The sequence below is a fragment of the Frigidibacter sp. MR17.14 genome (assembly GCF_037095735.1).
Classification (GTDB): Bacteria; Pseudomonadota; Alphaproteobacteria; order Rhodobacterales; family Rhodobacteraceae; genus Frigidibacter.
Window position 1 is genome coordinate 1 of sequence record NZ_JBAWKD010000003.1, and the last position, 56858, is coordinate 56858.

The following is a 56858-nucleotide window of genomic DNA, read 5'->3' on the forward strand; positions in this document are numbered from 1 at the left end:
GACAATCTCTTCCGGCTTGTGCTTCTTCTGTCCCATATTCCGTCCTCCATCTGGCTTGAAAGCCTACTTCAGGGAGGACCACTTTTCAGGGGGCAGACCACTGGGCGCCGAGCAACGAGAAGCAAAGCCTGGGCATGGGCCACCACTACTACCACCTCGAATGCATCTGCGGTCACCAGGTCGCTGGCCGGGTCTTAGACCTGCGCGAGGGCGTGCGGAACTCGTCGGGCACGCACTTAGCGCTCGAGGCCATCCCGCGGCTGCTCTGCGTGAGGTGTGGTCGCCGGGGCAGGCCGGCTGTCGTCAGCGGCGGCTGGGACGGTGGCGGTTATGACGGGCGGCGTCAGGGGCAGTGAGCGGCAGCCCCGCAACATTCGCGGAAGGTTCACCCTATGTCTGGAGATTTCCGCAGCGGACAATCCGGGAATTTCAATAGGTTGCGCATGGATTTGCAATCCGTTGCGGACAGGCCAGACGTAGGGCGACACCGTCGGCTGTACGATCCTGCAGTTCTCCCGTCTGACATGAAATGCAGCCAGGCTAACATCAAGATCCAGTGTCGTCCGCACGCCGATGCTTTGAAACCGAGCGGCTAATGTCGCAGAGAACGCCCAAGCAGATCCCAAATACGATGATCATGATGCCTTGGTCGATTGTCTCGCCGGTGCCATGGCTCCCCAGATATCGCTGACCAGCTTGTTGCGTTTCCGCTAGCTGGGCACCCATTACTCCCATCAAAATCAAAAACGTCCCGAGCGTGATAGCGATGGTCGCACAGATTCGCCCGAGCCAAGTAAATAACACGATGTCTTCCAGTCTACTGAACATACCCGCCGACCAAGAGCGTCACAAAAAATGGTGTCTGACAACCCCCAGAAAGCACTGATCGCCCATCGGAAAGGCATCCACTGGCTAGCCACCGGCACGCACAACCTGGCAGCCGCGCGCATTTCCGGCCGCTGGTGACGCAACCAGACTGAATTTCTCAGCCGACGCAATTTGCTCTGCATTGCTGGCGGTGTGTAGGGGCTTGCGCATGACACTCCGGCATGCTGCCTGCTTAACTTCGAAACGCTAGCTCTCTCGCCATGCAAGTCACTTACGATGCCGCGGCCGGAACCTTTACTCTGATCGGCAAGATCTGGTCGAACACCTATCCGATCGGGCAGCTCGAAGCTTGGCTGCGGTTCCATGTGCGCCAGCGCGATGAGCACCCGAAAGCGCTAGACTCCTATGACAAAACAATCGCGGGGCTTGAGGGACTGAAGGCCCGGCTCGGGTGAGCCGGTGCGGCTTCGGTGCGGTTTCGGTGCGGAAACGTGCCGAATTCTCGGGCAAGTGCGCGAAAATTTGGGGATCGTAGCGAGAACATTAGGCCTGGCACTGCCCTCCGAAGGCACCGGTCTATCGCGGCATGGCCCGATGCTATCCCGCAGAAGGGCCGGCTCCAAATCGTGGGGCAACCGCATCCTAACCCATTGATAAGTATAAGCTGGGATCCACCGGTCAGTGGGGCATGTTGGTGCTGAAATCTAACAATATTTCGCCATTCTGCTTAGTCCGACCTCGGGTACCAAAGGCCTCTGATTTTCCAGACGTTCCGGGCTTGGCCCGCGGGCCCTCGCCCCCGGGCAGGCCGCTCACCAGTCGGGATGTCCGGGCTTGCCCATCGCCCCCTATGCCCGCGGCCGCTGCCGGGAGATGCTGGTGCTTGTCTCTGCCGTCTTCGCCCTCGCAAGTGTCCGACGCGCGCCCATCCGGCGGCTGGCGCACCCGGGCGTCGCCAGCCGTCTTTCGAACGCAATGCGACGCGCGCCCGGCCCTGACGCGTCTTCCCGTCTTCTGCCCGCTCCGGAAGCCTTCGCCGGGGCGCCTTCGCGACGGCGAGGGGCCCGACCCGCCGTTGCGCAGGCGCGCGGTCATCACTCGCTGGCGGCCTGAGGAGGCCCGCGCATCGCCGGCGACATGACCAGGGCCGCTGCTTCGGCATTCGCGGCTGAAACCTTCGTCAGGTCCAATGGTTGAGGCTGCAACGTCTTTTCGATAACCTGCGCGTGATCGATCCCCAACTTCTCTCGGCCTCCCGAGGCCTCGAGCATCATGCCGGGCGCAGCACTGCGCCCCGACAACACAAGGACGAGCTTTTGACCGACCTACCACAAGTCCCGATGGACCAGGCGTCTCCGGACGCGCTCCCGGCCCCCGAGGGCCCGACGCAGCTCATCGAGACGCCCTACGAGATCGGCCAGGACAACATCAACTACCGGCGACGCTTCGTGTTTGAGCTCGACATCCACAACGTCGTCTTCAGCGTCTCGGCCCTGGGCGTGGTCGCCTTCACGATCCTCACGCTGATGTTCCAGAACGTGCTGGATCCGGTCTTCGCCGGCCTGCGCGACTGGCTGACCTCGAACCTCGACTGGTTCTTCCTGCTGACCGGCAACGTCTTCGTGCTGCTCTGCATCGCGCTGATCGTCCTGCCGCTCGGCCGCATCCGCCTGGGCGGACCCGGGGCCACGCCGGACTATTCCTACGCCTCCTGGTTCTCGATGCTCTTCGCCGCGGGGATGGGCATCGGGCTCATGTTCTACGGCGTGTCCGAGCCGATGGGGAACTACACGGCCGCGTTCGACGGCCCGGCCTATGGCGCCGATGGTGCCCGCACCGACTGGTCGCCGCTGAACGGCATGCCGGGCGATGCCGAGGGCGCAAGACGGCTGGCCATGGCCGCGACGATCTTCCACTGGGCCCTGCACCCCTGGGCGATCTATGCCATCGTCGCGCTGTCGCTCGCGCTTTTCGCCTTCAACAAGGGGCTGCCGCTGACCCTGCGTTCGATCTTCTACCCGATGTTCGGCGAGAAGGTCTGGGGCTGGCCCGGCCACATCATCGACATCCTCGCGGTCTTCGCGACGATCTTCGGCCTTTCGACCTCGCTCGGGATCGGGGCGCAGCAGGCCAGCGCCGGGCTGAACTTCCTTTTCGGCATTCCCGCGACCACGGGCGCGATGATCTTCCTGATCATCATCATCACCGGCATCGCGACGACCTCGGTCGTCGCGGGGATGGACAAGGGCGTGAAGCTGCTGTCCGAGATCAACATGGGCCTTGCGCTGCTTCTGCTGGTGTTCATCGTGGCAGTGGGGCCGACGGTCCAGATCGCGACCGGCTTCTTCAAGAACCTGCTCGCCTACGCGGAATACCTGCCCGCGCTGTCGAACCCGTTCGGACGCGACGACGACAACTTCCGGCAGGGCTGGACCGCGTTCTACTGGGCCTGGTGGATCAGCTGGTCGCCCTTCGTCGGCATGTTCATCGCGCGCGTCAGCCGCGGCCGCACGGTGCGCGAGTTCCTGATCGCCGTGCTGCTGATCCCCTCGATCGTCTCGACGATCTGGATGACCGCCCTTGGCGGCACGGCGATCAGCCAGGTCGTCACGCAGGGCATCAGCTCGGTGCAGGATGCCGCGCTTGAACTGCAGCTTTTCGAGATGCTGTCCCACCTGCCGCTGACCTCGATCACCTCGCTGATCGGCATCGTGCTGGTGATCGTGTTCTTCGTCACCTCGTCGGACTCCGGCTCGCTGGTGATCGACACGATCAGCGCCGGCGGCAAGATGAATGCGCCGACGCCGCAGCGGGTGTTCTGGGCCACGTTCGAGGGGCTGGTGGCCATCGCGCTGCTGCTGGGCGGCGGGCTGGCGGCGCTGCAGGCGATGGCCGTGTCGACCGGCTTCCCCTTCGCGATCGTGCTGCTTGGGGCCTGCGTCACGCTGGTGATGGGCCTGCGCGCCGAGCCGCGCTAGCCCGCTGCGCCACAGGGCACCGGACGCGCTTCGGTGCCCTTGCGGCAGGCCGCCCTGCCGGACGACCGCCCGCCGGATCGGCGGCGGCAAGGGACGCGGAGCCGGTTCGTGGCCTGACCCGCCCCTGGGATGCCTGGGGGACCGGCAGGGTAACCCGTTGTTTCTCCGTCACGCGGATCTCACCCTTCGTCAAGCAGCCCAGCGCGGTTGCCGTGCCCCATCGGAAACGGGCCTGTTCTGCGGTGCGGAAGGTCGGTGGGAAGTCAATCGTTTGATGCGCAACCATCTGATGCATAACGATTTATTTTCCTTCGCCGCGGTCGCGGCCGTTAACATGCCTTCTGGATTCGGTTAATCTCGGTGCCGGCACCGATCTGCCGGTGCCGGTCCCGCGCGCCAGGAGGAACCGGATGCCGCACACATTTTTCGGATCCCTGCAGCTGCCGCTGGGCGCGGTGCCGCCAGAGCTTCTGGCCGGTCTGACGCGTCCCGTGACCGACCCGGCCACGGCGCCGGTGCTGCTGGTGGCGCATTTCCACGTGCCGCCGCAGGCCCTGCACGAGGCGCCGCGGGCCGAGCTGCGGCTCTGGCGCCTGACCGGCTTCGATCCCGCCTTCGCCGAACGCCATCCCGTGGCCCGCTGCGGCTCTTGCGTGGCGCTGCCGATGCTGGTCGCCGCGGCTGACATGGCGAGCCTGCCCGCCGCGCTGGCGGGCGAGGTCGCCGCCGCGGGGGCCGAGGCGCTGCTGCTGGTCGCCGAGGCCTTCGATGCCCCGGCCGACGAGACATGGGCGCTTTACCAGCGGCTCCGGGCCGCGATCGCAGGCGCGGGCGCCGGACCGCGTCCCGAGGTGACCCTGCGCTACCGCGAGCTTTGCGGGCGCTGGACCGACCGCACCGATTTCCCGATCACCGCGGACTGGCTGCCGCTCAGCGCGACCGCCTGACGCGGCTTTCGCCTGACGCTTTCATCGGCGCGATGCCGATCAACCCGTGCGGGCGGGGGGCCTTCGCCGTGGCCACGACATCTTGTTGCCGCGGCGCTCGCGCTCGAATCGCGACTCCGTGAGATATCTTTACGTTTCGCAACCAATGGCGGCTCTTTCGACGCATTGTGCTGAAGAAGCCCTGCAATCGGCCCCGCCCAGCTTTCGCCATATTCGCGCCGGCGAGGTGCCGCTCATGGTTTACGATTCATCTACAACGCGGAAACGCGGGGCAGGCGGGATCCGGGCGCTATGGCTAACAAAACTCTAATGAAATCGCGGCGCGGTCCGGGAGTGCGGCGTGACGCCTCTGGGGGTCTGTTCACTGGCCTGCCCCGAACGGGTGGTCCGGATTCGATCTTAGTGCATGACGGGCGTCGGCGCCACGGCCTGAATGGCCGGCGGAGCTGAGCCCGATGGCGAAGCCGGCCATTGCGTGACCTCTGGCGCGGGCGGTCGGTAGCCCAGCGACGAATGCGGNGTTAGTGAAACTTTAAGCACAACCGGCAGTGCGAAAAACCCACCGATATCCGCAACTTCCGGGGCGATCCTGCCCCGGGCCGGACATGGTTAAGACGCATTTCACCTTGTTGGACGCTGCACTGCATGTATTCATCGAGGGGTCCCGCAAGGGAAACGACCGTGGGGGCGGTCGGTTGGTGTTCGGCGCGGAATCGCGAGCGTAGTGACGAAAATTCGACGGGCATCGGGCCGCTGCGGCCGATGCAATGCCGACCCCCTCGCCGGGAAGCGGCCGTCCCTTTGTCACCTCACTTGCTCCTCACGAAACCTTAACCGGCAGGTCGGTCCGGCGCCGTGCGCGCCACAGGACCCCGTCGCAGCGCCGCTGCGGCCCGAACGATGACCTGCCGGATCCCAGCCCGGCCCGAGCGACGAAGTGGTGAGACGATGACCTGGACGACCAAAGACACCGACTGCCACGACCAGACCGACAACCGGGACGGCATCGTCGAAGGGACGGCCGGCGCCGACCTGATCAACTACAACTACACCGGCGACCCGGATGGCGACCGCATCGACCACGATGACGCGCTCAGCTGGACGTCCTCGAAGAACGACGACGAGGTCCGCGCCGGTGCCGGCAACGACACCATCGACGCCGGTCTCGGCAACGACCTGGTCTATGCGGGCTCTGGCTCGGACAAGGTCTCGGGCGGCGCGGGCGACGACACGATCTACGGCGACAGCGATCCCTCGGAAGCCGCGGGCGGGCGCGAGTCCTTCAACTGGTCGCAGGTCTCTGACAGCTGCATCTCGTATTACGGCGACAAGGTCGACAATTACGAGGACATGTCGGGCCGCAAGATCGTTCAGGACACCGGCGACAACAAGGTCACGGTCGATATCCCGGACAGCTGCAAATTCCTGTGGTATTCCAAGGGCGTCGACTCGTCCTTCACCACCAACGGCAACAATGTCGACGGCCTCAACGGCGGCAACGAGACGGTCAGCAGCCACTCGGGCCTGCAGTCCTTCGCCGAGAAGGGCGAAAGCGCGACCTACAAGTTCGGCTTCGAGACCCCGGCCGAACATGTCCAGTTCAACATCTCGGACATCGACGCGAACAAGGGCCAGGTCTCGATCCGCGCCTATGACGCGAAGGGCAACCTGATCACCGTCCAGCTGACCGGCGGCGCGAACCTCGCGCTGACCGACACCGACGGGCTGGCCGGCGTCGACACCGCGACCTCGAAATACACCTGTGCCGTCTCGCCGACCGCCGCGTCGAACACGCTGCATGTCGAGATCGCGGGCCCGGTGGCGCGGATCGAGGTGATCCATTCCAACGTCGGCACCGGCAACTCGGCCGTGGTGATTTCCGACATGTTCTTCGACACCGCCGCGCCGATCGCCGGCGATGACACGCTGGACGGCGGCGACGGCAACGACGTGATCTACGGCGAGGCGGGCAACGACGTCATCACCGGCGGCAACGGCAATGACACGCTGGACGGCGGCGAGGGCAACGACAAGATCTACGGCGAGGCCGGAAACGACGTCATCACCGGCGGCAAGGGCAACGACACGCTCGACGGCGGCGACGGCAACGACAAGATCTCGGGCGGCGACGGCGACGACCTGATCTATGGCGGCAAGGGCGACGACACCATCGACGGCGGCGCCGGCGCGAACACGATCTACGGCGGCGAAGGCAACGACAAGATCATCGGCGGCGACGCCGGCAACAAGATCATCTCGGGCGACTACGGCCTGCCGGACCAGGGCTATCCGGGGCTCTACCCCTCGGACCCGAACCCGAACGACGACCGCGACTATGTCGAGACCGGCGCAGGCAATGACACGATCTTCACCGGCGACGACGACGACACCATCAAGGCCGGCGCCGGCAACGACTATATCGACGCGGGCATCGACGACGACCTCGTCTATGGCGAGGCCGGCAACGACACGATCATCGGCGGCGAGGGCAACGACACGATCTTCGGCGGCGACGGCGACGACGTGATCTACGGCGGCCTCGGCAACGGCGTGACCGATGCGATCAACATCCCCGATGTCGATGGCGACAAGCTGCCGAACAACGGCCGCGACGTGATCGACGCCGGCGCCGGCAACGACACCGTCTATGGCCAGGACGACAACGACCTGATCCACGGCGGCGAGGGCAACGACTACCTCGACGGCGGCGTCGACAACGACACGCTCTATGGCGACGCGGGCAATGACACGCTGATCGGCGGTCAGGGCGACGACTCGCTGCTGGGCGGCGACGGCGACGACAAGCTCGACGGCGGCACTGGCAACGACTACCTCGACGGCGGCACCGGCAACGACCTGCTGGAAGGCGGCGAGGGCAACGACACGCTTCTGGGCGGCGCCGGCAACGACACGCTGCTGGGCGGCGCGGGCAACGACAGCCTGACCGGCGGCAATGGCGACGACCTGATGCAGGGCGGCGCCGGCAACGACACGCTGCTGGGGGGCGAGGGCAGCGACACGCTGCTGGGCGGGCTCGGCAAGGACAGCCTCTCGGGCGGGGCCGGGAACGACCTGCTGGAAGGCGGCGCCGATGACGACACGCTCGACGGCGGCGAGGGCAACGACACCCTGCTGGGCGGCGCGGGCAACGACAGCCTGATCGGCGGCGCGGGCACCGACCTGATCGACGGCGGCGACGGCAACGACACGATCCTCGGCGGTGCCGGGGCGGACACGATGCTGGGCGGCCTTGGCCAGGACACCTTCGTCATCGGCGCGGGCGAGGGCATCGGCGACTGGATCGACGGCGGCGCCGGCCCGCTCGAGCAGGATTACGACACGCTCGACCTCACCGGCTCGGCCTCGGCCGGCGGCTCCTTCGTCGTGCACAAGACCGAGGTCGACTCGAACGGCAACGGCTGGAACGGCTATGTCGACTACTTCGACAGCTACGGCAACTTCACCGGCAAGCTCGAGTTCAACGAGATCGAGAAGATCGTGCCCTGCTTCACGCCCGGCACCTCGATCGCGACCCCGAAGGGCGAGCGTCTGGTCGAAGAACTGCGCGTCGGCGACAAGGTCATCACCCGCGACAACGGCATCCGCGAAATCGCCTGGGTGGGCGCCAAGACGCTCGACTACGGCCAGCTGGCCGGCAACGCGCACCTGCGCCCGGTGCTGATCCGCGCCGGTTCGCTGGGCAACGGCCTGCCCGAGCGTGACATGCTTGTCTCGCCGAACCACCGGATGCTGGTCGCGAACGAGCGCACCGCGCTCTACTTCGACGAGCACGAGGTACTGGTTTCCGCCAAGCATCTGGTCAACGGCCACGGTGTCGCCCGCGTCGAGGCGCTGGGGGTGAGCTACATCCACTTCATGTTCGACCAGCACGAGGTGGTTCTGGCCAACGGCGCCTGGACCGAAAGCTTCCAGCCCGGCGACTACTCGCTGGCCGGCATCGGCAACGCCCAGCGCAACGAGATCTTCGAGCTCTTCCCCGAACTGAAGACCTCGGTCGGCCTGAACGCCTATGTCGCGGCGCGCAAGACGCTGAAACGGCACGAGGCCTCGCTGCTGGCGCGCTGATCCGGCGATGCGGTTGCGGCCGGGGCGAAAGCGCCCGGCCGTCCTGCCCGGCGGGACAGTGCAGTCTTGGTTCCAACGGGTCCGGCCCGGTGCGATCGCGGTGGGGCGATCGCCCGGGCCTTTCGCGTTTCGCCTGTGCGTGCGCGGAATGCCCGGCGCAACACCCTGAAGTTGCGTCCTAATTCGGCCATTATGGTTACTTAGATGCTGCCGCAACATCCCCGAGCTCCCGCGGGGATGACGCGCAGGAGACGCCAGAATGGCGACGTACAACGGCACCTCCGGGGCCGACAGCTATACCGGCACCTCCGGGGCCGACACGATCGCCGGCGGCACCGGCAATGACAGCCTCTCGGGCGGCGCCGGCAACGACCGGATCATCGGCGGACCCGAAACCGCGGTGACGGCACAGGCGCTGGATCTGAACTGGACCCAGTCGACGCTGAAACAGCTCGACGCCTCGGGCGAGCGCTTCGGCTTCACCCAGGACACCGGCGGTGTCGCGGTCACCGCGACCGTCACCGGCGGCCCGTGCAACGCCCATCCCGGCACCATCGACGGGACGACCGCCAACTACGTCGCCGCGGGCGAGACCTTCGCCCAGAAATCCTCGCTGGCGCTGACCGGCGCGGCGCCGGGCACCTCGGCCACGCTGCGGCTCGACTTCGCGGCGACCGCGGGCTCGGGCAATGCCGCGGCGGTCGGAAACGTCAGCTTCCGCGTCAACGACATCGACCGCGGCACCTATACCGACCAGGTCACCGTCCGCGCCTGGGACGCGCAGGGCAACGAGATCGCGGTGAAGCTGACCGCGGCCGGCGACGACAAGGTCTCGGGCCAGACCGTCACCGGCTATGGCAGCGACCGCGCCTCGACCGCGGGCGGTTCGGTCCGGGTCGACGTGGCGGGGCCGGTCGCGCGGATCGAGCTGGTCTATGCCAACGCCGGCCAGCAGGCCGCGCAGGTGATCACCGTCACCGACGTGCAGTTCACCTCGATCCCCGCGGCGGATGACGACACGCTGTCGGGCGGCGATGGCGACGACTGGCTGTCGGGCGGCTATGGCGACGACCTGCTGAAGGGCGACGCGGGCAACGACCGGCTCGAGGGCGGCGCGGGGCGCGACACGCTGCTGGGCGGCGCGGGCAACGACACGCTGGCGGGCGGGAAGGGTGCCGATGTGCTGAACGGCGGTACCGGGATGGATTACGCCGACTATTCGGCCTCGTCCGCAGGGGTCACCGTCGATCTCTCGGCCGGCACCGGCAAGGGCGGCGACGCCGAGGGCGACACGCTCAGCGGCATCGACGGGATCTTCGGTTCGGCCCATGACGACCTGCTCATCGGGTTCGACGCGCAGGGCACCGACCCAAGTGACAGCTACACCAACATCTTCCACGGCGGCGACGGCAACGACACGCTCGACGGCCGCGGCGGCGACGACCAGCTTTACGGCGACGCCGGCCACGACCTGCTGCTGGGCGGCACCGGCAACGACCTGCTCGACGGCGGGACCGGCAATGACACCCTCAGAGGCGAGGCCGGCAACGACACGCTCAGGGGCGGCGAGGGCGACGACCGGCTGGAAGGGGGCGACGGCGACGACAGCCTTTCGGGCGACGCCGGGCGCGACACGCTGTTCGGCGGGGCCGGGCACGACATCCTCGACGGCGGCGACGGCGACGACCAGATTTACGGCGGCGCCGGACGCGACACGCTGATCGGTGGCGCGGGCAACGACCTGCTCGATGGCGGCGGCGGCGCCGATACGCTTTCGGGCGGTGCAGGGCGCGACACGCTGGTCGGCGGCGCCGGGGCCGACCTGATCGAGGGCGGTGCGGACGCGGACCTGATCCGCGTCGCGGGCCCCGGTGACGGCATCGGCGACACCGTCGACGGCGGCGCGACCGGCGACGATCACGACACGCTCGACCTCACGGGCTCGGCACCCGCGGGCGGTTCGCTGAAGGTGATCCGCACCGGCGTCGACAGCGACGGCAACGGCTTCGACGGCCGCGTCGACTATTTCGACGCGCAGGGTGCCCTCACCGGCTCGCTCACCTTCCGCAACATCGAGACGATCGTGCCCTGCTTCACCCCCGGCACGCTGATCGACACCGCCAAGGGGCCGCGCGCGGTCGAGGATCTGGTGCCCGGCGACCGCGTCCTGACCCGAGACGAGGGCTTCCAGCCGCTGGTCTGGACCGGCCGGCGCGATCTGGGCGCCGCCGATCTGGCGGCGAGCCCGCGGCTCGTTCCGGTGCGGATCCGGGCGGGGGCGCTGGGGCAGGGCCTGCCGGTGCGCGATCTGGTGGTCTCGCCGCAGCACCGGATGCTGATCACCGGCCCGCGGGTCGAACTGATCACCGGCGAGCCCGAAGCGCTGGTCCCGGCGCTCGCGCTGCTGGGCCGCCCGGGCATCGAGCGCTGTGCGCCGGGCGCGGTCAGCTATCTGCACGTGATGTGCGCGCGCCACCAGATCCTGCGGGCCGAGGGCGCCTGGAGCGAAAGCTTCCAGCCCGGCGCGCGGGTGCTGGCCGACATGGACGAGGGGCAGCGGGCCGAGTTGGAACTGCTGTTCCCCGCCCTGTTCGAGGGCCAGCCCGACCTCGCCTATCCGGCCGCGCGCCGCACCCTGAGCGCGCCCGAGGCCCGGATGCTGGCGGCCTGACCCCGGCCTGAGCCCGGGCTGGCCCCGGCCTGGCCCCAGACTGACCACTGACCGGGCCTAGCGCCCGGTCTTCGCCCGCCAGCGGGCCCAGTCCTCTGGCGTGTCGAGATCCGTCAGCGCGGCATGGCCGGGCAGGGGCACCGCCAGCCAGTCCTCGCCCTTCAGCACGCCGCGCGCCCCCTGATCACCGCGAAGCGCGCCCAGCGCCGGCAGCAGCCGGGCGGGGAACAGCACCGGGTGGCCCGGCGTGCCATCCTCGGCCACCGCCCGGACCACGCGCCCGGGCGCCTTGGCGGCGGCTGCCAGAAGCGCCGCCACCGCCGCGCCGTCGATCTCTGGCATGTCGCCCAGCATCACCAGCAGGCCGTCCTCGCCCGCCGCCAGCGCCGCGGCCGCACCCGCGCGCAGCGAGGCCGCCAACCCTTCGGCGGCATCGGGAACCGTCAGCATCTCGACCGCCAGCCCCGCCAGCGCCGCCGCGCGGGCCGGACGGTCCGGCGCCAGCGCCACCCGCACCACGGCGCCCGCGTCCAGCGCGGCCCGCGCCAGCCGCGCCAGCAGCGGCTGGCCGTCCACGGGCTCCACAAGCTTGTCGCCCCCGCGCATCCGGCTGGCGGCCCCGGCCGCGCAGATCAGGACCGAGGCCGGGCGCATCCCGCTCAGCGCCCCTTCCAGATCCAGCCGCCGCCAAGGATCCGCGGGCTGTCGGGATCGTAGAACACGCAGGCCTGCCCGGGGCTGACGCCTTCTTCGGGGTCCAGCAGCTCGACCTCGGCCTCGGTCGCCGAAAGCGGGCGCAGCACCGCCGGCCGCGGCGGCCGGGTCGAGCGGATGCGCACATTGACCTGCCATTCGGCGCGGGACTCGAAGGCCTCGTCGCCCAGCCAGTTGATCTCGCGCAGCGGCACGGTGCGCGTCGCCAGCGCCGCCTTCGGCCCGACGATCACCTGCCGGCTCTCGGGGTCCAGTTTCACGACGTAAAGCGGTTCCGCCACCCCGCCGATGCCAAGGCCCCGGCGCTGGCCGATCGTGTAATGGATCACCCCGCGGTGGCTGCCCAGCACCCGCCCGTCGAGATGCACGATCTCGCCGGGTTGGCCGGCGCCGGGGCGCAGCTTCTCGATCACCGCGGCATAGTTGCCCTCGGGGACGAAACAGATGTCCTGGCTGTCGGGCTTGTCGGCGACCGGCAGGCCGTATTTTGCCGCCAGCGCCCGCGTTTCGGCCTTGCTGGCCAGATGGCCCAGCGGGAAGCGCAGGTAGTCCAGCTGCTCGGGCGTGGTCGAGAACAGGAAATAGCTCTGGTCGCGGTTGGCATCGGCCGCGCAATGCAGCTCGGCCCCGCCGGCGCCCATCACCCGCTGGATGTAGTGGCCCGTCGCCATGCAGTCGGCGTCAAGCTCCTTCGCGGTCTGCAGTAGATCCTTGAACTTCACCCGCTCGTTGCAGCGGATGCAGGGCACCGGCGTCGCCCCGCCAAGGTAGGCATCGGCGAATTCCTCGATCACCGCCTCGCGGAAGGTGTTTTCGTAATCCAGCACGTAATGCGGGAAGCCCATCGCCTCGGCCACCCGGCGCGCGTCGTGGATGTCGCGGCCGGCGCAGCAGGCGCCCTTCTTGGCCAGCGCCGCGCCGTGGTCGTAAAGCTGCAGCGTGACGCCCACCACGTCATAGCCCTGCTCCTTCAGCATCGCCGCCACGACCGAGCTGTCGACGCCCCCCGACATCGCCACAACCACGCGGGTTTCAGAGGGCGGCTTCGCGAAACCGAGCGAATTCAGCGGATGGGCATCAAGCATGGCGGTGACTTTCGTTGCCGGGGGTCAAGGCCCCGGAGCGAAGGGTTGGGATCGGTGCGGAATATAGGAAAAAGCCCCGCAGTCACAAGCCCGGCCCTTCACCGCACTTTAATCGCTGGGGTTCAGCTTGCCCGACGGGTGATTGGGGGTGCGGAAGGGGGACGATATGTATCTGAAGAAGGTCGGCGGTCCACGGGCCGTCACGCTCGACGACGGGACGATTCTGACCAGGGCAGACCTGCCGCCGCCGGAAACCCGGCGCTGGGTGGCCTCGCGCAAGTATTGCGTGGTCCGCGCGGTCGAGGCCGGGCTGCTGACAGAGGCAGAGGCGCTGGACCGCTATGCGCTGACTGCCGAAGAGTTCGGCGAATGGCGCGCCGCGGTTGCAGGCCACGGCATGACCGCATTGAAGGTCACCAGTCTTCAAAAATTTAGACAACCAAGGATTGAACCGTGTTAGCCTCCAATCGGTAACGGGCACTTAACCATTTGGCCCGAGCATCGGTGTGACAGAGGTTAACTAGGGGGACGGTTCGATGCGGATTCTTTTGGTTGAGGACGATCCCACGACATCGCGCAGCATCGAGCTGATGCTGACGCATGCCAATCTCAACGTCTATTGCACGGACATGGGCGAAGAGGGGATCGATCTGGCGAAGCTCTACGATTACGACCTGATCCTGCTGGACCTGAACCTGCCGGACATGTCGGGGCTCGAGGTGCTGCGCCAGCTGCGTCTGGCCCGGGTCGGGACGCCGATCCTGATCCTGACCGGGGCCGACGATACCGATGCGAAGCTGAAGGGCTTCGGCTTCGGGGCCGACGACTACATGACCAAGCCCTTCCACCGCGAAGAGCTGATCGCGCGGATCCACGCGATCATCCGCCGCTCCAAGGGCCATGCGCAATCGGTGATCCGCACCGGGCGGATCTCGGTCAACCTTGACGCCAAGACCGTCGATGTCGACGGCAAGGGCGTGCATCTGACCGGCAAGGAATACCAGATGCTGGAACTGCTCAGCCTGCGCAAGGGCACGACCCTGACCAAGGAGATGTTCCTGAACCATCTTTACGGCGGCATGGACGAACCCGAACTCAAGATCATCGACGTCTTCATCTGCAAGCTGCGCAAGAAGCTGGCCGAGGCGACGGGGGGCGACACCTATATCGACACCGTCTGGGGCCGCGGCTACGTGCTGCGCGACCCGGTCCCGGTCGATCAGGACCACCGCGTCCCGATGCGGGCGTGAGGCAAGGACCTGACGCACGGACTTGCGGGCGCGGGGCGGCTGGAAATCCGCCCCGGGCTTGCCTAAGACTGCTCGTCGGAAGATGACGAGCGGAGGGGCGGATGGTCGCGAAACCTGGGGCGGAACCGGCGATCGAAACCCTCGACGCGGCCGGGGCCGAAGTGGAATGGACCCGCCTCGCGGCAGAGGTCGCGCGCGCCAACACCGCCTATCACGCAGAGGACGCGCCCGAGATCTCGGACGCGGCCTATGATGCGCTGAAGCGCCGGCTTCTGGCGCTCGAAGCCGCCTTCCCGCTGCTGTCGCGGGCAGACAGCCCGACTGCCTCTGTCGGGGCCGCCCCGTCAGAGGCCTTTGCCAAGGTCACCCATGCCCGGCGGATGATGAGCCTCGAGAACGCCTTCGCGGACGAGGACATCGCCGATTTCGCCGCGCGCATCCGCCGTTTCCTGAACCTCGCGCCCGATGCGCCGCTGGCCTTCACGGCGGAACCGAAGATCGACGGCCTGTCGCTGTCGCTGCGCTACGAGGACGGAGTTCTGGTGCAGGCGGCGACCCGCGGCGACGGCACCACCGGCGAGAACGTCACCGCCAATGCCCGCACCATCGCCGACATCCCCGGGCGGATCGACGCGCCCGGCGTGGTCGAGATCCGCGGCGAGGTCTACATGAGCCACGCCGATTTCGCCGCGCTGAACACGCGCCAGGCCGCGGCCGGGGCCAAGACCTTCGCCAATCCGCGCAACGCGGCGGCGGGCTCGTTGCGCCAGCTCGACGCGGCCGTCACCGCCAGCCGGCCGCTGCGCTTCTTCGCCTATGCCTGGGGCGAGCTGTCCGCGCCGCTGGGGCCGACCCAGTCCGCGGCCATCGCGCGGATGCAGGCGCTGGGGTTCGCCACCAACCCGCTGACCCGCCTCTGCGCCACGCCGGACGAGATGCTCGCCCATTACCGCGGCATCGAGGCCGGGCGCGCCGATCTCGGCTATGACATCGACGGCGTCGTCTACAAGGTCGACGACCTCGCCCTGCAAGAGCGGCTCGGCTTCCGGGCCACCACCCCGCGCTGGGCGATCGCGCACAAGTTCCCGGCCGAGCTCGCCTGGACCCGGCTCGAGGCGATCGACATCCAGGTCGGCCGCACCGGCGCGCTCTCGCCGGTGGCGCGGCTGGTGCCGGTGACGGTGGGGGGCGTCGTCGTCTCGAACGCGACGCTGCACAACGAGGATTACATCGCCGGCCGCGACTCGCGCGGCGCCGAGATCCGCGAGGGCAAGGACATCCGCCCCGGCGATCTCGTGCAGGTCTACCGCGCCGGCGACGTGATCCCGAAGATCGCCGATGTCGACCTTTCGCGCCGGCCCGAGGGCACCGCGCCCTATGTCTTCCCCGAGACCTGCCCCGACTGCGGCTCGCCCGCCACCCGCGAGCCCGGCGACTCGATCCGCCGCTGCTCGGGCGGGCTGATCTGCCCGGCACAGGCGGTCGAGAAGCTGAAGCATTTCGTCTCGCGCGCCGCCTTCGACATCGAGGGCCTCGGCGCAAAGCAGGTCGACCGCTTCTACCATCTCGGCTGGCTGCGCCGCCCCTCGGACATCTTCACCCTCGCCGCACGCGATGCCGAAGGGCGCAAGGCGCTGCCCGGAACCGAGGCCCTCGTCCGCGACGCCTTCGCCACGGCACCAGAGGTGGCGATGGCAGAGGCCGAGACCGGCGCCTCCGCACCGGAGGACCCCGAGGCGCTCACCCCCGAAACCTCGCGTGCGGCCCTCCATCAACGGATGACAGAGGCGCTCGGGCTCGAAACCGCACCTGATGCCGTCACCGCGGCCGCCACCTTCGCCGCGCTCTCGTCCCAGCCGCTGGCCCGGCAGCTTGGCTGGGGCGCGCGCAGTGCCGGCAACCTCTTCGCCGCCATTGCTGAACGCCGCCGCATCGCCCTGCAGCGGCTGATCTTCGCGCTCGGCATCCGCCATGTCGGCGAGGTGGCCGCCGCCGATCTCGCCCGCCATTACGCCGACTGGTCGCGCCTCGCGGCCGGGCTCGATGCTGCACGGCCCGCGGCCCTTGCCTGGCGCGCCGCCGACGCCGCCGAGCGCGAGGAACGCGCTGCCGCCGCCGGCGAGGGCCGCCGCGCGCGCCTCGCCGAGGCTCGCGCAGCCGCCCTGGCCACAGCTGCGCCATCGCCCGAAGCCGAAGCCGCCTGGGCCGAGCTGATCGGGATCGAGGGCCTCGGCCCCGTCGTCGCCTCGGCCCTGTCGGACGCCTTCGCCAACCCCGAGGAGCGTGCCGAGATCGACCGCCTCGCCGCGATGCTCGACATCGTGCCGCCCGAGGCGCCGCGCACCGAGGGCAGTCGGATCGCCGGCAAGACCTTGGTCTTCACCGGCACACTCGAGAAGATGAGCCGGTCCGAGGCCAAGGCCCGGGCCGAGGCGCTCGGCGCCAAGGTCGCAGGCTCGGTCTCGGCGAAGACCGACCTGCTGATCGCCGGTCCCGGGGCCGGATCGAAGGCCACCAAGGCCGCCGACCTGGGCATCGAGGTCATCGACGAGGATGCCTGGCTCGCGCTGATCGAGGCCGAGGGGTGAGCGACCCCGCCGCCCCGCCGGCGGCCCCATCCACGGCACCGCCTGCAGCGCCGCCCCGTGGCCGCCCGCCCGCGCTGTTTCCGCTGTTCGCCGGCCTCGAGACGCTGGACGGTGTCGGCCCCAAGACTGCGAAACTGCTCGAGGCGCTCGCGATCACCCGGCCGCGCGACCTGGCCCTGACGCTGCCCGCTCAGCTCGTCGACCGCCGCCTGCGCCCGACGGTGCGCGGCCTCGCGCCACCCGCGACCGTCACGGTCGAGGTCACCGTCGGTCGCCACCTGCCCTCGGCGCGCCGGAACGGTCCGACCCGGGTCGAGGTTCAGGACGCCGAGTGCAGCTTCGCCCTCGTCTTCTTCCACGCCCGCGGCGACTGGCTGAAGAAACAGCTTCCGCCCGGCGCGCGGCGCATCGTCTCGGGCAAGCTCGATCTCTTCGACGGTGTTCCGCAGATTGCCCATCCCGACCTGATCCTGCCGCCCGAAGAGGCGGGTGAATTGCCGGATTGGGAACCCGTCTACCCGCTGACCGCCGGCCTCGGGCAACGGCAGATGGGCAAGGCTGCCGCGGCTGCGCTGGCACAGGCGCCGGACCTGCCGGAATGGATCGACCCCGGGCTGCTGGCGCGCGAGGGCTGGCCGGCCTGGCGGGCCGCGCTGTCCCGCGCCCACGCGCCCGAGGGGCAGGAGGATCTCTCGCCCGCGGCGCCGTCGCGCGCGCGGCTGGCCTATGATGAACTCTTCGCCCATCAGCTCACCCTCGCCCTGGCCCGCGCCCGGGCGCGCCGGCAGCGCGGGCGCGAGACCCGCGGGACCGGGGACCTGTCGGACCGCGTGCTGGCAGCCTTGCCCTATCGCCCGACCAATGCCCAGACCCGCGCGATCTCGGAGATCGCCGGTGACATGGCCGGTCCCGAGCGGATGAACCGCCTGTTGCAGGGCGATGTCGGTGCCGGCAAGACCCTCGTCGCCTTCCTCGCACTTTGCATCGCGGTCGAGGCCGGCGGGCAGGGCGTGATGATGGCCCCGACCGAGATCCTTGCCCGCCAACATCACGAGGCACTGGCGCCGCTGGCCGCCTCTGCCGGGCTCGAGATCGCGATACTCACCGGCCGCGACAAGGGCGCGGCGCGCGCCGAGAAACTGGCCGCGCTGGCCGAGGGGCGCATCGCCATCCTGATCGGCACCCATGCCGTGTTCCAGCCCGATGTCGTCTTCCACGACCTGCGGCTGGCGGTGATCGACGAGCAGCACCGCTTCGGCGTCACCCAGCGCATGGAACTGGGCGCGAAGGGCGAGGGCGTCGACGTGCTGGTGATGACCGCCACCCCGATCCCGCGCAGCCTCGCCCTTGCCCAATACGGCGACATGGAGGTGAGCCTGCTCGACGAGAAGCCGCCCGGCCGGCAGCCGGTGCAGACCCGCGTGCTTTCGGACGGACGGATCAACGAGGTCGTGGCGCATCTCGGGCGGGCAATTGACGAGGGGCGGCAGGCCTATTGGGTCTGCCCGCTGGTCGAGGAAAGCGAGACCTCTGACCTTGCCGCCGCCACCGAGCGGTTCCGCGACCTGCGCCTTACCTTCGGCGAGGGCAAGGTCGCGCTGGTCCACGGCCAGATGCCGCCGGCCGAAAAGGACGCGGCGATGGCCGATTTCGTCGCCGGCCGCGCCCGCGTCCTGGTGGCGACGACGGTGATCGAGGTCGGCGTCAATGTCCCCAACGCCTCGATCATGGTCATCGAACGCGCCGAGACCTTCGGCCTGGCCCAGCTGCACCAGTTGCGCGGCCGCGTCGGCCGGGGGAGCGCGGCCTCGACCTGCCTGCTGCTCTACCAGGCGCCGCTGTCCGAAACCGCGGGGCGCCGCCTGCAATTGCTGCGCGAGACCGAGGACGGCTTCCGCATCGCCGAGGAAGACCTCGCGATGCGCGGCGCCGGCGACGTGATCGGCACCGCGCAATCCGGCCTGCCACGGTTCCGGATCGCCGACCTCGAACGCCAGGCCGGGCTGATGGAGATCGCGCGCAGCGATGCCCGGAGCCTGCTGACGCAGGATCCCGAGCTGGCGGGCCCGCGCGGGCTCGCAGCCCGCACGCTGCTGTGGCTGATGGACCAGGACCGGGCGATCCGGCTGATGACGGTGGGCTGATCTGGCGGGCATCCCGTTCTCCTTCACCGCCAGAATCACTATTTGTTCTTAAAAAGTTCTTTACTTGATCGGCGCACCGTGAGAACAAAGTGGAAACACAGCCCGGAGGCCACGATGATCGACGACCTGTTCGCCCTGATCCGCCGCAGCGAAGGCACGTTCCTGCGCGACCTTGCCGGGGGGCTCGCGCTGATGGGCAGCCTCTTGCTGTTCCTGCATCTTCCGGGGTTCGGCTGGATCTGACCGGCGTTCCGACCCTTGCCCGTGCCGACCTCTGACGGGGCCGGCGCCGGCCGCTCACGCGCCGCTTCCGCCGGGGGGCGCGGTGGTCCCCAACCCACCGTTGCCAGCCTGTCCCAGCCGGGTCCGCACCCCGGCCAACCCGGAGCCCGGAACCCGCGCCACTCGCCGCCGCCATCTTCGGATGCGCGGCGGCCTTTTCCTAACGATCAGCCTGCGTCGCGCGCGCGGGCCTCTTCGGCCGCGGCCACGGCATCAACCGCGGCCTCGAGCGCGAGAAGGATCGAGGCATGGCGGTTGCGGTAGTCCCGCGCCGGTAGCAGGGCCTCGTAGCCTTCGAAGGGGGCGGCCGGAACCGGCCCGTTGGACTTGAGCATCGCCGCAAGCGCGTCGCGCGCCGCCTCGATCTCGGCGCGATTGCGCCCCGGCAGCGCCGCCCCGGCGATCGCGGCCGAAGCCTGGCCAAGCGCGCAGGCCTTCACGTCCTGCGCAAGTTCGGCGATGCGACCGTCGCGCAGCGTGACTTCGGTGGTCACGGTCGAGCCGCAAAGCGGGCTGCGGCGCCGCGCGCGGCCCTCCGGCGCGGGCAGGCTTCCAAGATGCGGGATGTCGGAGGCAAGCGCGAGGATGCGTTCCGAATAGAGCTTCATCAGGTCTTCGCTCACCGCGCACTCCCGTCGTGACGCCCGGCTGGGGCTGGCTGCGGGGCTGGTCCCCGCTTCGCATGCGCTATAGATAGGCACCGCGTTCCGGCAATGCAAAGGTGCCCCGATGAGCCCCACGTCCAGCTTCGATCCCGCGACCCTGCGCTATGACGCCCAGGGCCTGATCCCGGCGATCGCACAGGACCATCTGAGCGGCGAGGTGCTGATGATGGCCTGGATGAACGCGCAATCTCTTGAGAAAACACTTGAGAGTGGAGTCGTAACCTATTGGTCGCGATCGCGAGGCGAGCTCTGGGCAAAGGGCGCGACTTCGGGCCATGTGCAGCGTCTGGTCGAACTGCGGGTCGATTGCGATCGCGACTGCCTGCTGCTGCTGGTCGACCAGACCGGGCCGGCCTGTCACACCAACCGCCGCTCGTGCTTCTACACCGCCCTGCGCGAAGGAGCGGAAGTCGAGATCCTGCAGGTTCAGGCCTGAAGGCCGATCAGGCGCCGGATCTCTTGCGGGGCCGCGCCTTCGGCCCGGTAGAGCGCCAAGGCGCGCGCATCGTCGCGCTTTGCCAGTCGCTTGCCGGCTTCGTCTCGAATTAGTTCATGGTGAAAATAGCTTGGCGTATCAAGATTCAGTAGATTCTGAAGAACGACATGGATGAACGTGGCCTCGAAAAGGTCTTCGCCACGCGTTACCTCGGTGATCCCTTGCGCGGCGTCATCCACCACCACTGCCAGATGATAGGCGGCGCCGCCGGATTTCCTCGATAAAACAACGTCTCCAATTGATGTTGCGAGGCGATCTTCAGTCAGAATGTGAACGCCTGAATGTGCCGGCCCATACTCACAAAACGCATTTGCATTTCCACTCAAAGCCTTGAATGACTTGGACATATCAAGTCGGATTGCATCTGTCGCCTTGGCCGTGGCCATCGACCGCTGTCGGCAGGTTCCGGGATAGATCGTCCCGTCCGGCCCCTGCGCAGGAACGCCTTCCTGGGGAGCCGATGTCGCAGCGCGGATGTCGGCACGAGTGCAGCTGCAGGGATAACACAGGCCCAGCGCTATCAGTCGATCGAGGGCCGCGTCATAGGCCTCCTGCCGGCTCGACTGGCGCAGAACCGGCTCGGGCCACCGCAGGCCCAGCCAGTGCAGGTCGTCGAAAATCTGCGCTTCCCAGTGCGGGCGCGATCGCTCGCGGTCGAGATCCTCGATCCGCAGAAGGAATTCGCCGGGATCCGCGCGCTCGGCGGCGATCAGCGCGGCATAGGCATGGCCCAGGTGCAGCGGGCCGGTCGGGGACGGGGCGAAGCGCGTGCGCTTCACCCCTGCGCCTCGAGCCAGGCGGTGAACGAGGCCTTCGCGCGGTCGGTGTAGGCGCGATAGCGGTCCTTGCGGCCGCGGCGGCCGCCCTTCGCCTCGACCGGGGGGAAGAGGCCGAAGTTCACGTTCATCGGCTGGAAGGTCTTCGCTTCGGCGCCACCGGTGATATGGGTGACGAGCGCGCCCGTCGCGGTGTCTGGCGGCGGCGGAGGCAGGTCGCGCCCGAGGATCGCGGCCGCGGCCATGCGCCCGGCGATCAGGCCCATCGCCGCGCTCTCGACATAGCCCTCGACCCCGGTGACCTGACCCGCGAAGCGCAAGAAGGGACGCGAGCGCAGCCGCAGCCGGTCGTCGAGCAGGGTCGGCGAGTTCAGGAAGGTGTTGCGGTGGATGCCGCCCAGCCGGGCGAAGCGCGCCTCGCGCAGGGCCGGGATCATCCGCAGGACCTCGGTCTGCGCGCCATACTTCATCTTCGTCTGGAAGCCGACGATATTGTAGAGCGTTCCCAATGCGTTGTCCCTGCGAAGCTGAACCACCGCATAAGGTTTCACGCCGGGATCATGGGCATTGGTCAGCCCGATCGGCTTCATCGGCCCGAAGCGCAGCGTCTCGCGCCCGCGCTCGGCCATGACCTCGATCGGCAGGCAGCCGTCGAAATAACCGGCGGTCTCGCCCTCGTGGAACTCGGTCTTGTCCGCGGCCAGCAGCGCGTCGATGAAGGCCTCGTACTCGGCCTTGGTCATCGGGCAGTTCATATAGGCGGTGCGCTCTTCCTCGGTCTCGCCCTTGTCGTAGCGCGATTGCATCCAGGCCACCGACATGTCGACGCTTTCGGCATAGACGATCGGGGCGATGGCATCGAAGAAGGCAAGGCTGTCGGCGCCGGTCTCTGCCCGGATCGCCTCGGCCAGCGCGCCCGAGGTGAGCGGGCCGGTGGCGATGATCCACTGCCCGTCGCGCGGCAGTTCGATGATCTCTCCATCCTCTACCGAAATCAGAGGGTGTTCACGCAACGCACTGGTAACGCTTTCTGAAAAAGGATCGCGATCCACGGCCAGGGCGCCGCCCGCCGGCAGGCGGTGGCGCGCGGCCATCTCCATGATCAACCCGCCCGCGGCGCGCATTTCCCAATGCAGCAGGCCGACGGCGTTCTGCTCGTGATCGTCCGAGCGGAACGAGTTCGAACAGACCATCTCGGCCAGGTTGCCGGTGCGATGCGCGAAGGTGCCGACCTTGGGGCGCATCTCGTGGATCACGACCGGCACGCCCATCCGCGCCGCCTGCCAGGCGGCCTCGGACCCGGCCATGCCGCCGCCGATGATGTGAAGCTTTTCCATGCCCGCCAGATACTCCCGCGCCCCCGGAAACGGAAGCGGGCACTTCCTGCTTTCGCACTGGTCCAAATATCCCGGGGGAGTCCCGGAACGGGACGGGGGCAGAGCCCCCGCTCAGGCCTGCCAGTCGGGCGCGCGCTTCTCGAGAAACGCCGCGATCCCTTCCTCGGTATCGCGCCACAGCATGTTCTCGACCATCACCGCGCCGGCACGGGCATAGGCGCCGGCCAGATCCATCTGCACCTGTTCATAGAAGGCGCGCTTGCCGATCCGCACCGCGCCCGAAAGCTTGCCCGCCACCTGACGTGCCAGCGCGTGCGTTTCCTCTTCCAGTCGCTCAGGCGCCACCGCACGATTGATCAGCCCAAGTTCCACCGCCCGGTCCGCCTCGATGAAGCTGCCGGTGGTCAGCATCTCGAAGGCCTGCTTGCGGGGGATGTTGCGCGACAGCGCCACCATCGGGGTCGAACAGAACAGCCCGATGTTCACCCCGTTGACCCCGAAGCGGGTGCCGGTCGCCGCCACCGCCATGTCGCAGCTGGCGACCAGTTGGCAGCCGGCGGCGGTGGCGATGCCATGGACCTCGGCGATGACCGGCTGGGGCAGGGCCGGGATCGCCTGCATCACCTGCGAACAGCGCGCGAAGAGATCGGCGAAATAGGCCGCACCGCGGTCGGGGGCGGCGCGGCCGGCCTGCATCTCCTTCAGGTCATGGCCCGCGCAGAACGCCCGGCCGGCGCCGCGCAGGATCACCACCTTGGTCGACCTGTCCCCTTCGAGCCGCGCGAATTCGGCCGCCAGCGCCGCCAGCATCCGGTCGGACAGCGCGTTCAGGCTGCCGGGCGCGTTCATGGTCAGGCGCAGCACGCCGCCCATCTCCTCGCGCAAGAGCGCGGGCGCGGATTCCGTCACGTCCATGGGGTCCTCCTCCGGTTGACCCCGAGCGGGGCCCGCAGGGAAGCTTACGCCGGTGACGAGGGAGGACAACATGGACAGCAGGCCGGGGCTCGCGATGGACGCGACGTCGCTCGAGGTGTTCCTGGCGCGCGAGTTCCCGCAGGTGGCGGCGGATTTCGCGATCGAGGCCGCGGGTCCCGAGGGCGTGCGCCTGCGCCTGCGGGTGGCCGAGAAGCACCTGCGCCCGGGCGGCACGGTGTCCGGCCCGACGATCTTCGCGCTGGCCGACGTGGGGATCTACCTTGCGATCCTCGCGCGGATCGGGCCGGTGGCGCTGGCGGTGACGACGAATGCCAGCGTCGATTTCATGCGCAAGCCCGCGGCCGGGGCGGACCTGCTGGCCGAGATCCGCATCCTGAAGCTGGGGCGCACGCTGGCGGTGGGCGACGTGCTGGTGTTCTCGGAAGGGGCCGAGGGTCCGGTGGCGCGGGCCTCGATGACCTATGCGATCCCGCCGAAAGCGGCCGGATGAATGGGGTATATAAATACCTATTTTGCAAGGCATTGATTTGACGTGTTTTATCGGAATATCTGCCTCTTGACCGGCGTCGCGGCTTGCGGGATAAGCCCGCATCCGAATTCGGGGTTGCCGGAGCAGCGCTTCGCATCGCCCCAGATAAAGACAAGCCAAAGGGCCGACCGATGAAAACCTTTACCGCTACCCCGGCGGACATCGACAAGAAGTGGATCCTGATCGACGCCGAAGGCGTGGTTCTGGGCCGTCTTGCCTCGATCGTCGCCATGCGTCTTCGTGGCAAGCACAAGGCCACCTTCACGCCGCACATGGACATGGGCGACAACGTCATCATCATCAACGCCGACAAGGTGCAGATGACGGGCAACAAGCGCGCCGACAAGGTCTACTACTGGCACACCGGCCACCCGGGCGGGATCAAGCAGCGCACCGCGCGCCAGATCCTCGAGGGTGCGCATCCGGAGCGCGTCGTGATCAAGGCCGTTGAGCGCATGATCTCGCGCAACCGCCTGGGCCGCGCCCAGATGTCGAACCTGCGCGTCTACGCGGGCGCCGCCCATCCGCACGAGGCCCAGCAGCCCGTCGTGCTGGATGTCAAAACGCTCAATCCGAAGAACACGCGGAGCGCCTGAACATGGCCGATGATCTGAAAACCCTCGACGACCTGAAATCGGTCGTGTCGGGCACCGTCGCCGCCGAGGCCGCCCCCGCCCGTGAACCCCAGCGCGACGCGCTGGGCCGCGCCTATGCCACCGGCAAGCGGAAGGACGCGGTCGCCCGCGTCTGGATCAAGCCGGGTTCGGGCAAGGTCACCGTCAACGGCCGCGAGCTGAACGTCTACTTCGCCCGCCCGGTGCTGCAGATGATCCTGCGCCAGCCGTTCCAGCTGACCAACACCGAAGGCCAGTTCGACGTCTACGCGACCGTCGCCGGCGGTGGCCTGTCGGGCCAGGCCGGTGCCGTGAAGCACGGCGTCTCGAAAGCGCTGCAGCTTTACGATCCCGCGCTGCGCTCGGTCCTGAAAGCCGCCGGCTTCCTGACCCGCGACAGCCGCGTCGTCGAGCGTAAGAAGTACGGCAAGGCCAAGGCCCGCCGGAGCTTCCAGTTCTCGAAGCGCTGATTGGGACATCTGTCCAGAATATCGAAGAGAGCCCGCAGGCGACTGCGGGCTCTTTTCCTTTCCCGCCCAGCGCAACCGGCCCGGCCGCCGGCATCCCCGACCGAGCCGACTTCCGCGCCGTCTTCAGCCGCGGCCACCGCGGCACCGTCGGTCGCCGCCGCATCTGCCGTGCCGAAGACCGTCGCGACCTCTGCCGCAGTCGATCCCACCCAGCCGCGCACATTTATCGCCGGCAGGTCGCCGGTCAGGATCGGGCGTTTCACCTATGGGACCGAGCACATGCAGATCCGCCAGTGGCGTGAGGGTGCAGCGCTCGAGTTCGGCAGCTTCTGCTCGATTGCGGTCGGGCTCACGGTCCTGCTCGGGGGAAACCACCGGACGGACTGGGCGACCACCTTTCCGTTCGGGCACATCTTCCGCGACCAGCTGGGCGGCGAAGAGATTGTCGGCCACCCGCAGAGCCGCGGCGACGTGATCATCGGCAATGACGTCTGGATCGGGCAGAACGTGACCATCTTGTCCGGTCTGCGGATCGGCGACGGCGCGGTGATCGCGGCCAATGCGACAGTCGTGAAGGACGTCGGCGCCTACGAGATCTGGGGCGGCAACCCGGCACGGCTGGTGCGGCCGCGCTTCGACGCCGAGGTGGCGGCGCGGATACGAGCACTGCGATGGTGGGATCGCGACATCGGGCTGATCCGCAGGCTCGCGCCGCTGCTATCGCAGGTGCCGGACGAGGATGTGCTGCGCCGGATGGAGGCGATGGTCGCCGCGGCGGACTGAGCGTCGCATCGGAGCGAGGTGCGGCGGATGTGCTGCGGCAGCGGCGCGTGTCCGTCCGGGCACGGCCGGGACGGCTCACGCTTTGGTGAGCGGGCCCAGATTGACCGGTGGGCGGCGCTGCGTCATCTGTTAGGGCACAAGCATCGGCAAACGATGCGCCCGAGCAGCAGACCACAGGCAGTGACATGACAATGGCGACGTTCCACAGCTCCTCAGGGGGCTTCGATTTTCTTGCGCTCAGGACAGGCCGGGCCGGCACCGAGATCGTCTATGACGACGGCGTCAGGCGGCGGATGGTGTGGCGCGTGCAGGGCCAGACACCGAAGCGCGGGCTGGACGAGGCGCTGAAAAGCGCGGTCGAGCAGCGGCGGGTGTTGCCCGCGCTCTATGCCGAGCTGAAGAAGCGCGGCGTGAGCATCGAGGTCGTCGCGGGCTGATCCTTGCTGTGTGCCGGGACCGAAGGCCGGGGGCGCTGCCCCCGGACCCCCGGGATATTTCAGCCAATGCGAAAGCTCACTCGACGGCGATGCGGATCACCGGCTGCATGGTCGCCAGCTGCGACTCTGGCAGGTGGCATTTGATGCGGTGGCCCGCGGCCAGCTCGCGCAGCGGCGGCACCTCGGTTTCGCACAGGCCGCCGGGGACCTGCGCCTTCCAGCGGCAGCGGGTCTGGAACGGGCAGCCGGGCGGCGGGTTCACCGCCGAGGGAATGTCGCCTTCCAGCACGATCCGGGTCTTCTCCACCTTCGGGTCGGCGATCGGGACGGCCGAGAGCAGCGCCTCGGTATAGGGGTGGTAGGGCGGCTGGAACACCTGGTCGGTGGTGCCGATCTCGACCACATGGCCCAGATACATCACCAGCACCCGGTCCGAGAGATAGCGCACCACGCTGAGGTCGTGGCTGATGAAGAGAAGCGTGGTGCGGTTCTCGCGCTGGATCTCCATCAGGAGATCGGTCACCGCCGCCTGCACCGAGACGTCGAGCGCCGAGACGGGCTCGTCCGCCACCACCACCCGCGCATTGCCGGCGAAGGCGCGGGCGATGCCCACGCGCTGCTTCTGGCCGCCGGATAGCTGGCGGGGTTTGCGCTCGGCGAAGGCGCGGGGGAGTTTCACCAGATCCAGAAGCCGCAGCATGCGTTCGCGGCGGTCGGCGTCGCTGGTGCCGACGCCGAAGATCTCGAGCGCGCGGATGATCTGCGCGCCGACGGTCATCGAGGGGTTCAGCGTGTCGAAGGGGTTCTGGAACACCATCTGCAGCTTCGACACGAGGCCGGGGCCGCGCGCTTCGACCGGTGCGCGCTCGATCGCCGCGTTGTCGAGGATCACCGAGCCTTCCGAGGCGGTCTCGAGCCCCATCAGCACCTTGGCCAGCGTGGACTTGCCGCAGCCCGATTCGCCGACGATCGCCAGCGTCTCGCCCTCGCGGGCGGTGAAGTCGATCTGCTCGTTCGCCTTCACGATCCGGCGCTGGCCATAGCCGAAGCCGCCGCCACGGGATTCATAGTATTTCTTCAGGTTCTCGGCCCGGATCACCACCTCGCCCGGCGGCGGCGAGGGCGGGGTTTCCTTCGCCGGGGGCGGCGCGGCCCAGTCGATCTCCTCGAAGCGCAGGCAGCGGGTGCCGTGGCGGTCGTGGCCGGGCACCTCGTGCATCGGGATCTCGGCGGCGTCGCAGCGGCCGGACTGGAAATACTGGCAGCGCGGGCCGAAGTTGCAGCCCGGCGGGCGTTCGTGCGGCAGCGGGAAGTTGCCCGGGATCGCGATCAGCGGCCGGGCGGTCTTGTCGGCGCCGGGCAGCGGGATCGAGCGGAACAGCGCCTGCGTGTAGGGATGGCGCATGCCGGCGAAGACGCGCCGCACATTGCCGGTTTCCACTGCCTCGCCGGAATACATCACGCAAAGACGGTTGCAGGTCTCCATCACCAGCCCGAGATTGTGGCTGATGAACAGCATCGAGGTGCCCTGGGTTTCCGCCAGTTCGCGCACCAGGTCGACGATGCCGGCCTCGACGGTGACGTCGAGCGCGGTCGTGGGTTCGTCCAGGATCAAGAGCGCCGGCCGCGCCATCAGCGCCATCGCGATCACGATGCGCTGCTGCTGGCCGCCCGACAGCTGGTGGGGATAGGCGTCGAGAATGCGGTCTGGGTCGGGCAGTTTCACCGCCGCGACCATCTCGCGCGCGCGGGCCAGGGCATCCGCCTTCGACAGGCCGCCGTGAAGGGCCGGCACCTCCGCCAGCTGCGCGCCGATCTTCATCGCCGGGTTCAGCGAGGCCATCGGCTCCTGGTAGATCATGGCGATTTCGGAACCGCGCAGTTCGCGCAGCTCGCGTTCGGACATCTCGGTGATGTCGCGGCCCTTGAAGCGGATCCGCCCGCCGACGATGCGGCCGTTCTTGCCAAGATCGCGCATCACGGCCAGCGCCACGGTCGACTTGCCGCAGCCGGATTCGCCCACCAGCCCCATCGCCTCGCCGGGCATGACGGTGCAGGAGAAATCCATCACCGCCGGGATCTCGCGCGAGCGGGTGAAGAAGCTGATCGAGAGGTTCTCGATTTCCAGGATCGGGGTGACGGTTTCCTGGGATCGGGTCTGCGATTGGGTCTGGAGGAGGTCGCTCATGTCAGTCCCTCAGGCTTTCTTCGCGCAGGCCGTCGGCCAGCAGGTTCAGGGCGAGGACGAGGCTCATCAGCGCGATGGCGGGCACCAGCGCCGGATGCGGCGCGATGGTCAGCAGCTTGCGCCCGGCGTTGATGGTCGAGCCCCAGTCGGGGCTTTCCGGGGCGACGCCAAGACCGAAGAAGCCGAGCGTGCCCAGTAGGATCGTGGTGTAGCCGATGCGCAGGCAGAAATCGACGATCAGCGGCCCGCGGGCATTGGGCAGGATCTCCCACAGCATGATGTACCACGGGCCCTCGCCGCGGGTCTGGGCGGCGGCGACATAGTCGCGGGTGGCAAGGTCCAGCGCGAGGCCGCGGGTGATGCGGAACACGGTCGGCGCGTTCACGAAGACGACCGAGACGAAGACGTTCAGCAGGTTCGGGTCCATCGACCAGACGCCAAGCGGATCGGCGTTCAAGGCCAGCCCCGACCAGGCCCAGAGCCCGATCACCAGCGTGACGCCGATATAGGCCGCGCGCCGGGTGCGGTGCATGAAGAACCGCGAGTTCCACAGCAGGACAAGGAACACGATCGGGAACAGGAACAGCACGCCCGCAAGGTAGATCGGCAGGCCGGTGGTGCGGATCTCAGGCGTGACCAGCAGGTAGAACAGCAGGATCACCGGGAAGGCCAGCACGAGGTTGGCGATGAAGGACAGCACGGTGTCCAGCCGCCCGCCGCGATAGCCCGCGGGCAGGCCCAGCGTGATGCCGACCATGAAGGCGAAGGCGGTGGCGGCGGGGGCGATGATCAGCACCCGCCGCGCGCCCATCACCATCCGGCTGAACACGTCGCGCCCGAGGTTGTCGCCGCCCAGCAGGTAATGGCCGATGCCGGTGGGGATCGCGGTGCCCGGCATCTTGTTCTTCATCTGCGCGATCTGGCTCAGCGGGTCGAACAGGATCACCCGGTCGGCGAAGATCGCGGTGAAGACCCAGAACAGCAGCATCACCAGCCCGACAAGCCCGATCGGACTGTCGAAGAGCCGGCCGTAGAGTCCGAGGCGGCGGCGGAACCAGACCGAAACCGCAAGCGTGAGCACGAGCGCGATCCAGACGGGCGCGAAGCGTCCGGCGAGGGCGGTCAGGATCTGGAGCCAGCTGAGATCGTCCATGGGCGTCCTTTCACGACACGCGGATGCGGGGGTTGAGAAGGACGTAGCCCACGTCCGAGATCGCCTGGGTGACCAGAACGACGAAGACCGCGACCACCGAGGAGCCCAAGAGTAGCTCGATGTCGTTGTTCGAGGCGGCCTGGACCAGCGACCAGCCGAAGCCCTTGTAGTTGAAGAGCGTCTCGACGATCACCACGCCGTTCAGCAGCCATGGGAACTGCAGCATGATCACCGTGAACGGCGCGATCAGCGCGTTGCGCAGCGCGTGGCGGATGACGATGCGCGGAAAGCTCGCGCCCTTCAGCCGCGCGGTGCGGATGTATTGCTGGGTCATCACCTCGGCCATCGAGGCGCGCGTCATCCGCGCGATGTAGCCCATGCCGTAGAGCGCGATGGTGACGACGGGCAGGGTGAAATTCTCGAAGGTGATGCCGTCCATGGCGCTGGCGGCAGAGCCGTTGAACCATTTCAGCCCGACCAGCGAGGACGAGAAGATCACGATCAGCACCACGCCCGAGACATATTCGGGCGTCGCGGTCGAGGCGATCGAGACCACGGACAGCGACCGGTCGGTGCGCGAGCCCTCGCGCATCCCGGCCAGCACGCCGATCAGCAGCGCCGAGGGCACCATGACCACCATCACCCAGAACATCAGGATGCCGGTGGCGCCCAGCCGGGTGGCGATGATCTCGCCCACCGGCTGCTTGAAGACGGTCGAGGTGCCCCATTCGCCCTGCAGGATGCCGCAATAGCGCCCGGCCTCGGCCGCATCCGCGCCGCGGGCGATGCAGCGCCCGGTGACGGTGCCGTCGGCATCGGTGCGCGTCCAGCCGGGCACCACGCCCAGCCATTCGCCATAGCGCTGCACCAGCGGCCCGCCATAGCCGTTGCGGTCCAGCCAGCTGTCGACCTCGGCATCCGACATCCGGGCCGAGGCCTCGGACTTCGCCAGCTTTTCAAGGTTCGGAGGCAGGTTGGTCAGCCAGAAGACCACGAAGGTCAGCGCGAGCGCGGTAAGCAGGATCAGGCCCAGCTTGCGCAGGAGGAACATCAGCATCGGCTGTCCCTTGTCTTCACCGGCACCGCGGATAGGCGGCTCCGGGGCCCGTCGCATGCGCAGGGGCATGGCGGGCGGGATGGCGGCGTGGATACCGGGAAGGCCGGCGCGACAGGGCGGCGCGACGGGGCGGGCGGGCACGCGAGGGTGGGCTTGCATCGGCAGGACGGCGGCAGCCGGACCAAAGGCGGCTGACATCGCGGCGGGCGGGCCGGGGGCGCGGCTGGCGCCCCCGGTCGTGTCTGCAAGGCGGGGTTTGCGGATCAGGCCTCGATCCACCACTGGGTGTGCAGGTGCACGAAGGTCGGGTGCTGTTCGGCCCCGTGGACCTTCTCGCTCATGTGGCGGTAGAGCGAGCGCCAGTAGGGCTGAATGAGCACGCCCTCTTCCTGCATGATCTCCTCGAGGCGCTTCATCACCTCGCGGCGCTTGTCGGCATCGGCGATGGCCATCGCCTTTTCCAGTTCCGCGTCGAACTCGGCGTTCGAGAAGGCGGCCTCGTTCCAGGCCACGCCCGACTTGTAGGCCGACTGCAGCACCTGCACGCCCAGCGGACGCATGTTCCACTCGGTGGCCGAGAACGGATACTTGGTCCAGTCGTTCCAGAAGGTCGAGCCCGGCAGGATCGTGCGCTTGATCTTGATGCCGGCGTCGCGGATCTGGGCGGCGACCGCGTCGCAGGTCGCGGCCTGCCAGGCGTCGTCGATCGAGATCAGCTCGAACTCGGTGTCGGCGTGACCCGCATCCGCGATCATCTGCTTGGCCTTGGCCGGATCGACCTCGAGCGGCGGCAGTTCGGCGTATTCGGGGTGGATCGGGCAGACGTGGTGGTTCTCGGCCGGCTTGCCGAGCCCGGCATAGCCCAGCTCCAGCACCACGCTGTTGTCGACCGCCAGCTGCAGGGCCTTGCGGACTTCCTTCACGTCATAGGGCTTGTTGGCCTGGTTGAAGCGCACCGCGATCGTGGCCGCGGTCACCGCCTCGGACTTGGTCCAGCCGAGCCCGTCGAAGATCTCGACGAAATCCGAGACCGTCTGGTAGGTCATGTCGATCTCTTCGGCCTCGGCCGCGGCGACCAGCGACGAGGGGTCGGTGCCGTAGTCGATGTACTGGATCTCGTCCAGGAACGGGCCGCCATAGACCGCGGTGCCCCACCAGGGGCTGTCGGTGTTCAGCGCCAGCGTCTGCTTGACGCCGACCTCGTTCGCGGTCGGCTTGTAGGCGCCGGTGCCGATCGGGTTCGCCGAGGGGTCGCCGCCGTCATAGGACTGGTGGACGCATTGCGACGGGTAGTCCGCGAAGTTCGCGATCACCGCGATGTCGGGCGAGGCGAGCGTCAGCTTGACCGTCGAGGGATCGACGACGGTGATCGCGCCTTCCTTGGCCTTCTTGGTCTCGGGGTCGGCGAGCGCCGAGAAGCGGCCGGCCAGCGAGTTGCCCTCGACCGTGCCATCGACGAAGCGGGCGATGTTGAAGGCCACGTCCTCGGCGGTGAAGTCGTCGCCGTTCGACCATTTCACCCCCTGGCGGACCTTCAGCATGTATTCGGTCGCGTCGTCGTTGACCTCCCAGCTTTCCAGCAGCATCGGGCGGAAGGTGCCGTCGGGCATGTAGTCGACGAGGTTTTCCAGCCAGCCGCGCGAGAAGTTCGCCAGCTGCGACCAGTCGTAGGTCCGCGGGTCCTTCAGCGCCTTGGTCTCCATGTCCATGCGCAGCACGCCGCCCTTCACGGGAGTCTCCTGCGCGCGGGCGGGCATCGGCAGCCCGATCAGACCGTAGGCCGCCGCGGCGCTGACCCCGAGCGCGGTCGAGCGGGTCAGGAACTCGCGCCGGCTCAACTTGCCCTCGCGATGCTCCTGCGCATAGAGCGTCGCCGCCGGGTGGATACGGGTGGTCCGGCGAATGATGTGGTTCATTGTCGTCTCCCTGTGGGTGGTCTGTCGGTTTTGTGCTGTGCGCCCCGAAGCTTGGCTTCGCGGGCCGCTGCCGCCTCACGCCTGCATTGCAGACTGTTTGTGCAAAGGCGTCAACGCCCGGTATCGGCCATTCGTGACACGAAAACGACATGGGAGACCACCGCCGCGGAAAGTTTCCCCGGCGGCAGGGGATTTCAGCTGCCGCGGCGGAAGGCCGAAGGGGTGCTGCCGGTCATGTTCTGGAAGGCGCGGGTGAAATAGGCGGCCGAGGTGAAGCCAAGCCCGGCCGAGACCTCGCGCACCGGAAGGCGCGTTTCCGACAGCAGCCGGCGCGCCTCGTGCATCTTGCGGTCGGCGAGCAGGGCATGGGCGGTGCGCCCGCAGGTGCGGTTGCAGACCCGCGTCAGATGCGTGGGGGTGACCCCCAGCGCCGCGGCATAGTCGGCCACGCCCCGGTCCGAGCGGAAGTCGCGTTCTAGCATCGCCGCATAGCGGTTCGCCAGCCGGCGGGCGGCATCGGGGCGCTTGGTCTGCTGCGGTTCCAGCGGCTGCTCGGCGATCTGGCGTTCCAGCCAGACCGACAGAAGCCCGAGGTGATTGAGCGCCGCGCGTTCGTGCCCGGCGCGCTTGCTGTCCATCTCGCGCTGGATCGCGTCGAGGATCGAACTGAGCTCGCCCTGGGGAACCGCGTCGCGGATCCGCAGGTGCTGGGGCGATTTCGGCAGTTCGACCGCCGGTTCGCGGCCGAAGAAGATCGCGGTGCCGTGGACTTGGTGGCCGATCTCGAAGCCATGCATCACGCCGGCGGGGATGAAGACCGCGTTATGCGCGCCATAGCCGCGGGTAACGCCGGCGACGGTGATGCGCCCCTGGCCGCGGGTGAACCACAGCAGCAAGGGTTCGGAATAGGACCGCATCGCCTCGACCCGCCAGCGTCCGCCCTGGGCCAGCCGCGGGATCGCGGTCATCCGGATATCGAGCTTCGCGGGCGCCTCGGGGGCGCTGAATTTCGACAGGGCCGGGCCGGAAAAGATCTTCACGCGAACTCCCCGAAAACGTTCGATGTTTCGAAGCCCGCCGGCAGGGGTTCCGCCGTGGCTCGGGGCCGAATCTAGGCGAGGGCCGGGGAAAGACCAAGACGAAAGACGGATGATTCGGACGGTGCCGGCGACCGTGGCCGATCCGTCACGCGAGGGTCCGGGCCAAATCCGCGGCCGAAAGCGCCCGCCAGCCGCGCATCCGCGCCCGGAACCAGCTGCGCTGGCGTTTCGCATATTGCCGCGTCGCGGCCTGTCCCAGCGTGACGGCCTGCGTCAGGTCGATCTCTCCGCGCAGATGCGCCACCAGCTCGGGCGCGCCGATCGCCTTCGCCCAGGGCGCGGCCGCGTCCCAGTGCGGCAGCACCGCGCGCACCTCGTCCACCGCGCCGCCCTCGACCATCTGCACGAAGCGCCGGTCGATGCGTGCGGCCAGCCAGTCGCGGTCCGACACGATCTGCAAGAACGTCGCGCGGGCCGGGTCCAGCAGCGGCGGCCCGGTCTCGGCCTGCCAGGCGGCAAGGCCGCGCCCTGTCGCGCGGGCGACCTCCCAGGCGCGCTGCACGCGGGCGGGGTTCAGGGCGTCGATGCGGCCGCGGGTCGCGGCATCCAGCGCGGCCAGCATCCGCGCAAGGCCATCGGGCGCGGCGATCAGCGCGTCCGCCTCGGCCCGGATCTCGGGCGGCACCGGCGGGATCTCGGCCAGCCCCTCGACCAGCGCCGACAGATAGAGCCCGGTGCCGCCGACGATGATCGGCCGCGGCCCGGCGCCCAGAAGCCAGGCGCGCAGAATCGGCGCCACCATCCGCAGCCAGTGCCCGACCGAGGCCGGCGCCCCCGGCGGCAGGCAGCCATACAGAAGATGCGGCGCCCGCGCCTCGTCCTCGGCCGGGGGGCGGGCGGACAGTACCTGCCAGCAGTCCCAGATCTGCAGGGCGTCGGCATTGACCACGACGCCGCCCTGACGCTCGGCCAGCGCGAGCGCCAGCGCGGATTTGCCGCTGGCGGTGGGGCCGGCGATGACCACGGGCAGGTCGGGGGGAATGTCGTCGAACAGCGTCACGGGGCCGCGGCCTTCAGTGAGGGAAGGGGGCTGGTAGCGCGGCGCGCGACCGGCGGCAAGATGCCCAGAGATGCGCGCTCGGCGGTTGAACCCCCCGGCGATTTCTTGCATGTTGCCGCCCGATTGGAATGACGGCAAGCGAGGGCTTTCGATGATGGACGGGGACGCGCAGACCGCTCTGCCGGCAGTGAAATACAAGCGCGTTCTTCTGAAGATCTCGGGCGAGGCGCTGATGGGCACGCAGGGCTACGGCCTGCATCCGCCGACCGTCGCGCGCATCGCGCAAGAGGTGAAATCGGTCCACGACCTTGGCGTCGAGATCTGCATGGTGATCGGCGGCGGCAACATCTTCCGCGGGCTCCAGGGCTCGGCGCAGGGGATGGAACGCACCACCGCCGACTACATGGGGATGCTGGCCACGGTGATGAACGCGCTGGCGATGCAGGCTGCGCTGGAACAGCTCGAGATCCACACCCGCGTGATCTCGGCGATCCCGATGGACCAGGTCTGCGAGCCCTACATCCGCCGCCGCGCCGTGCGCCATCTGGAAAAGAAGCGCGTCTGCATCTTCGCCGCCGGCACCGGCAACCCCTATTTCACCACCGACACCGCGGCGACGCTGCGCGCCAACGAGATGGCCTGCCAGGCGATCTTCAAGGGCACCAAGGTTGACGGGGTCTATGACAAGGACCCCAAGAAGTTCGACGATGCCAAGCGCTACGACACCGTCAGCTACGACGAGGCGCTGGCGAAGCGGCTGGGGGTCATGGACGCCTCGGCCATCGCGCTGGCGCGGGACAACACGCTGCCGATCATCGTCTTCTCGCTGGACGAGCCCGGCGGCTTCCGCGGCATCCTTGCCGGGCAGGGCACCTATACCATCGTGAAGTGACCTCTCCGTCCGCGCCCGGTCCCGGACTGGTCGCGGCGGTTCGCGAGCCTATCTTTCGGCGCGCCGCCGGGGTATAGATCGCGCGGGAAATTCGGGCGCTGCCGCTTCCGCAGGGGCGCAGGCGGCGCGGAACCTAAGACAGAAAGACGACGGGCTTGCCGATGGCTGACGATATCGAGATCGACCTGGATGACCTTGAGCGCCGCATGGAAGGCGCGATGGGGGCACTGCGCACCGAATTCGCCTCGCTGCGCACCGGCCGCGCCTCGGCCGGGATGGTCGAGCCGATCATGGTCGAGGCCTATGGCCAGATGACGCCGGTCAACCAGCTGGGCACCGTCAACGTGCCCGAGCCGCGGATGGTCACGCTGAACATCTGGGACAAGGCGATGGTCGGCAAGGTCGAGAAGGCGATCCGCGAAAGCGGCCTTGGCATCAACCCGCAGACCAACGGCACCATCATCATGCTGCCGATCCCGGAACTGAACGAGGAACGCCGGCGCGAGCTGACCCGCGTCGCCGCGCAATATGCCGAACATGCCCGCGTCGCGGTTCGCAACGTGCGCCGCGACGGCATGGACCAGATCAAGAAGGCCAAGGGCGACGGCATGTCCGAGGACGACCAGAAGTTCTGGTCGGACGAGGTGCAGACGCTGACCGACAAGATGATCGCCGCCGTCGACAAGGCGCTCGAGGCGAAACAGGCGGAAATCATGCAAGTCTGAGCAGGTGCTTGGGCTTGCAAGGGGCCGGTCCTCCGGTCAGGATCAACAGGGCGTGATGGGCAAGCGAGGTTCGGCACAGATGGCCGCCAATGATGCGACCACCGAAACGGCGTCCGGCGCCACCGGCCTGCATGTGGCCTTCATCATGGATGGCAACGGCCGCTGGGCGACCAAGCGCGGCTGGCCGCGGCTGGTCGGCCACCGCAAGGGCGCCGAGCGCGTGCGCGAGATCGTGCGCGCCTGCCCGGGGCTGGGGATCGGCTGGATCACCGTCTATGCCTTCTCGACCGAGAACTGGAAGCGTTCGACCGAAGAGGTGATCGGCCTGATGTCGATCTTCGCGCGCTACATCCGCCGCGAGGCGGACGAGCTGTCGGCCTCGGGCGTGCAGCTGCGCTTCATCGGCGACCGCTCGCGGCTCGACCCGAAACTGCAAGAGCTGATGACTGCGATCGAGCTGCGCACCGCCGGGAACACCCGGCTGGTGTTCAACGTCGCCATCAACTACGGCGGCCGGGACGAGCTGGCGCGCGCCGCGAAGGTGCTGGCGGCGGATGTGCTTGCAGGACGGATCGCCGTCGACGAGATCGACCAGGCCGCGCTCGAGGCGCGGCTCGACACCGCGGGCCAGCCGGACCCGGATCTGGTGATCCGCACCTCGGGCGAGACGCGCACCTCGAACTTCCTGCCCTGGCAGGCGGCCTATGCCGAATACGAATTCACGCCGACGCTCTGGCCCGACTTCTCGGCCGAGCACCTGGCCGAGATCCTTGGCCGCTTCGGCCTGCGCGAGCGCCGCTTCGGGGCCGTGCTGACCGGCTGAGACCCGGCACCGCCGGGAGGATACAGATGGGCGACACCACGAAAACGACTGGACGCTGGGCCGATCTCGGACCCCGGCTTGGATCGGGCCTCGCGATGGCGGGGGGCGGCATCTTCCTGATCTGGCTGGGCGGCTGGTGGTTCGCGGGCCTCGCGATCATCGCCGGCGGGCTGATGGTCTGGGAACTGGCCCACATGCTGAAGCACGAGGGCGCGAACGGTAGCCGGGCGCTTGGCCTGCTGGCGGGGCTCGCGCTGCTGGTCGCGGTCGGCGCGCGCGAGACCTGGCCCGCGCTGGGCGGCGGCGTGGGCAATTTCGGCTGGGGCTGGGGCGGCGTGCTGATCGCGCTGCCGGCCGTCGTCTCGGTCACGCTGCCGATGCGCGACCGGCTGATCTTCATTGTCTATTCGATCCTGATCCTGCAGGCGGCCTATGGCCTTGTGACCTTCCGCGCCGATCACGGCATGCTCTGGCTGGTCTGGCTGGTGCTGGTCGTGGTGGCGTCCGACATCGGCGGCTATTTCGGCGGGCGCCTGCTGGGCGGGCCGAAGTTCTGGCCCCGCGTCAGCCCGAAGAAGACCTGGGCCGGCGTGCTGACCGGCTGGGCCGCCGCAGCGATCGTCGGCGCGATCTTCAACTCCTTCACCACCGCCGGGCCGGACCTGCCCTGGATCTCGGCCGCGATCGCCTTCGCGAGCCAGCTTGGCGACATCGCCGAAAGCGCGATCAAGCGCCGGGCAGGGGTCAAGGACAGCTCGAACCTGATCCCCGGTCACGGCGGGCTCTTGGACCGCTTCGACGGGCTTCTGGGCGCCGCGATCGTCATGCTGCTGGTTGCCCTCGTCGTCGTGGTGCCCGAGGTGAGGACCTGACATGGCCGACCCGATCCCGCTGCCGCTGGCGGGTGCCGACCGGCGCCGCATCTCGATCTTCGGGGCCACCGGCTCGATCGGCGAAAGCACCGTCGACCTGATCCTGCGCGCCGGCGGCCCCGCCGCCTATGACACCGTCGCCGTCACCGGCGCCCGCAACGTCGCGCGGTTGGCCGAGATCGCCATCGCGCTTCGCGCCCGGATCGCGGTCACCGCCGATCCCGCCTGCCTGCCCGCCCTGCGTGACGCGCTGGCCGGCACCGGGATCGAAACCGCCGCCGGCGAGGCCGCGCTGATCGAGGCCGCGGACCGCCCCGCCGACTGGATCATGTCGGGCATCGTCGGTTTCGCGGGCTTCGCGCCGGGTCTGGCCGCGTTGCGCCACGGCAGCACACTGGCGCTGGCCAACAAGGAAAGCCTCGTCGCCGCCGGGCCGCTGCTGATGTCGACCGCCGCGACGCATGGCGCCCGCATCCTGCCGGTGGACAGCGAGCATTCCGCCGTCTTCCAGGCGCTGGCGGGCGAGGACACCGCCGCGGTCGAGCGGGTCATCATCACCGCCTCGGGCGGGGCGTTCCGCGACTGGCCCCTGGAAAAGCTCGCCACGGCGACGGTGGAACAGGCGTCCAGCCATCCGAACTGGGCAATGGGGCAGCGGATCACCATCGACTCGGCCTCGATGTTCAACAAGGCGCTCGAGGTGATCGAGACGCGGGAATATTTCGGCTTCACGCCCTCGCAGATCGAGGTGCTGGTGCATCCCGAAAGCCTCGTGCACGCGCTGGTGGGCTTCCGCGACGGGGCGCTGATGGCGCATCTGGGCGCGCCCGACATGCGCCACGCCATCGGCTACGCGCTGAACTGGCCAGAGCGCGCGGCGCTGCCGGTCAGCCGCCTCGACCTGGCCGCGATCGGCCGGCTCAGCTTCGCGGCCCCCGATCCGGCGCGCTATCCGGCGCTGGATCTGGCGCGCGAGGTGATGGAAATCCGCGGGCTGGCGGGTGCGGTGTTCAACGCCGCGAAAGAGGCCGCGCTCGACGCCTTCATCGACCGGCAGATCCGCTTTCCGGCGATGGCCGAGGTGGTTCGCCAAGTTCTCGCGCGAATGTCAGCCAACTCCGGGCTTGGAAATGCCGCGATCTCCCTCGATAACCTATGCGAGGCGGATCGAGAGGCCCGCGCCCTGGCGCGCGAGGCGGCCCGATCCCTGTCGGGCGCGTGAGGGGCTGAGTTGGACACCATCGCAAGCATGCTGCCGGGCTTCGGCTCGCTCCTGCAGACCGTTGCCGCCTTCGTGGTGGCGCTGTCGATCATCGTGGCGATCCACGAATACGGCCATTACATCGTCGGGCGCTGGTCGGGCATCAGGGCCGAGGTCTTCTCGATCGGCTTCGGCCCGGTGATCTGGAGCCGCGTCGACAGGCGCGGCACCCGCTGGCAGCTGGCCGCGCTGCCGCTGGGCGGCTACGTCAAGTTCCTGGGCGATGCCAACGCGGCTTCGGCCGGGGCCGATGGCGCGGCGCTGGCCCGACTTTCGGACGCCGAGCTGCGCCAGACCATGCACGGTGCGCCGCTCTGGGCGCGGGCGGCGACGGTGGCGGCGGGCCCGGTCTTCAACTTCGTGCTGTCGATCCTGCTGTTCGGCGCGGTGATGATGGTCTCGGGCCGCGCCACCGACGCGCCGCAGATCGGCGAGATATTCGCTCTGCCCGGCATCGAGGACTCGCTGCGCCCCGGTGACCTGATCACCGCCGTCGAAGGCATCGCGACCCCCGACTACCCGGCGCTCGACGCCGCGGCCGAGGGCTTCCGCGACCGCCCGACGCTGAACTACCGCGTCGAGCGTGACGGGGCCGAGATGACGGTCGAAGGGCCGCAGCTGCTGCCGCCGCGCGTGGCGCAGGTCGTGCCCGACAGCGCCGCCGGCGAGGCCGGGATCCGCGAGGGCGACGTGGTCACCGCGATCGACGGCCAGCCCATCGCCAGCTTTGCCCAGATGCAGCAGATCGTCTCGGCCTCGGACGGGCGCGCGCTGGACCTGACGCTGTGGCGCGACGGGGCAGAGCAGGGCGTGACCCTGACCCCGCGCCGTACCGACCTGCCGCTGCGCGACGGCGGTTTCGAGACCGCCTACAAGATGGGGATCGCGGGGGGCATGTTCTTCACGCCCGTCACCACCTCCATCGGCCCGATCGAGGCGGTCGAGGGCGGCGCGCGCGAAGTGGCCTTCGTGATCCGCTCGTCGATCTCGGCGCTGACGCACATGGTGTCCGGCGCGATCTCGACCTGCAACCTGCGCGGCCCGCTGGGCATCGCGGAAACCTCGGGGCAGGCGGCCTCGGCCGGGCTGTCGAACTTCGTGTGGTTCCTCGCGGTGCTCTCGGCGGCGATCGGGATGATGAACCTGTTCCCGATCCCGGTGCTGGACGGCGGCCATCTGGTCTTCCACGCCTGGGAAGCGATCCGCGGCAAGCCGCCGTCGGAACGCGCGATGGGCGTCTTGATGACGGCGGGCTTCGCCATCGTGCTGGCGCTGATGGCCTTCGGGCTGACCAACGACCTGCGCTGCTGACCGGGGCAGGCGGCCTATGGCCGCCACCCCGTAACCCCGCCGCTGTCCGGGCGCGCGCAGCTGCAGCGAATGCCCTGCCGCCGCCCGGTCCATGCCGCAATCGCGCCGCAATCCCTGCCTAGATCTTTCCGCAGGACTGCATGCGCGCCGGGTCGGCCGGCGCCCGGTCCTGCCGGAACGGAGGCAGCGATGCAGACGATGCGCAGATCGGCCGAGGGCCTGCGTCTGATGGTCGATCTTCACTGGGAGCGCCTCGCGATCCCGCTGGCGATCCTGACCGGCCTGTTCGGGGGCGCCGCGATCGGCACCCGCCTGATCCAGACCTGGCCCCAGCTCTTCCACTGAGGCACGGCAATCCGCAGGGCCGCCGGCCCCGCGCCGCGCCCACCTCGCGAGACGTTTCGAAAACCTGCGCCCCTCTCGGGACATGCGCAGGTTTTCGCGCATTCAGGCCAAGCCCCCACAAGACCTAGCGTTTGTCCTTCGCTTGCTTTGACATGCCCCCGCGTTCAAGGTAGGCACGAACCAACGACAACCCGACAGACGGTGGGAGAGGGACGAATGGCGAAAGTGCATCGCGCTGAGGGCAGCGTGGGGACCCGGAGCCGTGCCCTTCGCGGGACCGCCGCCGGATTGGCAATTTTCCTTTCCGCAACAGCGCTTTCGACGGCGACGTTCACGCCGGCTTTCGCCCAGGCCTACAGCTTCTCCAGCATCCGCGTCGAAGGCAACAGCCGGATCGACGCCGGCACCGTCGCCTCGCAGACCGGAATCGCCCCGGGCCAGCCGGTCTCGGCCGGCGATCTGAACGCGGCGACGCAGAAGCTGGTGGCCTCCGGCCTTTACGAAACCGTCGATCTGGTGCCGCAGGGGGGCACGCTGGTGGTGCGTGTCTCGGAAGCGCAGGTGATCAACGTCGTCGATTTCGAGGGCAACACCCGCATCAAGGACGAACAGATGTCGTCCCTGGTGAAGTCGAAATCCTCGGGCCCCTATGTCGCCGCGCAGGCTGAAGCCGACGCCGCGGCGATCGCGCAGGCCTATGCCCAGTCGGGCCGTCCGAATGCCCGCGTGATCCCCAAGGTGATCCGCCGCGACAACGGCCGCGTCGACCTGGTCTTCGAGATCTCCGAGGGCAAGGTGACCGAGGTCGAGCGGATCTCGTTCACCGGCAACCGCGCCTTCTCGGACCGCCGCCTGCGCGAGGTCCTGTCGACCAAGCAGGCCGGCCTGCTGCGTACTTTCGTGCAGCGCGACACCTATTCGGCCGAGCGTCAGAACCTCGACCGCCAGATGCTGACCGACTTCTACCGGTCGCGCGGCTACATCGACTTCAAGGTCCTGGGCATCGCGAACGAGTTCTCGGCCGACCGCGGCGCATTCTTCATGACCTACGCGGTCGAAGAGGGCCTGCGCTACAGCTACGGCAATGTCGGCCTCGCCTCCGAGATTGAGGGGCTCGACATCGAGCAGTTCCGCAAGGGCATCCTGATCTCGCAGGGCGGGACCTATTCGCCCACCGGCATCGACAACTCGATCGCCCGGATGGAGGCGATCGCGACCCGCAACGGGCTGGACTTCATCCGGGTCGAGCCGCGGATCGTGCGCAACCCGCGGACCCAGACGCTGGACGTGAACTTCGTCATCACCCAGGGCCCGCGCGTCTTCGTCGAGCGCATCGACATCGAAGGCAACGCCACCACGCTCGACCGCGTGATCCGGCGCCAGTTCCGCACCGTCGAAGGCGACCCCTTCAACCCGACCGAGATCCGCCAGGCGGCCGAACGGATCCGCGCGCTGGGCTTCTTCTCGTCCTCGAACGTCGACACCCGCCCGGGCTCGTCGCCCGACCAGGTGCTGGTCGACGTGAACGTGACCGAGCAGCCGACCGGGTCGCTGTCCTTCGGCCTCAGCTACGGCGTCGACACCGGCGCGGGCTTCGCGATCTCGCTCGCCGAACGCAACTTCCTCGGCCGCGGCCAGTATCTGGGCGTCTCGATCAACACCACCTCGTCCACCGGCACCTCGCGCATCCAGTTCCGTGAACCCGCCTTCCTCGGGCGCGACCTTTCGGCCGGGTTCGACCTGTATTACCGCACCTACGACAACGACAACGCCCGCTACTCGATGAAGCTGCTCGGGTTCGAGCCGACCTTCGGCTTCCCGATCAACGAGACCCTGCGCGGCGAGGTCGGGCTGCTGGCCAAGCAGAACCGCCTGTATGACATCGACGAGGACAGCTCGGCGATCCTGCAGGACGAAGAGGGCCAGACCAACGCCTACGGCTTCAAATACGGCCTGAACTACGACAGCCGCCGCAACGGGCTGGCGACCGATCACGGGCTGAAGCTGAGCTTCGGGCAGGAGTTCTACGTCGGCGGCGACGTCAAGGCGGTGAAGACCTCGGCCTCGGCCAGCTATGACCGCGAGGTCTTCAACGGCGACTGGACGCTGCGCGCCTCGATCGAGGGCGGTGCGCTGAACTCGTACGGCGGCTATGTCACCCGCGTGACCGACCGCTTCTCGGGCAGCCAGATCCGCGGCTTCGAAAGCCGGGGCATCGGCCCGCGCGATATGTCGGCCGAGAACGAGGATCCGCTGGGCGGCAACTACTACACCGTCGCCAAGTTCGACGCCGAGTTCCCGCTGGGCCTGCCCGAGGAATACGGCATCAAGGGCGGCCTGTTCCTGGACGTCGGTTCGGTCTGGGGCCTGGACAACACCGATGGCGGCCTGTCTTCGGGCGACGGCACCGGCATCGTCGATGACAGCGCCAAGATCCGCGCCGCGGCCGGCTTCTCGGTGTTCATGGACACGCCGATCGGCCCGCTGCGCCTGAACTTCTCGAAGGCGCTGGCCAAGGAAGACTATGACAAGGAACAGAACTTCGACCTCACGGTCTCGACCCAGTTCTGAGCCGACGATGCAGGGCCGCACCCTCCGCCGGTCTGCCGCTGGGGCAGGGCTGCGGGCCGGGATCGCGGCCCTGATCCTTTGCGCGGTCGCGCTGCCGGTCTTCGTCCTGCCGGTTTTCGTCCTGCCGGCGGACGCCCAGCAGGACACGCTGGGCGCCGGGGGCTTCCCGCTGGGCGACCCGGTCAACGCGCCCGCCGCCTCGGCCCCGGCCGCGGTGCCGCTGCTGGTGCTGGACGAAGAGAAGCTCTTCACCCAGTCGCTCTGGGGCAAGCGCGCCCAGTCCGATTTCGCCGAGGCCGCCGCCGACCTGCAGGCCGAGAACCGCAAGCTCGAGACCGACCTCGCCGCCGAGGAAAAGGCGCTGAGCGACCGCCGCCCGACCATGCCGGCCGAGGCCTTCCGCAGCGCGGCCGACGCCTTCGACGAGAAGGTCGTGGGTATCCGGCAGGCGCAGGAGGCCAAGGCCCGCGCCCTGACCAGCCGCCGCGATTCCGAGCGGCGGGCCTTTTTCGCCGCGGCGGTGCCCGCGCTGCGCGAGCTGCTGCGCCAGAAGGGGGCGGTGGCGATCGTCGATGCGCGCGTGGTGCTGCTGTCGCTGAACGCGGTCGAGGCGACGGATGCCGCGGTGGTGGTGGTCGACCGCCTGCTGGGCGAGGGGCAGGCCCCCGACCCGTCCAGCGCCGAAGACGACGGCGCTGCCGACGCCGCTGACGCGGATGTTTCAGCCTCCGGCGGAGTGCCGCCCGCGACGCCCTCGCGGCCCTGAACGGCGCGGGCCCGGGCGCGGGGCCGTGTCTTGCCCTTCCGGGCCCGAGTTGCTAGCAAGACCCGACCGAAGCGGCCCGCCACAGGAACCGGCGCGCCGCGGCAGCGAAAGGATGCGCGATGACCGAGGCCGACGCTCAGACCCTGGACAAGAACGCGACGGGGGCGGCGAAGCCGGTCGAAGCCGACATCCACCTGATCCAGCGGATCATCCCGCACCGCTATCCGTTCCTGCTGATCGACAAGGTCAAGGACATCGTGCCGATGAAATCGGCCGTGGGCATCAAGAACGTCACCTTCAACGAGCCGCATTTCCAGGGCCATTTCCCCGGCGCCCCGATCATGCCCGGCGTCACCATCGTCGAGGCGATGGCCCAGGCCTCGGCCGTGCTGGTGGGTGTCTCGATGGATCTCGTGGACAAGCCGCTGCTGGTGTATTTCATGGGCATCGACGCCTGCAAGTTCCGCCGCAAGGTGGTGCCGGGCGACGTGCTGGAACTGCATGTCGAGGCCAAGCGTGGCGGCGGCAAGATCTGGAAATTCGCAGGCCGCGCCACGGTCGACGGTCAGCTCGCCTGCGAGGCCGAGTTCACCGCGATGATGGACCTGACGGCCGGTGCGGGGGCCTGAGGCCGCGATGACGATCGACCCCACAGCGCGGGTGCATCCCGCCGCCGTCGTCGAGGACGGCGCCATCATCGGTCCGCGCTGCGAGATCGGCCCCTTCGCGCTGATCGGCGCCGGGTGCCGGCTGGCGGCGGATGTCACCATCAAGAGCCACGCGGTCATCACCGGCAATACCGAGATCGGCGAGGGCACGGTGGTGTTCTCCTTCGCGGTGCTGGGCGAGGTGCCGCAGGACCTGAAGTTCAAGGGCGAACAGTCGCGGCTGGTGATCGGCGCGCGCAACCGCATCCGGGAACATGTCACGATGAACGCCGGCACCGAGGGCGGCGGTCTCGTCACCCGTGTCGGCGATGACGGGCTGTTCATGGCCGGCTGCCACGTCGCCCATGACTGCCAGGTCGGAAACCGGGTGATCGTGGTCAACAGCTCGGCCCTCGCGGGGCATTGCGTGCTGGAAGACGACGTGATCGTCGGCGGGCTTTCGGGCGTGCACCAGTGGGTGCGCATCGGGCGCGGCGCGATCATCGGCGCGGTGACCATGGTCACCGCCGACGTGCTGCCCTATGGTCTGGTGCAGGGGCCGCGCGGGCATCTCGACGGGCTGAACCTCGTCGGCCTCAAGCGTCGCGGCACCGACCGGGCGCAGATCGTGGCGCTGCGCGAGCTGTATGCCGCCCTCGCGCAGGGCAATTTCCGCGAGACCGCCCGCGCCGAGGCCGAAAAGGCCGAGGCCGGAACCCTCGCGGCAGAAGTGCTCGAGTTCATCCTCGGTCCCTCCGACCGCAGCTTCCTGACGCCACAGTAAGGCCCGTGGAAAGAATGTCCGAAACCGCCATCATCTCGGGCACTGGTGCCCTTCCGACGCTTCTCGCCCGCACCCTCTCGGCCCGCAACGAACCCTTCGTGGTCTGCCAGCTGGAAGGCTATCCGACCGAGGTCGAGGGCGGCGCCCAGATCGAGTTCCGGGTCGAGCGGCTGGTGCCGTTCCTGAACACGCTGGTCGAACGCGGCGTGCGCCGCGTGGTCTTCGGCGGCGCCGCGCGTCGGCCGCAGCTGGATCTGCGCGCCTTCGACACCGCCACCGCCGAACTGGTGCCCCGCCTGATGGGCGCGATGCAGGACGGCGACGACGCCACCCTGCGCGAGGTGATCGCGATCTTCGAGGAATGGGACCTGAAGGTCGTCGGCGCCCATGACGTGGCCCCCGATCTCGTGCCCGGCGCCGGGATCCTGACCGGCACGCCCGGCGAGGGCGACCAGCGCGACGCGGCCCGCGCCGCCGGCATCGTCGAGGCGCTGGGATCGGTCGACGTCGGCCAGTCCGCGGTCGTGGCGCAGGGGCTGTGCCTCGCCATCGAGGCGCTGCCCGGCACCGACGCCATGCTCGACTTCGTCGCGGCCACCCAGCCGCTGACCCTGCGCCCCGATCCGGCGGGCGCGAAGGGCATCCTCTACAAGGCGCCGAAGCCGGGGCAGGAGCGCCGCGTCGACCTGCCGGCGATCGGCCCGACCACGGTGCGCAAGGCGGCCGCGGCCGGCCTTGGCGGCGTCGTCTGGGAAGCCGGCGGCGTGCTCTGCATCGACCGCGAGGGGATGATCGCCGAGGCCGAGAAGGCCGGCATGTTCCTCTGGTCGCGCCAGGCGTGAGCGCCGCCCCCCGGATCTATCTGATCGCGGGCGAGGCCTCGGGCGACCGGCTCGGGGCCGCGTTGATCGCGGGCCTGCGCCAGCTTGCCCCGGGCGTCGAGGTCATGGGCATCGGCGGCCCGCTGATGGAGGCCGAGGGCCTGACCAGCCTCTTCCCGATGGAAGAGCTTTCGGTGATGGGCATCTGGGAGGTGCTGCCGAAATACCGCCAGCTCAAGGCCCGCATCGCCGAGGCCGCGGCCGATTGCCTGGCCCGCGCCCCCGACGCGCTGATCACCATCGACAGCCCGGATTTCGGCCTGCGCGTGCAGCGCCTCGTGCGCGCCGCCAACCCGTCGATCCGCACCATCCATTACGTCGCCCCCTCGGTCTGGGCCTGGCGCCCGGGCCGCGCCACGAAGATGGCCGAGGTCATCGATCACGTCCTCGCGCTCCTGCCCTTCGAGCCGCCCTACATGGAGGCCGCGGGCATGACCTGCGACTTCGTGGGCCACCCGGTGGTGGCGGAGGCCCGCGCGTCCGAGGCCGAGGTCGCGGCCTTCCGCGAAACCCATGGCATCGACCCGAAGGCACCGCTGGTGCTGGCGCTGCCCGGCTCGCGCCGGGGCGAGGTCTCGCGGCTCGCGACGCGCTTCGACGAAAGCCTGATGCGGCTGCGCGACCGGGTGCCGGAGATGCGGGTGGTGCTGCCCACGGTGCGCGGCGTCTCGGCGATGGTGCGCGAGATGTCGGCGCGCTGGCCAGTCGCCCCGATCGTGGTCGAGACGCCCGAGGACAAGCGCGCGGCCTTCGGGGCCGCGAACCTCGCACTCGCGGCCTCGGGCACCGTCAGCCTCGAGCTGGCGGCGAACCGCGTGCCGATGGTCATCGCCTATGACATGGCGCCGCTCAGCCGGATGCTGATCGGGATGCTGCTGAAGATCGACACGGTGACGCTGGTCAACCTCGTGTCCGACACCCGCGCCGTGCCCGAATTCCTCGGCCGCGCCTGCCGCCCCGACGCCATCGCCCCGGCCCTTGCCGGCCTCGTCGATCCGGGCCCCGCGCGCGCCGCGCAGAACGAGGCGATGGCCCTGACGATGGAGCGGCTGGGCGAGGGTGGCGAACCTCCGGGCCTGCGCGCCGCGCGCTCGGTGCTCGCCCGGCTCTGACGGCCCGCCTTTCTCATCGGCTCAAATATCCTCGGGGGTCCGGGGGCAGACAGCCCCCGGCCGCCTCACCGGGCAAGCCCCGCCGCGAACCCCGCGAGCCGCTCCAGCGCCCCGGCCAGATCCTCGTCCGCGACGGTCAGCGCCACCCGGACATGGCCCGCCGAGGGTGCGCCGAAGCTTTCCCCCGGCATCACCGCGATCCGCTCCGCCTCCAGGAGCCGCGCCGCGAACTCCGCCCCCGAGAGCCCGGTGGCGCGGATGTCGAGCATCACGTACATCGCCCCCTCGGCCGGGATCAGCCGCACCGCCGCCGCGTTGCCCAGCACCCGCGCCGCGATGTCGCGCCGGCGGCGGAACGGGTCCGCGACCGCCGCCTCGAAGCCCTCGCCCAGCGACAGGGCATGCAGCGCCCCCATCTGGATGAAGGGCGGAATGCCATAGGTGGTGGCGGTGGCCAGTACCCCCGCGGCCTCGATCGCCGCCGCGGGCCCGACCATCCAGCCGATCCGGCTGCCGGTCATCGCGAAGCTCTTCGAGAACGAGCCGATGACCAGCGTGCGCTCGGCCATACCCGGCAGGGCCCGCGCGCTCAGGTGCCGCCCGGACCAGACCTGCCCGTCATAGACCTCGTCCGAGATCAGCCACAGCCCGGCCTCGCGCACCGCGCCGGCGACCGCCGCCATCGTCTCGGGCGTGTAGAGGACGCCGGTCGGGTTGTTCGGGGTGTTGATCAGCAGCGTGCGGGCGCCCTGCGCTTCGGCTGCGGCCTGCAGGATCGCCGCGGCGCGGGGCTGGAAATCCTCGGAAGACCGGGTGGGCACCTCGATGGCACGGGCGCCGGTGGCGCGGATCGTGCCGGGATAGGTCGGGTAGAAGGGCGCGCAGTACAGCCCGGCCTGCCCGGGGTCGAGCGTCACCATATGCGCGGCGAACAGCGCCGCCTGGCCGCCGGGGGTGACGATCACGTTCTCCATCGCGGTCGGCACGCCGGTCATCCGCTCGACCCGCGCGGCGATCGCCCGGCGCAGCGGCTCGAGCCCCGGCCCGACGGTATAGCCCGAATGCCCGGCCGCGGCGGCGGCGCGCATCGCGTCGAAGATCGCCGGGTCGGTCTTCACGTCGGGCTCGCCGATCGTCAGGTTCACCACCCGCTCGCCGGCGCGGATCAGGTCGCGGGCGCGGTAGTAGATCCCCCATCCGTCGTCGCCGCCCTCGCCAAGGATCATCGCGCTGCGCTGGCCGAGTTCCATCATCACCTCTCCTGTCTGGCCGGACAGGATGCCGGGCGGGACGGGCAGGGCAAGCCCCTATCCTGTCCCCCATACAATCGGGGGCAACGGCGCGGCGTGGCTCAGGCCTCGGGGTCGGGCAGGGTGGCCTGCACCCTCTTCGGCAGGCCCGCGCGCACCGCCCGCCAGCTCTGCCGGATGCGGTGCGAAAGCTCTGCCGCGTCGGCCGACAGCGGCACCGCCACCCACGACCGGTGCAGATAGGCCGCGCGCTCGGCCAGGCCCGCCTCGATCAGCATCGCCGCGGTCTCGACGCTGTCGGTCTTGACCGAGACATGGCTGCCCTTCGCCCCGATCACCGCGAACATCTTACCGCCGATCTTCCAGGCGTCATGGCCCGCGTCCCAGGGATGGTCGAGCACCGCACCCGGAAGGGCGGCGCAGAGCGCATTGGTGCGGGCGCGAAGATCGGGGCTCATGGCGGCAGCCTGCCACGGGCGGCCGGGCGCGGGAAGCCCCCCGGCGCGCCCCGGACATTTCGCTTGCCCCCGGGGCGGGCTTGGCGCTATGGCAGCGCCATGGAACACGCGCGGATCGTCCTGACCCTCTGCATTACCCGCTGACGACGTCAGGCGGGCCGTTCCCTCGTTCTCCCCATGGACAACCGGGCGCCCGCCAGAGGCAGGCAGACCCGCGCGCTTATGGAGGACGGCATGGTCGAGATCAGGCTCCACGATTCGAAGAGCCGCATGAAGCGGGCCTTCACGCCGCTCGATGCGGCGAACGTGCGGATCTACGTCTGCGGCCCGACCGTCTATGACCGCGCGCATCTGGGCAACGCGCGCCCTGTGGTGGTCTTCGACACGCTCTTCCGGCTGATGCGGGCGGTCTACGGGGCCGATCACGTCACCTATGTGCGCAATTTCACCGACGTCGACGACAAGATCAACGCAACGGCGCTGGCGCGGCGCGAGGCCGGGGCCCCCGGCACGCTGGAGGAGCTGATCCGCCAGCGCACCGAGGAAACCATCGGCTGGTATCACGCCGACATGGACGCGCTGGGCGCCCTGCGCCCCACGCGCGAGCCGCGGGCGACCGACTGGATCGGCGAGATGGTGGCGATGATCGGCGACCTGATCGCGCGCGGCCATGCCTATGCGGCCGAGGGCCATGTGCTTTTCGACGTGCGGTCCTTCGCCGATTATGGCCGGCTTTCGGGCCGCTCGGTCGACGACATGATCGCCGGCGCCCGTGTCGAGGTGGCGCCCTTCAAGCGCGACCCGATGGATTTCGTGCTGTGGAAGCCCTCGGATGACGAGCTTCCGGGCTGGGACAGCCCCTGGGGCCGCGGGCGGCCGGGCTGGCACATCGAATGTTCGGCGATGGCGCGCGGGCTTCTGGGCGCCTCGTTCGACATCCACGGCGGCGGCATCGACCTGCAGTTTCCCCACCACGAGAACGAGATCGCGCAAAGCTGCTGCGCGCACCCCGGCGAGGGCTTCGCCACGACCTGGATGCACAACGAGATGCTGATGGTCGAGGGCAGGAAGATGTCGAAATCGCTCGGCAACTTCTTCACGGTGCGCGATCTTCTGGACCGCGACGTGCCGGGCGAGGTGATCCGGATGGTGTTCCTGGGCACGCATTACTCGCGGCCGATGGACTGGACAGCGGAGAAGGCGGGGCAAGCGGAAGCGGCGCTGCGCAAATGGCGGGCGCTCGTCGCGGGCATCGAGCCCGCGCCGAGCGCGGCGCCCTCGGTGATCGCGGCGCTTGGAGACGACCTCAACACGGCGGGCGCCATTGCCGAGCTGCATGCGCTGGCCGCGGCGGGCGATCTGGCGGGGCTGAAGGCCTCGGCGCGGCTGATGGGGCTGCTGGAGGACCACATGGGCGGCTGGGCCGCGGCGCCCGAGGCGGATCTTTCGGGACTGGCGGCGCGGCTTTCGGATCTGCGGGCGGCGGCGATGGCGTCGAAGGACTTCGCGCCGGTCGATGCGATGAAGGCGGCGCTGGTCGCGGCAGGAGTCGAGGTGCGGATGTCGAAGGCCGGGGTCGAGTTGCTGCCGGGGCCGGGCTTCGATGCGGAGAAGGTCGCGGCGCTGGGGTGAAACCTATCGGTTTCATATGTTTGCGCAGTGACATTCAGGGAAGGGATGAGGAATGAAAGAGCGCGTCTATCTTTATGACACGACGCTGCGCGACGGGCAGCAGACGCAGGGCGTGCAGTTCTCGACGCCGGAGAAGATCCGCATCGCCGAGGCGCTCGACGGGCTGGGTCTTGACTATATCGAGGGCGGCTGGCCGGGGGCGAACCCGACCGACAGCGAGTTCTTCGCCCAGGCGCCGCGCACCCGCGCGACCTTCACCGCCTTCGGGATGACCAAGCGCTCGGGCCGATCGGCTGCGAATGACGAGGTGCTGGCGGCGGTGATGAACGCCCGCACGCCGGCGGTCTGTCTGGTCGGCAAGTCGCATTCGGGGCAGGTGCTGCATGCGCTGGGCATCTCGCGCGACGAAAATGTCGAGAACATTCAGGCCTCTGTCGCCCATATCGTCGCCTCGGGGCGCGAGGCGCTGTTCGATGCCGAGCATCTGTTCGACGGCTGGAAGGCCGACCGCGATCATGCGCTGGCCTGCCTGCGGGCGGCGCTGGAGGCGGGCGCGCGCTGGATCGTGCTCTGCGACACCAACGGCGGCACGCTGCCCGACGAGATCGGCCGGATCACCGCCGAAGTGATTGCCGCCGGCATCCCCGGCGACCGGCTGGGCATCCATTGCCATGACGATTGCGGCACTGCCGTCGCGGGCTCGCTCGCCGCGGTCGAGGCCGGGGCGCGGCAGATCCAAGGCACGCTGAACGGTTTGGGCGAGCGCTGCGGCAATGCCAATCTCGTCACGCTCATTCCTAACCTTCTGCTGAAGGAACCCTTCGCAAGCCGTTACGAATGCGGTGTTTCCAAGGCGGCGCTGCCGACGCTGACCCGCGTGTCGCGCCAGCTGGACGACATCCTGAACCGGGTGCCACTGCGCAGCGCTCCTTACGTCGGCGCCTCGGCCTTCGCGCACAAGGCGGGGCTGCATGCCAGCGCGATCCTGAAGGACCCCGGGCATTACGAGCATGTCGAGCCCGCCACCGTCGGCAACGAGCGGGTGATCCCGATGTCGAACCAGGCCGGGCAGTCGAACCTGCGCGCCCGGCTGGCGGCGATGGGGCTGGCGGTCGAGGCGGGCGATGCGCGGCTGGGCCAGATCCTTGACGAGATCAAGCGGCGCGAGGATCAGGGCTATGCCTATGACGGCGCGCAGGCCTCGTTCGAGCTGGTGGCGCGGCGCGCGCTGGGGCTGATGCCGACGTTCTTCGAGGTCGAACGCTACCGCGTCACCGTCGAGCGGCGCCAGAGCGGCACCCTGTCGGAGGCCGTCGTCGTGGTGCGCTGCGGGGGCGAGAAGATGCTCTCGGTCTCGGAATCGCTCGATCGGCAGGGCGCCGACCGCGGCCCGGTCAACGCGCTGTGGAACGCGCTGGCCAAGGACCTCGGGCCCTATCAGGCGGCGATCGAGGGGATGAAGCTCGTCGACTTCAAGGTGCGGATCACGCAGGGCGGCACCGAGGCGGTGACCCGCGTCATCATCGACAGCGAGGACCCCGAGGGGCACCGCTGGTCGACCGTCGGCGTCTCGGCCAATATCGTCGATGCCTCGTTCGAGGCGCTGCTCGACGCGGTGAACTGGAAGCTGGTGCGCGATGCGGCCGTGATCCAGCAGGGCGCGGCATGAGCCTTGAGGACTGCCGGCGGCTGGTGACCGAGGGCGATCCGGCCCGCGCCCATGCGACCCATGCGGCCCCCCCTGAGGCGCAGGCGGTGCTCTGGCCACTGTATGCGCTGAACCTCGAACTGGCGCGGGCGCCCTTCGCCTCGGCCGAGCCGATGGTCGGCGAGATGCGCCTGCAATGGTGGATCGACACGCTGGAACGGGCCGGCGCCGGCGCGGTGCCGCCGCATCACGAGGTCGCGGGCCCGGTGGCCGAGCTGATCGCGACCCGCGGGCTGGACGTGGCGCCGCTGATCGCCAGCGCCGAGGCGCGCAAGCGCGACGCCTGGAACGAGCCCTTCGCCGATCTGGGCGAGGTGCTGGCGCATCTGGATGCGACGGCGGGCGGCCTTCTGGACGCGGCGGTCGCGGGGCTGGGCGGTGATGTGGCCGACCGGGCGCAGGCGCGGGCCGTGGGCCGCGCGCAGGGCGCCGCGAACTGGCTGATGGCGGCGGCGGAACTGGCGGCGCGCGGTCGCGAGGTGTTGCCCGCGGTCGAAGTCGGGGGCGAAGATGCCGCCGTGGCGCTGGCCGCCGCCGGGCTTGCGGCCCTGGCCGAGGCGCGGGCGATGCCGAAGCTGTCGCCCGCCGCGCGGCCCGCGCTTTGGCCCGCGGCCGAGGCCGGGGCGGTCCTGCGCATGGCGCAGGCCGAGCCCGGGCGGATCGCCGCCGGTACGCTCGGCCTGTCGGAATTCGCCCGCCGCTGGCAGAGCCTGCGGGTGGTGATGACCGGGCGCGCTTAACCCAGCGCCGGGGCGATCGGGCGCAGGTCGTAGCCGGCCGAGGCGCCGGCGGCGAGGATCTCGGGCGCCGGGCGCAGGCCCGCCTGCGACAGTCCCCAGAGGAAGGTCGAGCGGGTGCCCGAGCGGCAATAGGCCAGCACCGGTGCCTCGGCCCCGTCCATCACGTCGCGCATCTCGGTGACGAGCGCCGGCGGGAAGCTGCCCGGGAAGACCGGCAGGTAGTGGAAGGTCATGCCGTTCGCCTCGGCCATGGCGCGCATCTCGTCGGCCGAGGGCTGGCCCGGCTCTTCGCCGTCGGGGCGGTTGCAGATCAGCGTGCGATAGCCCTGCGCGGCCGCATCCGCGACCTCGTCCAGCGTCAGCTGCGGGGCGGCGGCGAAACCGTCGATGACGGGGCGGATATCCATGGGGTCTCTCCCTCTTGCGTGCCGCCGATCTAGGCCGGAAGCGGCCCGGGGTTCAACGGCTTTCCTCGAGGCCGGCCACCAGCGCGGGCAGCGCCGCGAAGTCCGAAAACCGTGCGCGGATCTTCAGGTCTTTTAGCGGCACGCGCAGATAACCTTCTGTGAAGAAGATGAAATCCACCTTCGCAGCCTCGGCGCAGGCGGCATCGACCTCGCTGTCGCCGACATAGAGACAGGGTCCGTTGCCAAGCGCGTCGAAAGCCGCCTGCAGCGGCGCGGGATCGGGTTTGCGCACCGGCAGGCTGTCGCCGCCGATCACCACTGGCAGCAGCCGGTCGAGCCCGAAATGCGCCAGCGTTGCCAGCGTCGGACCGTTCGGCTTGTTGGTGCAAAGCGCCAGCGCATGTCCCTGATCTGTCAGGGTTTCCAGCGCCTCGATCACCCCGGGATAAAGCGTCGCGCCGCTGAAATCGGTGGCGTAGAGCTCTTCGAAGGCCAGCCGCATCCGTTCAATCCGCTCGGCGCTGCGCTCAAGCCCCGCCGCGTCGCAGCTGCGGTCAAGAAGCACCGGCAAGCCATTGCCGACGAAGGATTTCACGAGGGTCGAGGGCAGGGGGCTCGCACCCTCCCCGGCCAGCACGCGGTTGGCGATCGCGTGGATCTGGCCGGCCGAGTCGATCAGCGTGCCGTCGAGGTCGAAGGTGATCCGCATCAGCCCGCCGCCGCCGCGACCAGCTTGCGGATGTTCTCGCCGTAGACCTCGGGCTTGTCGACCGAACCGCCTGAAAAGACGGCCGAACCGGCGACGAAGACATCGGCACCGGCCGCCGCGATCTCGGCGATCGTGTCGGGGGCGACGCCGCCGTCGATCTGGATGTGGATGTCGCGGTCACCGATCATCTCGCGCAGGTCGCGGATCTTCTGCAGCTGCGAGCGGATGAACTTCTGGCCGCCGAAGCCCGGGTTCACGCCCATGACGTTGATCAGGTCGAGCGTGTCCAGCAGATGTGGAACGCAATCGATCCCGGTGCCCGGGTTCAGGCACAGGCCGGCTTTCTTCCCAAGCCCTCGAATGGCTTGCAGCGTGCGGTGAATGTGCGGACCGGCCTCAAAATGCGCCGAGATCACGTCGGCGCCGGCCTCGGCGAAGGCCGGCAGATAGGCATCGACCGGCGCGATCATCAGGTGGACATCCATCACGCCCTTGATGTGCGGACGCAGCGCCTTCACCGTCGCGGGCCCGAAGGTCAGGTTCGGAACGAAATGGCCATCCATCACGTCGACATGCACCCAGGGCGCGCCCTGAGACTCGACGGCGCGGCACTCGGCGCCGAAATTCGCGAAATCGGCCGAGAGGATCGAGGGCGCGATCTTCACGCTGCGGTCGAAGCTGGCATAGGGCATGGTCGGGGCTCCGCTGTGGCTGGGGCGCTGTCGATGGTCTGTGTCGATGGTCTGCCTAGCGCTTATCCGGCCCGGGTTTGCGGGTCCAGAGGGCTCAGGGGCGTACGCGCCATTAACAGAGAATTAACATAACGCTGATTATCGGACTTGGTGCAGGCCGTGGCACGCGCCCCCCTGAACCGCGACTTTCGGTCGGTGACCGAATGTCGGACACCGAGGCGCAGAACGCTCAGATAACCCTCTCCGCGGGCCTGAAGGCAACGCGCATCAGATGCCTGGGCCACCAGCGCAAGGACAAACCATTCCAAGCGCGTGGCATCTGCCTTGGCTATCGGACGGAGCCGCTTCACGCCGTCCGCAGTTGCCCCCATGCGCTGCGTCATGAGGCCGGTTTCCACCTATTGCTCGGTCAGAAGCGGTTCGTAGCGGGCATCGGTCAGCGTCTTCAGGAAGGCCACCAGCGCGTCGATCCGCTTGTCGTCCAGCGCCGGCCCGAATTCGAGATCGGTCATCGAAAGTGTTCCCGGCACCTCGGGATCGCCCCAGGGCGCGCCGGTTTCGGGGTTCACCTGCGCCGCGGCGGCGCGGGAATTGTAGCGGTTGTAGAACAGCACCACCGTGCGCAGGTCGGCGAAGACGCCGTTGTGCATGTACGGGCCGGTCACCGCGACGTTGCGCAAGGACGGCACCTTGTACTTGCCGCTTTCCGCCGCGACCTCGGCCGCCGGTAGCAGCGGGTTTTGGCCCAGTCCCAGGTCCGTCGCGCCGACCCCGTTCGCGGCCCGCACCGCGGCATTCGCCGGCACGCCGATGTTGTGGAAGCGGTAGTTGGTGAAGGTCTCGCCGGGCGCCATCGGTTCGGGCTTCAACTGGTGGCAGCGGTTGCAGTTGGTGAACTGGTTCGAGAAGAACAGAAGCCGCCCCAGATCCTCCTGCTTGGTCATCTGGTAGTCGCCTCGCAGCCAGCGGTCATACTTCGAGTCGAAGCTTGAGAAGTCCGCCGAAGCCTCGAAAGCGGCTATGGATTTTCCAAGGGCCTCATAGGCGCTTTCCGCATCATTCAGCACCGTCTCGCCATAGAAACGGCGGAAGGCCGCGACATAGGCGGGCTTTTCGGACAGGCGCGCGACGACCGCGGCATGGTCTGGCTGGCCCATCTCGATCGGGTTCACCGGCGGACCGCCGGCCTGTTCGGCCAGGTCACGGGCGCGGCCGTCCCAGAACTGGCCGCCGATCCAGCCC

Annotated in this window: 51 protein-coding genes and 1 pseudogene (1 of these 52 running past the window's edge); 32 read left to right on the forward strand and 20 right to left on the reverse strand. The window is 69.0% G+C overall.

Annotated elements, in window-relative coordinates:
* Positions 1 to 1088 precede the first annotated feature (1088 nt).
* Entirely contained in the window at positions 1089 to 1283 is a 195-nt protein-coding gene (locus tag V8J36_RS08620; RefSeq protein ID WP_336466889.1) for a hypothetical protein, read from the forward strand.
* Between the two features lie 639 nt (positions 1284 to 1922).
* Here the strand turns inward: V8J36_RS08620 and V8J36_RS08625 are convergent.
* Entirely contained in the window at positions 1923 to 2102 is a 180-nt protein-coding gene (locus V8J36_RS08625) for a hypothetical protein (protein ID WP_336466890.1), read from the reverse strand.
* Between the two features lie 66 nt (positions 2103 to 2168).
* Between V8J36_RS08625 and V8J36_RS08630 the strand changes: the two genes are divergently transcribed.
* Together V8J36_RS08630 and V8J36_RS08635 are read left to right on the forward strand one after the other, a co-directional pair.
* Positions 2169 to 3806, forward strand: a complete 1638-nt coding sequence (locus V8J36_RS08630) for a BCCT family transporter (RefSeq protein WP_336466891.1) — start codon at positions 2169 to 2171, stop codon at positions 3804 to 3806.
* A 410-nt stretch (positions 3807 to 4216) separates the two neighbouring features.
* Positions 4217 to 4753 carry a hypothetical protein gene (locus V8J36_RS08635; protein ID WP_336466892.1) on the forward strand — a complete coding sequence of 179 codons (537 nt, stop codon included), beginning with the start codon at positions 4217 to 4219 and terminating at the stop codon, positions 4751 to 4753.
* 399 nt (positions 4754 to 5152) lie between these two features.
* Here the strand turns inward: V8J36_RS08635 and V8J36_RS08640 are convergent.
* Positions 5153 to 5272 (reverse strand): annotated as a pseudogene (locus V8J36_RS08640) (IS3 family transposase); the annotation flags it as partial.
* A gap of 429 nt (positions 5273 to 5701) precedes the next feature.
* On the opposite strand from V8J36_RS08640, the gene V8J36_RS08645 reads away from it, so the two are divergent.
* Both V8J36_RS08645 and V8J36_RS08650 read left to right on the forward strand, forming a co-directional pair.
* On the forward strand, positions 5702 to 8839 hold the full coding sequence (locus V8J36_RS08645) for a Hint domain-containing protein (RefSeq protein ID WP_336466893.1): 3138 nt from the start codon (positions 5702 to 5704) through the stop codon (positions 8837 to 8839).
* A gap of 259 nt (positions 8840 to 9098) precedes the next feature.
* Positions 9099 to 11510 carry a Hint domain-containing protein gene (locus V8J36_RS08650; protein WP_336466894.1) on the forward strand — a complete coding sequence of 804 codons (2412 nt, stop codon included), beginning with the start codon at positions 9099 to 9101 and terminating at the stop codon, positions 11508 to 11510.
* A gap of 57 nt (positions 11511 to 11567) precedes the next feature.
* Here V8J36_RS08650 and V8J36_RS08655 read toward each other — a convergent pair whose 3' ends face one another.
* Together V8J36_RS08655 and mnmA are read right to left on the reverse strand one after the other, a co-directional pair.
* Positions 11568 to 12164, reverse strand: coding sequence for a nucleotidyltransferase family protein (locus V8J36_RS08655; RefSeq protein WP_336466895.1), 597 nt, complete (start codon positions 12162 to 12164; stop codon positions 11568 to 11570).
* A gap of 5 nt (positions 12165 to 12169) precedes the next feature.
* Positions 12170 to 13309, reverse strand: coding sequence for a tRNA 2-thiouridine(34) synthase MnmA (gene mnmA, locus V8J36_RS08660; protein WP_336466896.1), 1140 nt, complete (start codon positions 13307 to 13309; stop codon positions 12170 to 12172).
* Positions 13310 to 13475: 166 nt separating this feature from the next.
* On the opposite strand from mnmA, the gene sciP reads away from it, so the two are divergent.
* From sciP to V8J36_RS08685, 5 genes are all read left to right on the forward strand, one after another.
* Positions 13476 to 13769, forward strand: a complete 294-nt coding sequence (gene sciP, locus V8J36_RS08665) for a CtrA inhibitor SciP (RefSeq protein ID WP_336466897.1) — start codon at positions 13476 to 13478, stop codon at positions 13767 to 13769.
* Between the two features lie 76 nt (positions 13770 to 13845).
* Positions 13846 to 14559: a response regulator transcription factor CtrA gene (gene ctrA, locus V8J36_RS08670; RefSeq protein ID WP_336466898.1), complete on the forward strand. Its 714-nt coding sequence runs from the start codon at positions 13846 to 13848 to the stop codon at positions 14557 to 14559.
* Between the two features lie 101 nt (positions 14560 to 14660).
* Positions 14661 to 17147, forward strand: a complete 2487-nt coding sequence (ligA, locus tag V8J36_RS08675; protein WP_336466899.1) for an NAD-dependent DNA ligase LigA — start codon at positions 14661 to 14663, stop codon at positions 17145 to 17147.
* Positions 17144 to 19291, forward strand: coding sequence for an ATP-dependent DNA helicase RecG (recG, locus tag V8J36_RS08680; RefSeq protein ID WP_336466900.1), 2148 nt, complete (start codon positions 17144 to 17146; stop codon positions 19289 to 19291). The genes ligA and recG overlap by 4 nt, the downstream gene beginning before the upstream one ends.
* Positions 19292 to 19405: 114 nt before the next feature.
* On the forward strand, positions 19406 to 19534 hold the full coding sequence (locus tag V8J36_RS08685) for a hypothetical protein (protein WP_336466901.1): 129 nt from the start codon (positions 19406 to 19408) through the stop codon (positions 19532 to 19534).
* 206 nt (positions 19535 to 19740) lie between these two features.
* Here V8J36_RS08685 and V8J36_RS08690 read toward each other — a convergent pair whose 3' ends face one another.
* Positions 19741 to 20181, reverse strand: coding sequence for an iron-sulfur cluster assembly scaffold protein (locus tag V8J36_RS08690; RefSeq protein WP_336467543.1), 441 nt, complete (start codon positions 20179 to 20181; stop codon positions 19741 to 19743).
* A 121-nt stretch (positions 20182 to 20302) separates the two neighbouring features.
* On the opposite strand from V8J36_RS08690, the gene hisI reads away from it, so the two are divergent.
* A complete protein-coding gene (gene hisI, locus V8J36_RS08695) occupies positions 20303 to 20674 on the forward strand; it encodes a phosphoribosyl-AMP cyclohydrolase (RefSeq protein WP_336466902.1) in 372 nt (123 codons plus the stop codon).
* On the opposite strand, the gene gluQRS is transcribed toward hisI, so the two are convergent.
* The 3 genes from gluQRS to V8J36_RS08710 form a co-directional block, all read right to left on the reverse strand.
* Positions 20665 to 21513: a tRNA glutamyl-Q(34) synthetase GluQRS gene (gluQRS, locus tag V8J36_RS08700; protein WP_336466903.1), complete on the reverse strand. Its 849-nt coding sequence runs from the start codon at positions 21511 to 21513 to the stop codon at positions 20665 to 20667. The two genes, hisI and gluQRS, sit on opposite strands and share 10 nt — an antisense overlap.
* The gene (gene trmFO, locus V8J36_RS08705; protein ID WP_336466904.1) at positions 21510 to 22847 is read right to left on the reverse strand and encodes a methylenetetrahydrofolate--tRNA-(uracil(54)-C(5))-methyltransferase (FADH(2)-oxidizing) TrmFO; all 1338 of its coding nucleotides are present in this window, start codon (positions 22845 to 22847) and stop codon (positions 21510 to 21512) included. Before trmFO ends, gluQRS begins: the two co-directional genes overlap by 4 nt.
* A 111-nt stretch (positions 22848 to 22958) precedes the next feature.
* Positions 22959 to 23762, reverse strand: coding sequence for an enoyl-CoA hydratase (locus V8J36_RS08710; RefSeq protein WP_336466905.1), 804 nt, complete (start codon positions 23760 to 23762; stop codon positions 22959 to 22961).
* Between the two features lie 70 nt (positions 23763 to 23832).
* Between V8J36_RS08710 and V8J36_RS08715 the strand changes: the two genes are divergently transcribed.
* The 5 genes from V8J36_RS08715 (at position 23833) to V8J36_RS08735 (ending at position 26616) form a co-directional block, all read left to right on the forward strand.
* Entirely contained in the window at positions 23833 to 24273 is a 441-nt protein-coding gene (locus tag V8J36_RS08715; RefSeq protein WP_336466906.1) for a PaaI family thioesterase, read from the forward strand.
* A 170-nt stretch (positions 24274 to 24443) separates the two neighbouring features.
* A complete protein-coding gene (gene rplM / locus V8J36_RS08720; protein WP_336466907.1) occupies positions 24444 to 24908 on the forward strand; it encodes a 50S ribosomal protein L13 in 465 nt (154 codons plus the stop codon).
* 2 nt (positions 24909 to 24910) lie between these two features.
* A complete protein-coding gene (rpsI, locus tag V8J36_RS08725) occupies positions 24911 to 25396 on the forward strand; it encodes a 30S ribosomal protein S9 (protein WP_336466908.1) in 486 nt (161 codons plus the stop codon).
* 168 nt (positions 25397 to 25564) lie between these two features.
* A complete protein-coding gene (locus tag V8J36_RS08730) occupies positions 25565 to 26179 on the forward strand; it encodes a CatB-related O-acetyltransferase (protein WP_336466909.1) in 615 nt (204 codons plus the stop codon).
* A 191-nt stretch (positions 26180 to 26370) separates the two neighbouring features.
* On the forward strand, positions 26371 to 26616 hold the full coding sequence (locus V8J36_RS08735) for a hypothetical protein (RefSeq protein ID WP_336466910.1): 246 nt from the start codon (positions 26371 to 26373) through the stop codon (positions 26614 to 26616).
* Between the two features lie 76 nt (positions 26617 to 26692).
* Here the strand turns inward: V8J36_RS08735 and V8J36_RS08740 are convergent, their stop codons facing one another.
* From V8J36_RS08740 to miaA, 6 genes are all read right to left on the reverse strand, one after another.
* Positions 26693 to 28804, reverse strand: a complete 2112-nt coding sequence (locus V8J36_RS08740; protein WP_336466911.1) for an ABC transporter ATP-binding protein — start codon at positions 28802 to 28804, stop codon at positions 26693 to 26695.
* 1 nt (position 28805) lies between these two features.
* Entirely contained in the window at positions 28806 to 29957 is a 1152-nt protein-coding gene (locus V8J36_RS08745) for an ABC transporter permease (protein WP_336466912.1), read from the reverse strand.
* Positions 29958 to 29967: 10 nt separating this feature from the next.
* Complete coding sequence (locus V8J36_RS08750) at positions 29968 to 31014, reverse strand: ABC transporter permease (RefSeq protein ID WP_336466913.1); 1047 nt, start codon at positions 31012 to 31014, stop codon at positions 29968 to 29970.
* A 263-nt stretch (positions 31015 to 31277) separates the two neighbouring features.
* Positions 31278 to 32930, reverse strand: coding sequence for an ABC transporter substrate-binding protein (locus V8J36_RS08755; RefSeq protein ID WP_336466914.1), 1653 nt, complete (start codon positions 32928 to 32930; stop codon positions 31278 to 31280).
* Positions 32931 to 33124: 194 nt separating this feature from the next.
* Entirely contained in the window at positions 33125 to 33970 is an 846-nt protein-coding gene (locus tag V8J36_RS08760) for a helix-turn-helix domain-containing protein (RefSeq protein WP_336466915.1), read from the reverse strand.
* Between the two features lie 145 nt (positions 33971 to 34115).
* Positions 34116 to 35030 (reverse strand): tRNA (adenosine(37)-N6)-dimethylallyltransferase MiaA, encoded by a 915-nt coding sequence (gene miaA / locus V8J36_RS08765; RefSeq protein WP_336466916.1) that lies wholly within the window; start codon positions 35028 to 35030, stop codon positions 34116 to 34118.
* A 154-nt stretch (positions 35031 to 35184) separates the two neighbouring features.
* On the opposite strand from miaA, the gene pyrH reads away from it, so the two are divergent.
* From pyrH to lpxB, 13 genes are all read left to right on the forward strand, one after another.
* On the forward strand, positions 35185 to 35922 hold the full coding sequence (gene pyrH, locus V8J36_RS08770; RefSeq protein WP_336467544.1) for a UMP kinase: 738 nt from the start codon (positions 35185 to 35187) through the stop codon (positions 35920 to 35922).
* A 161-nt stretch (positions 35923 to 36083) separates the two neighbouring features.
* Positions 36084 to 36647: a ribosome recycling factor gene (gene frr, locus V8J36_RS08775; RefSeq protein WP_336466917.1), complete on the forward strand. Its 564-nt coding sequence runs from the start codon at positions 36084 to 36086 to the stop codon at positions 36645 to 36647.
* A gap of 79 nt (positions 36648 to 36726) precedes the next feature.
* Positions 36727 to 37470: a polyprenyl diphosphate synthase gene (gene uppS / locus V8J36_RS08780; RefSeq protein ID WP_336466918.1), complete on the forward strand. Its 744-nt coding sequence runs from the start codon at positions 36727 to 36729 to the stop codon at positions 37468 to 37470.
* A 26-nt stretch (positions 37471 to 37496) separates the two neighbouring features.
* The gene (locus V8J36_RS08785; RefSeq protein ID WP_336466919.1) at positions 37497 to 38342 is read left to right on the forward strand and encodes a phosphatidate cytidylyltransferase; all 846 of its coding nucleotides are present in this window, start codon (positions 37497 to 37499) and stop codon (positions 38340 to 38342) included.
* A gap of 1 nt (position 38343) precedes the next feature.
* Positions 38344 to 39564 (forward strand): 1-deoxy-D-xylulose-5-phosphate reductoisomerase, encoded by a 1221-nt coding sequence (gene dxr / locus V8J36_RS08790; protein WP_336466920.1) that lies wholly within the window; start codon positions 38344 to 38346, stop codon positions 39562 to 39564.
* A gap of 27 nt (positions 39565 to 39591) precedes the next feature.
* On the forward strand, positions 39592 to 40914 hold the full coding sequence (gene rseP, locus V8J36_RS08795; protein WP_442902479.1) for an RIP metalloprotease RseP: 1323 nt from the start codon (positions 39592 to 39594) through the stop codon (positions 40912 to 40914).
* Between the two features lie 189 nt (positions 40915 to 41103).
* On the forward strand, positions 41104 to 41259 hold the full coding sequence (locus V8J36_RS08800; RefSeq protein WP_336466922.1) for a hypothetical protein: 156 nt from the start codon (positions 41104 to 41106) through the stop codon (positions 41257 to 41259).
* A 216-nt stretch (positions 41260 to 41475) separates the two neighbouring features.
* Positions 41476 to 43830, forward strand: a complete 2355-nt coding sequence (bamA, locus tag V8J36_RS08805; RefSeq protein WP_442902472.1) for an outer membrane protein assembly factor BamA — start codon at positions 41476 to 41478, stop codon at positions 43828 to 43830.
* Positions 43831 to 43837: 7 nt separating this feature from the next.
* Positions 43838 to 44596 (forward strand): OmpH family outer membrane protein, encoded by a 759-nt coding sequence (locus V8J36_RS08810; RefSeq protein ID WP_336466924.1) that lies wholly within the window; start codon positions 43838 to 43840, stop codon positions 44594 to 44596.
* Positions 44597 to 44715: 119 nt separating this feature from the next.
* A complete protein-coding gene (gene fabZ, locus V8J36_RS08815) occupies positions 44716 to 45225 on the forward strand; it encodes a 3-hydroxyacyl-ACP dehydratase FabZ (protein ID WP_336466925.1) in 510 nt (169 codons plus the stop codon).
* A gap of 7 nt (positions 45226 to 45232) precedes the next feature.
* The gene (gene lpxA, locus V8J36_RS08820; protein WP_336466926.1) at positions 45233 to 46027 is read left to right on the forward strand and encodes an acyl-ACP--UDP-N-acetylglucosamine O-acyltransferase; all 795 of its coding nucleotides are present in this window, start codon (positions 45233 to 45235) and stop codon (positions 46025 to 46027) included.
* 14 nt (positions 46028 to 46041) lie between these two features.
* Entirely contained in the window at positions 46042 to 46869 is an 828-nt protein-coding gene (locus V8J36_RS08825) for an LpxI family protein (RefSeq protein WP_336466927.1), read from the forward strand.
* A complete protein-coding gene (gene lpxB / locus V8J36_RS08830) occupies positions 46866 to 48020 on the forward strand; it encodes a lipid-A-disaccharide synthase (RefSeq protein ID WP_336466928.1) in 1155 nt (384 codons plus the stop codon). The genes V8J36_RS08825 and lpxB overlap by 4 nt, the downstream gene beginning before the upstream one ends.
* Before the next feature lie 65 nt (positions 48021 to 48085).
* Here lpxB and V8J36_RS08835 read toward each other — a convergent pair whose 3' ends face one another.
* Entirely contained in the window at positions 48086 to 49273 is a 1188-nt protein-coding gene (locus tag V8J36_RS08835; protein WP_336466929.1) for a pyridoxal phosphate-dependent aminotransferase, read from the reverse strand.
* Between the two features lie 98 nt (positions 49274 to 49371).
* Complete coding sequence (locus tag V8J36_RS08840) at positions 49372 to 49728, reverse strand: MmcQ/YjbR family DNA-binding protein (protein WP_336466930.1); 357 nt, start codon at positions 49726 to 49728, stop codon at positions 49372 to 49374.
* 234 nt (positions 49729 to 49962) lie between these two features.
* Between V8J36_RS08840 and cysS the strand changes: the two genes are divergently transcribed.
* Genes cysS through V8J36_RS08855 form a run of 3 tightly spaced genes read left to right on the forward strand, consistent with a single transcriptional unit; the run spans position 49963 to position 53808 of the window.
* Positions 49963 to 51360: a cysteine--tRNA ligase gene (gene cysS, locus V8J36_RS08845; protein ID WP_336466931.1), complete on the forward strand. Its 1398-nt coding sequence runs from the start codon at positions 49963 to 49965 to the stop codon at positions 51358 to 51360.
* A gap of 52 nt (positions 51361 to 51412) precedes the next feature.
* Positions 51413 to 53029 carry a citramalate synthase gene (gene cimA / locus V8J36_RS08850; protein WP_336466932.1) on the forward strand — a complete coding sequence of 539 codons (1617 nt, stop codon included), beginning with the start codon at positions 51413 to 51415 and terminating at the stop codon, positions 53027 to 53029.
* Positions 53026 to 53808: a squalene/phytoene synthase family protein gene (locus V8J36_RS08855; RefSeq protein ID WP_336466933.1), complete on the forward strand. Its 783-nt coding sequence runs from the start codon at positions 53026 to 53028 to the stop codon at positions 53806 to 53808. Before cimA ends, V8J36_RS08855 begins: the two co-directional genes overlap by 4 nt.
* Here V8J36_RS08855 and V8J36_RS08860 read toward each other — a convergent pair.
* The 4 genes from V8J36_RS08860 to V8J36_RS08875 all read right to left on the reverse strand — a co-directional run.
* The gene (locus tag V8J36_RS08860; protein WP_336466934.1) at positions 53805 to 54215 is read right to left on the reverse strand and encodes a TIGR01244 family sulfur transferase; all 411 of its coding nucleotides are present in this window, start codon (positions 54213 to 54215) and stop codon (positions 53805 to 53807) included. The two genes, V8J36_RS08855 and V8J36_RS08860, sit on opposite strands and share 4 nt — an antisense overlap.
* Before the next feature lie 52 nt (positions 54216 to 54267).
* Entirely contained in the window at positions 54268 to 54924 is a 657-nt protein-coding gene (gene gph, locus V8J36_RS08865; RefSeq protein WP_336466935.1) for a phosphoglycolate phosphatase, read from the reverse strand.
* Complete coding sequence (gene rpe, locus V8J36_RS08870; protein WP_336466936.1) at positions 54924 to 55616, reverse strand: ribulose-phosphate 3-epimerase; 693 nt, start codon at positions 55614 to 55616, stop codon at positions 54924 to 54926. The genes gph and rpe overlap by 1 nt, the downstream gene beginning before the upstream one ends.
* A 398-nt stretch (positions 55617 to 56014) precedes the next feature.
* Positions 56015 to 56858 carry the 3' portion of a cytochrome-c peroxidase gene (locus V8J36_RS08875; protein WP_336466937.1) on the reverse strand. Its footprint extends 338 nt past the window's final position, so the window shows 844 of its 1182 coding nt (coding positions 339-1182); its start codon lies beyond the right edge, outside the window — the gene reads right to left on this strand; its stop codon occupies positions 56015 to 56017.

Bases quoted from the DNA above. Each gene is read 5' to 3' on its own strand.
- V8J36_RS08620 (WP_336466889.1), top strand. From the start codon at position 1,089: ATGCAAGTCACTTACGATGCCGCGGCCGGAACCTTTACTCTGATCGGC.
- V8J36_RS08625 (WP_336466890.1), bottom strand. From the start codon at position 2,102: ATGATGCTCGAGGCCTCGGGAGGCCGAGAGAAGTTGGGGATCGATCAC.
- V8J36_RS08630 (WP_336466891.1), top strand. From the start codon at position 2,169: ATGGACCAGGCGTCTCCGGACGCGCTCCCGGCCCCCGAGGGCCCGACG.
- V8J36_RS08635 (WP_336466892.1), top strand. From the start codon at position 4,217: ATGCCGCACACATTTTTCGGATCCCTGCAGCTGCCGCTGGGCGCGGTG.
- V8J36_RS08645 (WP_336466893.1), top strand. From the start codon at position 5,702: ATGACCTGGACGACCAAAGACACCGACTGCCACGACCAGACCGACAAC.
- V8J36_RS08650 (WP_336466894.1), top strand. From the start codon at position 9,099: ATGGCGACGTACAACGGCACCTCCGGGGCCGACAGCTATACCGGCACC.
- V8J36_RS08655 (WP_336466895.1), bottom strand. From the start codon at position 12,164: ATGCGCCCGGCCTCGGTCCTGATCTGCGCGGCCGGGGCCGCCAGCCGG.
- mnmA (WP_336466896.1), bottom strand. From the start codon at position 13,309: ATGCTTGATGCCCATCCGCTGAATTCGCTCGGTTTCGCGAAGCCGCCC.
- sciP (WP_336466897.1), top strand. From the start codon at position 13,476: ATGTATCTGAAGAAGGTCGGCGGTCCACGGGCCGTCACGCTCGACGAC.
- ctrA (WP_336466898.1), top strand. From the start codon at position 13,846: ATGCGGATTCTTTTGGTTGAGGACGATCCCACGACATCGCGCAGCATC.
- ligA (WP_336466899.1), top strand. From the start codon at position 14,661: ATGGTCGCGAAACCTGGGGCGGAACCGGCGATCGAAACCCTCGACGCG.
- V8J36_RS08685 (WP_336466901.1), top strand. From the start codon at position 19,406: ATGATCGACGACCTGTTCGCCCTGATCCGCCGCAGCGAAGGCACGTTC.
- V8J36_RS08690 (WP_336467543.1), bottom strand. From the start codon at position 20,181: ATGAAGCTCTATTCGGAACGCATCCTCGCGCTTGCCTCCGACATCCCG.
- hisI (WP_336466902.1), top strand. From the start codon at position 20,303: ATGAGCCCCACGTCCAGCTTCGATCCCGCGACCCTGCGCTATGACGCC.
- trmFO (WP_336466904.1), bottom strand. From the start codon at position 22,847: ATGGAAAAGCTTCACATCATCGGCGGCGGCATGGCCGGGTCCGAGGCC.
- V8J36_RS08710 (WP_336466905.1), bottom strand. From the start codon at position 23,762: ATGGACGTGACGGAATCCGCGCCCGCGCTCTTGCGCGAGGAGATGGGC.
- V8J36_RS08715 (WP_336466906.1), top strand. From the start codon at position 23,833: ATGGACAGCAGGCCGGGGCTCGCGATGGACGCGACGTCGCTCGAGGTG.
- rplM (WP_336466907.1), top strand. From the start codon at position 24,444: ATGAAAACCTTTACCGCTACCCCGGCGGACATCGACAAGAAGTGGATC.
- rpsI (WP_336466908.1), top strand. From the start codon at position 24,911: ATGGCCGATGATCTGAAAACCCTCGACGACCTGAAATCGGTCGTGTCG.
- V8J36_RS08735 (WP_336466910.1), top strand. From the start codon at position 26,371: ATGGCGACGTTCCACAGCTCCTCAGGGGGCTTCGATTTTCTTGCGCTC.
- V8J36_RS08740 (WP_336466911.1), bottom strand. From the start codon at position 28,804: ATGAGCGACCTCCTCCAGACCCAATCGCAGACCCGATCCCAGGAAACC.
- V8J36_RS08745 (WP_336466912.1), bottom strand. From the start codon at position 29,957: ATGGACGATCTCAGCTGGCTCCAGATCCTGACCGCCCTCGCCGGACGC.
- V8J36_RS08750 (WP_336466913.1), bottom strand. From the start codon at position 31,014: ATGCTGATGTTCCTCCTGCGCAAGCTGGGCCTGATCCTGCTTACCGCG.
- V8J36_RS08755 (WP_336466914.1), bottom strand. From the start codon at position 32,930: ATGAACCACATCATTCGCCGGACCACCCGTATCCACCCGGCGGCGACG.
- pyrH (WP_336467544.1), top strand. From the start codon at position 35,185: ATGGACGGGGACGCGCAGACCGCTCTGCCGGCAGTGAAATACAAGCGC.
- frr (WP_336466917.1), top strand. From the start codon at position 36,084: ATGGCTGACGATATCGAGATCGACCTGGATGACCTTGAGCGCCGCATG.
- uppS (WP_336466918.1), top strand. From the start codon at position 36,727: ATGGCCGCCAATGATGCGACCACCGAAACGGCGTCCGGCGCCACCGGC.
- V8J36_RS08785 (WP_336466919.1), top strand. From the start codon at position 37,497: ATGGGCGACACCACGAAAACGACTGGACGCTGGGCCGATCTCGGACCC.
- dxr (WP_336466920.1), top strand. From the start codon at position 38,344: ATGGCCGACCCGATCCCGCTGCCGCTGGCGGGTGCCGACCGGCGCCGC.
- rseP (WP_442902479.1), top strand. From the start codon at position 39,592: ATGCTGCCGGGCTTCGGCTCGCTCCTGCAGACCGTTGCCGCCTTCGTG.
- V8J36_RS08800 (WP_336466922.1), top strand. From the start codon at position 41,104: ATGCAGACGATGCGCAGATCGGCCGAGGGCCTGCGTCTGATGGTCGAT.
- bamA (WP_442902472.1), top strand. From the start codon at position 41,476: ATGGCGAAAGTGCATCGCGCTGAGGGCAGCGTGGGGACCCGGAGCCGT.
- V8J36_RS08810 (WP_336466924.1), top strand. From the start codon at position 43,838: ATGCAGGGCCGCACCCTCCGCCGGTCTGCCGCTGGGGCAGGGCTGCGG.
- fabZ (WP_336466925.1), top strand. From the start codon at position 44,716: ATGACCGAGGCCGACGCTCAGACCCTGGACAAGAACGCGACGGGGGCG.
- lpxA (WP_336466926.1), top strand. From the start codon at position 45,233: ATGACGATCGACCCCACAGCGCGGGTGCATCCCGCCGCCGTCGTCGAG.
- V8J36_RS08825 (WP_336466927.1), top strand. From the start codon at position 46,042: ATGTCCGAAACCGCCATCATCTCGGGCACTGGTGCCCTTCCGACGCTT.
- V8J36_RS08835 (WP_336466929.1), bottom strand. From the start codon at position 49,273: ATGATGGAACTCGGCCAGCGCAGCGCGATGATCCTTGGCGAGGGCGGC.
- V8J36_RS08840 (WP_336466930.1), bottom strand. From the start codon at position 49,728: ATGAGCCCCGATCTTCGCGCCCGCACCAATGCGCTCTGCGCCGCCCTT.
- cysS (WP_336466931.1), top strand. From the start codon at position 49,963: ATGGTCGAGATCAGGCTCCACGATTCGAAGAGCCGCATGAAGCGGGCC.
- cimA (WP_336466932.1), top strand. From the start codon at position 51,413: ATGAAAGAGCGCGTCTATCTTTATGACACGACGCTGCGCGACGGGCAG.
- V8J36_RS08855 (WP_336466933.1), top strand. From the start codon at position 53,026: ATGAGCCTTGAGGACTGCCGGCGGCTGGTGACCGAGGGCGATCCGGCC.
- V8J36_RS08860 (WP_336466934.1), bottom strand. From the start codon at position 54,215: ATGGATATCCGCCCCGTCATCGACGGTTTCGCCGCCGCCCCGCAGCTG.
- gph (WP_336466935.1), bottom strand. From the start codon at position 54,924: ATGCGGATCACCTTCGACCTCGACGGCACGCTGATCGACTCGGCCGGC.
- rpe (WP_336466936.1), bottom strand. From the start codon at position 55,616: ATGCCCTATGCCAGCTTCGACCGCAGCGTGAAGATCGCGCCCTCGATC.